Origin of the sequence: Bradyrhizobium sp. NBAIM18, assembly GCF_020193825.1 — a bacterium.
In the GTDB taxonomy this organism is placed as follows: Bacteria; Pseudomonadota; Alphaproteobacteria; order Rhizobiales; family Xanthobacteraceae; genus Bradyrhizobium; species Bradyrhizobium yuanmingense.
In genome coordinates, this window is record NZ_JADYVO010000025.1 from 1 (window position 1) to 57,553 (window position 57,553).

At 65.4% G+C, this 57,553-nt stretch carries 47 protein-coding genes and 3 pseudogenes (1 of these 50 cut by a window edge); 31 read left to right on the forward strand and 19 right to left on the reverse strand.

What is annotated here, in order from left to right; all coding sequences use genetic code 11:
* Nucleotides 1-201: 201 nt before the first annotated feature.
* From I6F17_RS32865 to I6F17_RS32875, 3 genes are all read right to left on the reverse strand, one after another.
* Nucleotides 202-1,596, reverse strand: a complete 1,395-nt coding sequence (locus I6F17_RS32865) for a M20/M25/M40 family metallo-hydrolase (RefSeq protein WP_225132130.1) — start codon at nt 1,594-1,596, stop codon at nt 202-204.
* A 5-nt stretch (nt 1,597-1,601) separates the two neighbouring features.
* On the reverse strand, nt 1,602-2,948 hold the full coding sequence (locus I6F17_RS32870) for a glycosyltransferase family 87 protein (RefSeq protein WP_225132131.1): 1,347 nt from the start codon (nt 2,946-2,948) through the stop codon (nt 1,602-1,604).
* A gap of 176 nt (nt 2,949-3,124) precedes the next feature.
* Nucleotides 3,125-4,753 (reverse strand): helicase HerA-like domain-containing protein, encoded by a 1,629-nt coding sequence (locus tag I6F17_RS32875; protein WP_225132132.1) that lies wholly within the window; start codon nt 4,751-4,753, stop codon nt 3,125-3,127.
* Between the two features lie 339 nt (nt 4,754-5,092).
* Here I6F17_RS32875 and I6F17_RS32880 point away from each other — a divergent pair.
* The 11 genes and pseudogenes from I6F17_RS32880 (at nt 5,093) to I6F17_RS32930 (ending at nt 13,744) form a co-directional block, all read left to right on the forward strand.
* Nucleotides 5,093-5,459 (forward strand): annotated as a pseudogene (locus tag I6F17_RS32880) (DUF2267 domain-containing protein).
* A gap of 24 nt (nt 5,460-5,483) precedes the next feature.
* Entirely contained in the window at nt 5,484-5,891 is a 408-nt protein-coding gene (locus tag I6F17_RS32885) for a DUF4332 domain-containing protein (RefSeq protein ID WP_036005985.1), read from the forward strand.
* Nucleotides 5,892-6,129: 238 nt separating this feature from the next.
* On the forward strand, nt 6,130-6,990 hold the full coding sequence (gene folP, locus I6F17_RS32890) for a dihydropteroate synthase (protein WP_225132133.1): 861 nt from the start codon (nt 6,130-6,132) through the stop codon (nt 6,988-6,990).
* Nucleotides 6,987-7,355 (forward strand): dihydroneopterin aldolase, encoded by a 369-nt coding sequence (gene folB, locus I6F17_RS32895; protein ID WP_036005989.1) that lies wholly within the window; start codon nt 6,987-6,989, stop codon nt 7,353-7,355. The genes folP and folB overlap by 4 nt, the downstream gene beginning before the upstream one ends.
* Before the next feature lies 1 nt (nt 7,356).
* Nucleotides 7,357-7,848 carry a 2-amino-4-hydroxy-6-hydroxymethyldihydropteridine diphosphokinase gene (folK, locus tag I6F17_RS32900; RefSeq protein WP_225132134.1) on the forward strand — a complete coding sequence of 164 codons (492 nt, stop codon included), beginning with the start codon at nt 7,357-7,359 and terminating at the stop codon, nt 7,846-7,848.
* An 82-nt stretch (nt 7,849-7,930) separates the two neighbouring features.
* Nucleotides 7,931-9,802 (forward strand): methylmalonyl-CoA mutase subunit beta, encoded by a 1,872-nt coding sequence (locus I6F17_RS32905; protein WP_225132135.1) that lies wholly within the window; start codon nt 7,931-7,933, stop codon nt 9,800-9,802.
* Entirely contained in the window at nt 9,799-10,263 is a 465-nt protein-coding gene (locus I6F17_RS32910; protein WP_157281471.1) for a GFA family protein, read from the forward strand. Before I6F17_RS32905 ends, I6F17_RS32910 begins: the two co-directional genes overlap by 4 nt.
* A gap of 8 nt (nt 10,264-10,271) precedes the next feature.
* The gene (locus tag I6F17_RS32915; RefSeq protein WP_225132136.1) at nt 10,272-10,457 is read left to right on the forward strand and encodes a hypothetical protein; all 186 of its coding nucleotides are present in this window, start codon (nt 10,272-10,274) and stop codon (nt 10,455-10,457) included.
* Nucleotides 10,454-12,610, forward strand: a complete 2,157-nt coding sequence (gene scpA / locus I6F17_RS32920; RefSeq protein WP_225132137.1) for a methylmalonyl-CoA mutase — start codon at nt 10,454-10,456, stop codon at nt 12,608-12,610. Before I6F17_RS32915 ends, scpA begins: the two co-directional genes overlap by 4 nt.
* 35 nt (nt 12,611-12,645) lie before the next feature.
* Nucleotides 12,646-12,942, forward strand: a complete 297-nt coding sequence (locus tag I6F17_RS32925; protein ID WP_036006001.1) for a nucleotidyltransferase domain-containing protein — start codon at nt 12,646-12,648, stop codon at nt 12,940-12,942.
* Between the two features lie 22 nt (nt 12,943-12,964).
* Nucleotides 12,965-13,744: an RsiV family protein gene (locus tag I6F17_RS32930; protein ID WP_225132138.1), complete on the forward strand. Its 780-nt coding sequence runs from the start codon at nt 12,965-12,967 to the stop codon at nt 13,742-13,744.
* Nucleotides 13,745-13,751: 7 nt separating this feature from the next.
* Here the strand turns inward: I6F17_RS32930 and I6F17_RS32935 are convergent, their stop codons facing one another.
* On the reverse strand, nt 13,752-14,231 hold the full coding sequence (locus I6F17_RS32935) for an SRPBCC family protein (protein WP_225132139.1): 480 nt from the start codon (nt 14,229-14,231) through the stop codon (nt 13,752-13,754).
* 217 nt (nt 14,232-14,448) lie between these two features.
* Here I6F17_RS32935 and I6F17_RS32940 point away from each other — a divergent pair, with 217 nt between their 5' ends.
* The 6 genes from I6F17_RS32940 to I6F17_RS32965 all read left to right on the forward strand — a co-directional run bounded on the left by I6F17_RS32940 (nt 14,449) and on the right by I6F17_RS32965 (nt 20,854).
* A complete protein-coding gene (locus tag I6F17_RS32940; RefSeq protein ID WP_225132140.1) occupies nt 14,449-15,441 on the forward strand; it encodes a tripartite tricarboxylate transporter substrate binding protein in 993 nt (330 codons plus the stop codon).
* A 139-nt stretch (nt 15,442-15,580) separates the two neighbouring features.
* A complete protein-coding gene (locus tag I6F17_RS32945) occupies nt 15,581-16,072 on the forward strand; it encodes a tripartite tricarboxylate transporter TctB family protein (RefSeq protein WP_109144402.1) in 492 nt (163 codons plus the stop codon).
* Nucleotides 16,073-16,075: 3 nt separating this feature from the next.
* Nucleotides 16,076-17,587 carry a tripartite tricarboxylate transporter permease gene (locus I6F17_RS32950; RefSeq protein ID WP_225131227.1) on the forward strand — a complete coding sequence of 504 codons (1,512 nt, stop codon included), beginning with the start codon at nt 16,076-16,078 and terminating at the stop codon, nt 17,585-17,587.
* A gap of 53 nt (nt 17,588-17,640) precedes the next feature.
* The gene (gene meaB, locus I6F17_RS32955) at nt 17,641-18,630 is read left to right on the forward strand and encodes a methylmalonyl Co-A mutase-associated GTPase MeaB (RefSeq protein WP_036042916.1); all 990 of its coding nucleotides are present in this window, start codon (nt 17,641-17,643) and stop codon (nt 18,628-18,630) included.
* Nucleotides 18,627-19,283 (forward strand): pyroglutamyl-peptidase I, encoded by a 657-nt coding sequence (locus tag I6F17_RS32960; RefSeq protein WP_225131229.1) that lies wholly within the window; start codon nt 18,627-18,629, stop codon nt 19,281-19,283. Before meaB ends, I6F17_RS32960 begins: the two co-directional genes overlap by 4 nt.
* A 200-nt stretch (nt 19,284-19,483) precedes the next feature.
* Complete coding sequence (locus I6F17_RS32965; RefSeq protein ID WP_225131230.1) at nt 19,484-20,854, forward strand: TIGR03808 family TAT-translocated repetitive protein; 1,371 nt, start codon at nt 19,484-19,486, stop codon at nt 20,852-20,854.
* Here the strand turns inward: I6F17_RS32965 and I6F17_RS32970 are convergent.
* The 4 genes from I6F17_RS32970 to I6F17_RS32985 form a co-directional block, all read right to left on the reverse strand.
* Entirely contained in the window at nt 20,851-21,567 is a 717-nt protein-coding gene (locus tag I6F17_RS32970) for a TIGR03809 family protein (RefSeq protein WP_225131257.1), read from the reverse strand. The two genes, I6F17_RS32965 and I6F17_RS32970, sit on opposite strands and share 4 nt — an antisense overlap.
* Before the next feature lie 513 nt (nt 21,568-22,080).
* Entirely contained in the window at nt 22,081-23,796 is a 1,716-nt protein-coding gene (locus I6F17_RS32975; RefSeq protein WP_225131231.1) for a S8 family serine peptidase, read from the reverse strand.
* Between the two features lie 16 nt (nt 23,797-23,812).
* Complete coding sequence (locus I6F17_RS32980) at nt 23,813-24,508, reverse strand: hypothetical protein (RefSeq protein ID WP_036006022.1); 696 nt, start codon at nt 24,506-24,508, stop codon at nt 23,813-23,815.
* Nucleotides 24,505-25,074: a sigma-70 family RNA polymerase sigma factor gene (locus tag I6F17_RS32985; RefSeq protein ID WP_036006024.1), complete on the reverse strand. Its 570-nt coding sequence runs from the start codon at nt 25,072-25,074 to the stop codon at nt 24,505-24,507. Before I6F17_RS32985 ends, I6F17_RS32980 begins: the two co-directional genes overlap by 4 nt.
* 437 nt (nt 25,075-25,511) lie before the next feature.
* Here I6F17_RS32985 and I6F17_RS32990 point away from each other — a divergent pair, with 437 nt between their 5' ends.
* A complete protein-coding gene (locus I6F17_RS32990) occupies nt 25,512-26,669 on the forward strand; it encodes a GGDEF domain-containing protein (RefSeq protein ID WP_036042903.1) in 1,158 nt (385 codons plus the stop codon).
* Between the two features lie 63 nt (nt 26,670-26,732).
* Nucleotides 26,733-27,836 (forward strand): DUF2336 domain-containing protein, encoded by a 1,104-nt coding sequence (locus tag I6F17_RS32995; protein WP_225131232.1) that lies wholly within the window; start codon nt 26,733-26,735, stop codon nt 27,834-27,836.
* 112 nt (nt 27,837-27,948) lie between these two features.
* On the opposite strand, the gene I6F17_RS33000 is transcribed toward I6F17_RS32995, so the two are convergent.
* Both I6F17_RS33000 and I6F17_RS33005 read right to left on the reverse strand, forming a co-directional pair.
* Nucleotides 27,949-28,587 (reverse strand): DUF1109 domain-containing protein, encoded by a 639-nt coding sequence (locus tag I6F17_RS33000; protein WP_225131233.1) that lies wholly within the window; start codon nt 28,585-28,587, stop codon nt 27,949-27,951.
* A 2-nt stretch (nt 28,588-28,589) separates the two neighbouring features.
* Nucleotides 28,590-29,135, reverse strand: a complete 546-nt coding sequence (locus I6F17_RS33005; RefSeq protein ID WP_036042899.1) for a sigma-70 family RNA polymerase sigma factor — start codon at nt 29,133-29,135, stop codon at nt 28,590-28,592.
* A gap of 291 nt (nt 29,136-29,426) precedes the next feature.
* Here I6F17_RS33005 and I6F17_RS33010 point away from each other — a divergent pair, with 291 nt between their 5' ends.
* The 5 genes and pseudogenes from I6F17_RS33010 (at nt 29,427) to I6F17_RS33030 (ending at nt 34,201) form a co-directional block, all read left to right on the forward strand.
* Complete coding sequence (locus tag I6F17_RS33010; RefSeq protein ID WP_225131234.1) at nt 29,427-30,083, forward strand: hypothetical protein; 657 nt, start codon at nt 29,427-29,429, stop codon at nt 30,081-30,083.
* A 109-nt stretch (nt 30,084-30,192) separates the two neighbouring features.
* Complete coding sequence (locus I6F17_RS33015) at nt 30,193-30,972, forward strand: enoyl-CoA hydratase (RefSeq protein ID WP_225131235.1); 780 nt, start codon at nt 30,193-30,195, stop codon at nt 30,970-30,972.
* Nucleotides 30,973-31,159: 187 nt separating this feature from the next.
* Nucleotides 31,160-32,602: a TolC family outer membrane protein gene (locus I6F17_RS33020; RefSeq protein WP_225131236.1), complete on the forward strand. Its 1,443-nt coding sequence runs from the start codon at nt 31,160-31,162 to the stop codon at nt 32,600-32,602.
* A 25-nt stretch (nt 32,603-32,627) separates the two neighbouring features.
* Nucleotides 32,628-33,187, forward strand: a pseudogene (locus I6F17_RS33025) (hypothetical protein).
* A 51-nt stretch (nt 33,188-33,238) separates the two neighbouring features.
* A complete protein-coding gene (locus I6F17_RS33030; RefSeq protein WP_225131238.1) occupies nt 33,239-34,201 on the forward strand; it encodes an amidohydrolase family protein in 963 nt (320 codons plus the stop codon).
* A gap of 3 nt (nt 34,202-34,204) precedes the next feature.
* Here I6F17_RS33030 and I6F17_RS33035 read toward each other — a convergent pair whose 3' ends face one another.
* The 3 genes and pseudogenes from I6F17_RS33035 to I6F17_RS33045 form a co-directional block, all read right to left on the reverse strand.
* A complete protein-coding gene (locus I6F17_RS33035; protein WP_225131240.1) occupies nt 34,205-37,321 on the reverse strand; it encodes a CusA/CzcA family heavy metal efflux RND transporter in 3,117 nt (1,038 codons plus the stop codon).
* A gap of 29 nt (nt 37,322-37,350) precedes the next feature.
* Nucleotides 37,351-38,601, reverse strand: coding sequence for an efflux RND transporter periplasmic adaptor subunit (locus I6F17_RS33040; RefSeq protein WP_225131242.1), 1,251 nt, complete (start codon nt 38,599-38,601; stop codon nt 37,351-37,353).
* A gap of 144 nt (nt 38,602-38,745) precedes the next feature.
* Nucleotides 38,746-39,038: pseudogene (locus I6F17_RS33045) on the reverse strand (CoA transferase); the annotation flags it as partial.
* 13 nt (nt 39,039-39,051) lie between these two features.
* On the opposite strand from I6F17_RS33045, the gene I6F17_RS33050 reads away from it, so the two are divergent.
* Together I6F17_RS33050 and I6F17_RS33055 are read left to right on the forward strand one after the other, a co-directional pair.
* Nucleotides 39,052-39,339: a hypothetical protein gene (locus I6F17_RS33050; protein WP_057027154.1), complete on the forward strand. Its 288-nt coding sequence runs from the start codon at nt 39,052-39,054 to the stop codon at nt 39,337-39,339.
* A gap of 200 nt (nt 39,340-39,539) precedes the next feature.
* Entirely contained in the window at nt 39,540-40,310 is a 771-nt protein-coding gene (locus I6F17_RS33055; protein WP_057027153.1) for an SDR family oxidoreductase, read from the forward strand.
* 166 nt (nt 40,311-40,476) lie between these two features.
* Here the strand turns inward: I6F17_RS33055 and I6F17_RS33060 are convergent, their stop codons facing one another.
* Genes I6F17_RS33060 through I6F17_RS33070 form a run of 3 tightly spaced genes read right to left on the reverse strand, consistent with a single transcriptional unit; the run spans nt 40,477 to nt 46,233 of the window.
* Nucleotides 40,477-43,956, reverse strand: a complete 3,480-nt coding sequence (locus I6F17_RS33060; protein ID WP_225131244.1) for an error-prone DNA polymerase — start codon at nt 43,954-43,956, stop codon at nt 40,477-40,479.
* Nucleotides 43,953-45,548: a DNA polymerase Y family protein gene (locus I6F17_RS33065; RefSeq protein ID WP_225131245.1), complete on the reverse strand. Its 1,596-nt coding sequence runs from the start codon at nt 45,546-45,548 to the stop codon at nt 43,953-43,955. Before I6F17_RS33065 ends, I6F17_RS33060 begins: the two co-directional genes overlap by 4 nt.
* Nucleotides 45,445-46,233, reverse strand: coding sequence for a DNA repair protein (locus I6F17_RS33070; protein ID WP_225131246.1), 789 nt, complete (start codon nt 46,231-46,233; stop codon nt 45,445-45,447). The genes I6F17_RS33065 and I6F17_RS33070 overlap by 104 nt, the downstream gene beginning before the upstream one ends.
* A gap of 162 nt (nt 46,234-46,395) precedes the next feature.
* Here I6F17_RS33070 and I6F17_RS33075 point away from each other — a divergent pair, with 162 nt between their 5' ends.
* Entirely contained in the window at nt 46,396-47,631 is a 1,236-nt protein-coding gene (locus tag I6F17_RS33075; RefSeq protein WP_225131247.1) for a putative DNA modification/repair radical SAM protein, read from the forward strand.
* A complete protein-coding gene (locus tag I6F17_RS33080; protein WP_225131248.1) occupies nt 47,631-49,073 on the forward strand; it encodes a UdgX family uracil-DNA binding protein in 1,443 nt (480 codons plus the stop codon). Before I6F17_RS33075 ends, I6F17_RS33080 begins: the two co-directional genes overlap by 1 nt.
* Nucleotides 49,074-49,177: 104 nt before the next feature.
* Here the strand turns inward: I6F17_RS33080 and I6F17_RS33085 are convergent, their stop codons facing one another.
* Nucleotides 49,178-50,350, reverse strand: coding sequence for a M20 aminoacylase family protein (locus I6F17_RS33085; RefSeq protein ID WP_036023104.1), 1,173 nt, complete (start codon nt 50,348-50,350; stop codon nt 49,178-49,180).
* Between the two features lie 171 nt (nt 50,351-50,521).
* Between I6F17_RS33085 and I6F17_RS33090 the strand changes: the two genes are divergently transcribed.
* Nucleotides 50,522-52,141 carry a GMC family oxidoreductase N-terminal domain-containing protein gene (locus tag I6F17_RS33090; RefSeq protein WP_225131249.1) on the forward strand — a complete coding sequence of 540 codons (1,620 nt, stop codon included), beginning with the start codon at nt 50,522-50,524 and terminating at the stop codon, nt 52,139-52,141.
* Nucleotides 52,142-52,154: 13 nt separating this feature from the next.
* Nucleotides 52,155-53,036 carry an alpha/beta hydrolase gene (locus I6F17_RS33095; protein WP_225131250.1) on the forward strand — a complete coding sequence of 294 codons (882 nt, stop codon included), beginning with the start codon at nt 52,155-52,157 and terminating at the stop codon, nt 53,034-53,036.
* 37 nt (nt 53,037-53,073) lie between these two features.
* Here I6F17_RS33095 and hpnO read toward each other — a convergent pair whose 3' ends face one another.
* Nucleotides 53,074-54,465 carry an aminobacteriohopanetriol synthase HpnO gene (gene hpnO, locus I6F17_RS33100; protein WP_036042881.1) on the reverse strand — a complete coding sequence of 464 codons (1,392 nt, stop codon included), beginning with the start codon at nt 54,463-54,465 and terminating at the stop codon, nt 53,074-53,076.
* A 141-nt stretch (nt 54,466-54,606) separates the two neighbouring features.
* Between hpnO and I6F17_RS33105 the strand changes: the two genes are divergently transcribed.
* The gene (locus tag I6F17_RS33105; RefSeq protein ID WP_193760177.1) at nt 54,607-55,269 is read left to right on the forward strand and encodes a DUF2147 domain-containing protein; all 663 of its coding nucleotides are present in this window, start codon (nt 54,607-54,609) and stop codon (nt 55,267-55,269) included.
* Here the strand turns inward: I6F17_RS33105 and I6F17_RS33110 are convergent.
* Nucleotides 55,237-57,553, reverse strand: partial view of an MMPL family transporter gene (locus I6F17_RS33110; RefSeq protein ID WP_225131251.1) — the 3' portion only. It continues 272 nt past the right edge of the window; only the last 2,317 of its 2,589 coding nucleotides appear in the window; its start codon lies off the right edge, out of view — the gene reads right to left on this strand; its stop codon occupies nt 55,237-55,239. The two genes, I6F17_RS33105 and I6F17_RS33110, sit on opposite strands and share 33 nt — an antisense overlap.

A 57,553-nucleotide genomic window follows, 5' to 3' on the forward strand; every position in this document is an offset into this window, starting at 1 on the left:
TGGGCATCGATCCGATCGATCGGCGGCCCAGTTCGGGTGGCCACCCGGGCTGGGCCATTCCTCATGGAACATGGCCATCCTAACCCGGCGCGCTAATACAAGGGTGGGCAAAGCGAAGCGTGCCCACGTCTTCTTCCTTCGTCATCCGGAGAGATGGTGGGCACGGCGCTTTGCGCCTCTGCCCACCCTACCGCACCGTGCCTATTTCACCTCCGCCAGCGCGGCGAGGATCCTTGCCCAGGAGCGGATGCCCTTCTGGAAGCTCTGCAGGTCGTATTTCTCGTTCGGCGAGTGGATGTTGTCGTCGTCGAGGCCAAACCCCACCAGCAGCGAGTCGAGGCCGAGCGTGCGCTTGAAGTCGGCGACGATCGGGATCGAGGCGCCCGAGCCCATCAGCACGGTCTCCTTGCCCCATTCCTCCGCGAGCGCCTTGCTGGCGGCGGCGAGCGGCTTCATGGTCCAATCGAGCGCGACTGCGGGCGCGGCGGAATGGTCGCCGAACTCGACCTTGCAGTCGCCGGGAATGCGCGCCGTCACGTAATCACGGAAGGCCTTGCGGATCTTTTGCGGGTCCTGGCCCTGAACCAGGCGGAACGAGACCTTGGCCGAAGCATGCGAGGGGATCACGGTCTTGGAGCCCTCGCCGATATAGCCGCCCCAGATGCCGTTGACATCGCAGGTCGGGCGCGTCGAGGCCTGCTCGACCAGCAGCCTGCCCTTCTCGCCAGCCGGGAGCGACAGCCCGACCGGCTTGAGAAAGGTCTCGGGTGTGAAATCGAGCTTCTTCCACTGCTCCAGGATATCGGGCGGCGTGTCCTTCACGCCGTCATAGAAGCCGGGGATGGTGATGCGGTTGTCGTCGTCGAACAGGCTGCCCAGGATCTTCGTGAGCAGGCGGATCGGGTTCATCGCGGTGCCGCCGAACACGCCGGAATGCAGATCGCGATTGGCGGCGGTGATCTTGAGCTCTTCATAGAGCAGGCCGCGCAGCGAGGTCGTGATCGCCGGCGTGTTGCGGTCCCACATGCTGGTGTCGCACACCAGCACGTAATCGGCCTTGAACTCGTCCTTGTTGGCCTCGATGAAGGGCACGAAGTTCTTCGAGCCGACCTCCTCCTCGCCCTCGATCAGGAAGGTGACGTCGACCGGCAGCGAGCCCGTCACCTTCTTCCAGGCGCGGCAGGCCTCGACGAACGTCATCACCTGCCCTTTGTCGTCCTCGGAGCCGCGCGCGACGATGATCTTGCGGCCGTCGGCATGATCGGTGACGACGGGCTCGAACGGCGGACGGTGCCAGAGATCGAGCGGGTCGACCGGCTGCACATCGTAATGGCCGTAGAACAGCACGTGCGGCCGGCCGCCCGCGCCGGTCTTGCCGACGACGGCGGGATGACCCGCGGTCGGCCTCACCTCGGTGGCAACACCGAGGCTGGCGATGTCCCTGGCGAGATGCTCGGCGGCAGCCTTGCAATCATCGGCGAAGGCGGGATCGGCCGAGATCGACTTGATCCGCAGCAACGAGAACAGGCGCTCCAGGCTGTTATCGAAATCCTTGTCGATGTGGTCGAGCACGGATTGGAGCTGCGCGTTGGCCATGATTGCTATCCTGATTGTTGAGTCTCAAGAGGTCCGGGTTTTAGCGCCGGTGCGGCCTTAGGGCTAGCCGCAAGCGGCGGATGCCGGATGTGCCAGGCGAGGCACCCTGCGAGGATGGCGGTCGCAGCGAGGTTGTTGCCCCAAGCCTGGAAGGCGAGCGGAAACCACGGCAGCGACAACAGCATGAGGATGCCGGCCGCACTGAGGGCAAGCCAGGTTCCCAGGCGCACATGCGCTCGCTCGTCGAAGGCGGCCCGATGCATCAACACCGTCACCGGGAAGTACAGCCACATGAAATAGTATTGCCGGGCCAGAGGCGAGGCGACCGTCATGAGGCAGAACAAGATGCCGAGCTCCTCGGCATCCGAGTGCGCCGTCCGCCGCGCTTGCCGCGGCATGATCGCAACGAAGCCGAGCCCGAGCAGCGCCGACAGCGCGAGCACGATCCAGTTCGCCGTCCTGTAGTCGACTTCGATCAGATTCATGGTGCGCGGCGGCTTGCTGGGATCGTCCTGATTGTAGTTGATCGGCCGGACCAGCCGATGCGTGACGGCAATGAGGGACTGGTTGACCCACGACCAGTTCTGCTCGTCACGCTGGCCAAAGCCCTTTTCCGAGCTGGTCCCGACCATGCCCTGGTACCAGGTCGCCAGCTCGGCCGCGTTGCGCTCGAAGCCGCGAATCGGCGCCGGCACGACATAGAGAAGAATGCCGGTGAAAACGATCGCGCTGACCAGGGCCGCCCATTTGCGCCGCCAGGCCAGATAGGGCAGCACGGCGATCGGGAACACCTTGATGGCGGCGGCGAGCGCGAACATGAAGCCGGCCAGCCACGATCGCTGCTGCCGCAAGCTCCAGAAGCCGTAGAGCATCATCGCCAGAAGGAGGAGGTTCGGCTGGCCGAGGTCGAACATGTCGAACACGAAGGTCACGGTGGCGACGACCGGCAGCGCCTCGAGCCAACGACCCGGCGCGCGGTCCGAGCCGGTCATGACCTGGGAGAACGCCGCGGTGTACCACCACGCCACGGCGTTCAAGATCGACAGGACGACATAGAGCGGGATCTTGCCGAACCAGCTCGGGATCGCCAGCAGGATTGCCGGCAGCGGTGGATAGATGAAATCGAAATGCTCGACGGCCGTGGCAGGATACAGCGGCCCACCCTCCAGGACCTGCTGTCCGGCCCAGTACCAGAGCGAGTAGTCCTTGGTCTTGCCGCGGCCGAAAATCTCGGGGACGAGCACGTCGGCGATCAGGAGGACGCAGCAGAGCAGAAAAAGCAGATCCAGCGGCGCACCCAGCGACGGGCGTCTGGGTGCGTCAGGCTTGGCTAACGGGGCGGGCGGGGTCACGGTGTGGTCCTGTGCGGCGGCGAAACAGGACGTAACAGACCCGCAGAAGCTTGGAGAGTCCCCTCACCTGAATGTGTATCTCGTGAATGTGTATCTCGGCCCCTCCCATCAGGATCAGATCAGGGGAGAGGTCGATGGGCCTCGCGGACGAATTGCCCTCCCGTCGGGCGCTCTGCCTAACGCCGTAGCAATCCGCCGAGCGCGCCGCGGACCAACGTACGGCCGATCGAGCCGCCGAGCTGACCGCCGAGCGACTTGCCGATATTGGCGGCCATCCCGCCGATCACCTGGTTGGTGACCGATCGCGTCACGTCGCGGGCAATGACCTGGCCGGTCGACAGACGACCTCGCTTGACGTTGGTGCCGAAGATGGTGCCGACGATCGAGCCGATCTGGCCGAGAACGCCGCCGCCTGCGCCGGCTCCACCATCTTGTGGGTCGGCAGGCGCAGCCGTGCCGGCTACGCGCTTCTGCAGCATCTCATTGGCGGACTCACGATCCACCGCGGTATCGTATTTGCCCTTCACCGGGCTCCTGCTCATGATCGCCTTGCGCTCCTCGGGCGTGATCGGCCCGATCCGCGCCGTCGGCGGCCGGATCATCACCCGCTCCACCATCGAAGGCGTGCCGTTGCCCTCGAGGAAGGACACCAGCGCCTCGCCCTTGCCGAGCTCCGTGATCACCTTGGCGGTGTCGAGCTTCGGGTTGGGCCGGAAGGTCTGCGCCGCAGCGGCGACCGCCTTCTGGTCGCGCGGCGTGAAGGCGCGCAGCGCATGCTGCACGCGACCGCCCAATTGGGCCAACACCTTGTCCGGCACGTCGATCGGATTCTGGGTGACGAAATAGACGCCGACGCCCTTGGAACGGATCAGACGAACCACCTGCTCGATCTTGTCCATCAACGCCTTCGGCGCATCGTTGAACAGCAGATGCGCCTCGTCGAAAAAGAAAACCAGTTTTGGCTTCGGCAGGTCGCCGGCTTCCGGCAATTCCTCAAACAACTCCGACAGCAACCACAACAGAAAGGTAGCGTAGAGCCTGGGGCTCTCCATCAGCTTGTCGGCAACCAGGATGTTGACGATGCCGCGACCGTCGCTATCGGTCTTCATGAAATCCTTCAGCTCCAGTGCAGGCTCACCGAAGAATTTCGTTCCGCCCTGGTTTTCCAGCACCAGCAGCTGGCGTTGAATGGTTCCAACCGTCGCCTTGCTCACATTGCCGAAGCTCTGCGCGGCCTTCCGGATCTCGGCTAAAGGATCTTCCTCAGCATCCGGTCCCTTCTTGCCGCTGGCGGGCACGATCGCATCCAACAGCGATCGCAGATCCTTCATGTCCAACAATGGCAGGCCGTTCTCGTCCGCGACGCGGAATGCGACGTTGAGAACCCCTTCCTGCACCTCGTTCAGGTCGAGCATCCGCGCCAGCAATAGCGGCCCCATTTCGGTGACGGTGGCGCGGACCGGATGTCCCTGCTCGCCGAACACGTCCCAGAACACGGTCGAGAACTGGTCCGGCTGAAACTTGAGACCCATTTCGCCGGCGCGCTTGAGGATGAAGTCTTTGGCCTCGCCGACTTCCGAGATGCCGGAGAGGTCGCCCTTGATGTCGGCCGCGAAGACCGGAACACCGGCGCGCGCAAATCCTTCCGCCATCACTTGCAGCGACACGGTCTTGCCGGTTCCTGTTGCACCCGTGACGAGGCCGTGGCGATTGGCCAGCGCAAGCGTCAGCCAAGCCTGCTCGTCTCCCTTGCCGACGAAGATCTTGTCGTCGGTATCGCCGAGCTTGCTGTCCTGTGCGGTCATTATTCTCTCTGATCTTTCTGCCGAGTTTCGCGTCGCGAAACCCGAATGCACCAATTCCGTAGTTTAACGCATCTCGTGCGCCGATTAAATCGGTTCAGCGGCTCCTGCGCATGCGACATTGTCGGAAACAGACGGACAACATCGGCCGAAAGTCGGAATGGGGCGTTCGCATAGCGGCAATTTTTTGCCGATTCGTTCTAGGCTCTTGCACGGCGGCAACACTTTTCGCGCGTTCGCGACGGCGCCTGCGTTCATCGCTTGTATTTCACGTCACACCGGCTCAAGATCATTTTCGAAAGCAATATTCCGGCATGCAAACCGGCTGAGGGGCGGGGTCTTATGGACGAGCTGATCGGACGGCTGGCGACAAACGCCAGCATAGATGGTGCTGTCGCTGAAAAGACCGTCGGCATTATTTTTGGCCTTCCTTCGCAACGAGGGCCCTTCCGACAGTGTGCAGGCCCTGATCGACCAGATCCCCGGAGCGGAAGCTGCGATCGAAGCGTCCAGGAGCGGTGGCGGTCTGTCGCGGCTGATGGGCGGCGGCTTGATGGCCGTCGGCACCCGCCTGATGAGCCTGGGGCTCGGCATGTCCGAGATTCAAAACGTCGCCCGTGAACTTTTCCGCTACGGGCGAGACAAAATCGGAGCGGATCAGATGGGCAAGATCATCGCGGGGACGCCGGGCCTCAGCCAGTTCGCCTGAGCGACGCTTTTCATATCGAGCATCATGACATATCCGATTTCCGAGATTGAGGGCCTGCCGGCCTTTGCCGCCAACAAGTTGAAGGCGCAAGGAATCCGCACCACCGACGCGCTGCTCGAGGCGGCGTCCACCGTGAAGGGCCGCAAGGCGCTTTCGGCCAAGACCGGCATCAGCGAGCAGCAATTGCTGGAATGGGCCAACGTCTCCGACTACATGCGCATCCCCGGCATGGGCAGGGCCAAGGTCGGGCTCGTCCGCGCCGCCGGCGTCACGACGGTGCGGGAGCTCGCCTATCGAAATCCGGCAAGGTTGGCGCAGAGCATGCGCGAGGCCAACGAGAAGAAGAAGCTGGTCCGCGTCCTGCCTTCCGAGAAGTCGGTCGGCGACATCATCGCCAAGGCCAAGAAGCTGCCGCCGAAGATTACGTATTAGCGCTGCGGACCAAGCTGGAGAGGTTGGGGTACCACTGCTCCCAGATCGTCATTGCGAGCGCAGCGAAGCAATTCAGAATCTTGCCGCGGTGACAGTCTGGATTGCTTCGCTGCGCTCGCAATGACGGAGGGTGGGCAAGAACATCGCATCCTCTCGGCCGTCTGCACGCATCGGAATGGCCGCGAATGGCCCCAATCCCGTCTTGACTCCCCCTGCCCGACAGCGCAATGCCACGCGCATGAATGCCTCGCCCTCCCCTTCCGTCCCGCCGGCCGGCTCGGCCGGGATCGACGTGCTGCGGACGCTCGTGGGCCGGCGGCTTCCTGCGGTGATGGGCGTGCTCAACATCACCCCGGATTCCTTCTCCGACGGCGGCGAGTTCATCGCGCCGGCGCGCGCGCTGGAGCGGGCGCGGGCGATGGTCGCCGCCGGCGTCGACATCATCGATATCGGCGCCGAATCCACCCGGCCCTACAAGGGCGCCCGGTCGGTCACGGCGGCGGAAGAGCTCGCGCGGCTGAAGCCGGTGCTCTCGGACGTCGTGGCGCTCGGTGTGCCTGTCTCGATCGACAGCATGAAGGCGGAGGTGGTGGCCTTCGCGCTCGACCAGGGCGCGGCGATCGCCAACGACGTCTGGGGCCTGCAGCGCGACGCCGGCATGGCACCGCTGATCGCCGCCAGAGGCGTTCCGGTCATCGTCATGCACAACCGCGACAGCGTCGATCCTGCCATCGACATCGTCGCTGACATCAAGACATTCTTCCTGCGCTCGCTCGATATTGCCGCGAAGGCAGGTATCGCGCGCGAAAAAATCGTGCTCGATCCCGGGATCGGCTTCGGCAAGACCGCCGAGCAGAGCATGACCGCGCTGGCGCGCTTGCGCGAGCTCGACATGTTCGGCCTGCCGATCCTGGTCGGCGCCTCGCGCAAACGCTTCATCGCCTCTGTGTCGCCGTCGGAACCATCGGAGCGGCTCGCCGGCTCGATCGCCGCGCATCTGATCGCCGCGCAGCGCGGCGCCAAGATCATCCGGACCCATGACGTCGCCGAAACCCTGCAGGCCCTGCGGGTGGCGCATGCCATCGAGAGCAAGCCATGACCGACACGATCTTCGTCACCGGCCTGTCGATCCATGCCCGCCACGGCGTGATGGATCACGAAACCGAGGTCGGCCAGCGTTTCGTCATCGATCTCGAGCTCTATACCGACCTGTCCGAGCCTGCGCGCAGCGACCGGCTCGCGGACACGGTGTCCTACGCCGATGTCGTGGCGACGACGACGGCGGCGTTCAAGAACACCAATTACAAACTCCTGGAGCGCGCGGCCGGCGCGGTGGCCGATGCCATCCTGTCGCACTTTCCGCGCATCCGCGCCGTGAAGGTCACCGTGCACAAGCCGCACGCGCCGATCGCCGCGATCTTCGACGATGTCGGAATCGTGCTGACGCGCTCGCGGCATCCCTAGCATGGCGAGCGTGCTGATCGCACTTGGCGGCAATGTCGGCGATGTCCGCGCGACGTTCAAGAAGGCGATCGCTCATATCTGCGGCATGGCACAGGCGGCGCTGATCGCGCGCTCGTCCGACTATACGACCCCGCCCTGGGGCGACGAGGACCAGGATCCTTTCATCAATGCCTGCATCGAGATCGAGACCAGCCTCGATCCGCATGCGCTATTGTTCGTGCTGCAGAAAGTCGAGCAGAAATTCGGCCGCGCGCGAACCAAAGGGCGGCGCTGGGGCCCGCGCACGCTCGATCTCGACATGATCGCCTATGACGACGTCTCCTTGCAGAAGCCCGACCTGACGCTGCCGCATCCGCGCCTGTTCGAGCGCGCGTTCGTGCTGGTGCCGCTGGCCGAAATCGCACCCGACCGCGTGATCTCGGGCATTCGTGTGCGTGACGGGCTCGCCAGCGTCTCGGCGCAAGGCATTGAGCGGCTTCCGGATACCGGTTAACCAAAAACAACCGTTTGCAGGAACGGTCCGCCGTGGCAATTTCGCCTGCGAATAACAAGACGTTTCGGGAGCCCCGCGCCGCATGACCTCCGTGACTGACGACCTGCCGCTGGCGGCGGATTTTCCCAAAGCCACGCCTGAGGACTGGCGCAAGCTGGTCGACGGCGTGCTGAAGGGCGCGCCGTTCGAGAAGCTGGTCGGCAAGACCTATGACGGCATCAAGATCGAACCGCTCTATCCGCGCGCGAAGGGCGTTGCGCCGGTGATGGGCCGGCCGCCGGCTGCGCCGTGGCAGGTCGTGCAGCGGATCGACCATCCCGATGCGGCGCTCGCGAATGCGCAGGCGCTGCAGGATCTGGAGAACGGTGCGACCGGGCTTGCGCTGGTGTGCGCCGGCGCCAATGGCGCGCGCGGGTTCGGCCTGGAACCGTCGGCCGAGGCGGTGGCAAAGATCCTGAAAGACATTCACCTCGACGCCGGCATCGGCATCGAGCTCGAGATCGGACCGCAATCGCGGATGGCCGCGATCCATGTCGCGGAATATGTGAAGAGCAACGGCCTCGATCCCGCCGCCTGCAACATTCGCTTCGGGCTCGATCCGCTCGCGGCGGGCGCGGTGTGGGGCCACAGCCCCTATACTTGGGACGAAATTGCCCCCGCGATTACGGGCGCCATCAAGGGCCTCGCCGGGCTCGGCTTTAAGGGGCCGTTCGCCTCCGCCGACGGCCGCGTGGTCCATGATGCCGGCGGCTCGGAGGTGCAGGAGCTCGCTTTCGTGCTCGCCTGCGGTGTCGCTTACCTGCGCGCGATCGAAGGCGCGGGCATTCCGCTGGAAGCCGCACAGGGCATGGTCTATGCGCGGCTCGCCGCCGATGCCGACCAATTCCTCACCATGGCCAAGTTCCGCGCCCTGCGGCTGTTATGGGCGCGCATCGAGAGCGCTTGCGGGCTGACGCCGAAACCGCTGTTCATCGCGGCCGATACCGCCTGGCGCATGCTGACGCAACGCGATCCCTACGTGAACATGCTGCGCGCGACCATGGCGGCGTTCGCCGCGGGACTGGCCGGTGCCAACGCCATCACCGTGCTGCCGCATACGCTGGCGCTCGGCCTGCCTGATACGTTCGCGCGGCGCGTGGCACGTAACACGCAGCTTCTGCTGCTGGAAGAATGCAACCTCGCCAAGGTCAGCGATCCCGCGGCGGGGGCTGGCGGCATCGAGACGCTGACGGCGCAGCTGTGCGATGCCGCGTGGGCCCTGTTCCAGGAGAGCGAGAGCGCCGGTGGCGCGTTCGCGGCGCTTCAGCAGGGTGTGTTCCAAAGCAAGGTCGCGGCCACGCGCAAGGCGCGCGAGGCCAATATCGCGAAGCGCCGGGACATACTGACCGGCGCCAGCGAGTTTCCGAACCTGCACGAGAGCGAAGCCACTGTCCTGAAGGCAGCGCCGATCGCGCTTCCGCCCTACGGCGAACAGACCTACAAGTTCGAGGCGCTGCCTCCGATCCGTCTCGCGGAACCGTTCGAGGCGCTGCGCGACAAATCCGACGCGAGTTTGAAGGCGCGGGGCGCACGGCCAAAGCTGTTCCTGGCCAATCTCGGCACGCCCGCCGATTTCACCGCGCGCGCGACGTTCGCGAAGAGCTTCTTCGAGGCGGGCGGCATTGAGGCCACAGGCAGCGAGGGCTTTGCCGATCCGGCCAAGCTGGCCGCGGCCTTCAAGGCCTCCGGCGCCGAGCTGGCCTGTCTGTGTTCCAGCGACAAGGTCTATGCGGAACACGCCGAAGCCGCGGCAAAGGCCCTGCAATTGGCCGGCGGGCGACATATCTACCTGGCGGGCCGGCCGGCCGAGGCCGAGGCGGCGCTGCGAGCCGCCGGCGTCACGGGCTTTGTCTTCGCCGGAGGCGATGCGCTTGCGGCACTGCAGGACGCCTACCGACGGATGGAACAGCGATGACCGACACCAGCAAACCCGTTCTCACCGGCGGCTGCCAATGCGGCGCCGTGCGATTTGCAGTCATGACGGCGCCGACCAGGATTTCGATCTGCCACTGCCGGATGTGCCAGAAGGCGAGCGGCGCGCCGTTCGCCTCTTTGGCCGACATCAACAAGACCGATTTCGCCTGGACCAAGGGCACGCCGTCGTTCTTCCGCTCCTCCTCGATCGCCGATCGCGGCTATTGCGCCGCCTGCGGCACGCCGCTGAGCTTCGGCCGCATCGACGGCGACCGGATCGAGATCATGACCGGCACCTTCGATCGCCCCGACCGGGTGGTGCCGACGCGGCAGTTCGGCATCGAATCCCGCCTTGGCTGGGTCGTCGGCATCGCCAATTTGCCGAGCCAGACCACACAGCAGAATTACGGACCGGAGAAGATGGCGACCATCGTCAGCCATCAGCATCCGGATCATGATTGAGGCGGTCCATGTTTCAACTGCTCGGACAAACGTTGCTCGGTCTGGCAGAATGGAAAACTGAAAAGCTGCTCGCATGGCTGCTCTGGGACGGGACCGGCCGAGTGACTCAGAGCCGCCTGGACGATCCCGTTTACGAGAAGAATGTGCAAAAGCTGATCGAGCGCAATCGCAGGTTTGAGGATTCCAAGGAATGACCCGCATTCCCAATTTCGCCGAGGTCGCTTTCGAGCGTGCTGCAACTGCCACCCCTGCCGGCAGCGCCGAGCCGTGGCTGACGCCGGAGGGCATCCTGGTGAAGCCCGCTTATGGCGAGGCTGATCTTTCCGGGCTCGATTTCCTCGAGACCTATCCGGGCATCGCGCCGTACCTGCGCGGCCCCTACCCGACCATGTATGTCAACCAGCCCTGGACGGTCAGGCAATATGCCGGCTTCTCCACGGCGGAGGATTCCAACGCGTTCTATCGCCGCAATCTCGCGGCGGGGCAAAAGGGCCTCTCGGTCGCATTCGATCTTGCCACCCATCGCGGCTATGACTCGGATCATCCGCGCGTCGGCGGCGATGTCGGCATGGCCGGCGTTGCCATCGATTCCATCTACGACATGCGCACGCTGTTTGCAGGGATTCCGCTCGACCAGATGAGCGTGTCCATGACCATGAACGGCGCGGTGCTGCCGATCCTCGCGCTCTATGTCGCCGCCGCCGAGGAACAGGGCGTGCCGCCGGAGAAGCTGTCGGGCACCATTCAGAACGACATTCTGAAAGAGTTCATGGTGCGCAACACCTACATCTATCCGCCGGCGCCCTCGATGCGGATCATCTCGGACATCTTCGCCTACACCTCTCAAAAGATGCCGAAGTACAATTCGATCTCGATCTCCGGCTATCACATGCAGGAGGCCGGTGCGACGCAGGATCTCGAGCTCGCCTATACGCTGGCTGACGGCGTCGAATATTTGCGCGCCGGCCTTGCCGCAGGGCTCGACGTCGACCGCTTCGCGCCGCGGCTGTCGTTCTTTTGGGCGATCGGGATGAACTTCTTCATGGAGGTTGCCAAGCTGCGCGCGGCGCGCCTGCTTTGGGCGAAGCTGCTCAAGCCGTTCAATCCGAAAGACCCGCGCTCACTGTCGCTGCGCACGCACAGCCAGACCTCGGGCTGGTCGCTGACCGCGCAGGACGTCTTCAACAACGTGATGCGTACTACGGTGGAGGCGATGGCGGCCACCCAAGGCCACACCCAATCGCTGCACACCAACGCGCTCGACGAGGCGCTGGCACTGCCGACCGATTTCTCGGCGCGCATCGCCCGCAACACCCAGCTGTTCCTGCAGCAGGAGAGCGGCACCACCCGCATCATCGATCCCTGGGGCGGCTCGTATTATGTGGAGCGGCTCACGCGCGACCTCGCCGCCAAGGCCTGGGGCCACATCCAGGAGGTCGAGGAGCTCGGCGGCATGGCGAAGGCGATCGAAGCGGGCGTGCCGAAGCTGCGCATCGAGGAGGCCTCGGCCAAGACGCAGGCGCGGATCGACGCCGGCAAGCAGGCGGTGATCGGCGTCAACAAGTACAAGCCGACCGACGAGGACAAAATCGATATCCTGAAGGTCGACAATACCAATGTCCGCCGGCTTCAGATCGACAAGCTGACGCGGCTGAAGTCCGAGCGTAACCAGAAGGACGTCGACGCTGCGCTCGCCGCGATCACCCGTTCGGCGGGCGAAGGCAACGGCAATCTGCTGGCCCTCGCGATCGATGCGGCACGCGCCAAGGCGACCGTTGGCGAAATTTCTGACGCAATGGAGAAAGTGTTCGGCCGGCACCGCGCCGAGATCAAATCCATCACCGGCGTCTACAAGCGGGAGGCGTCCAGCATGGGCACCCAGGTCGAAAAGGTTCAGGCGCTGATCGACGCCTTCGAGGAGGCCGAGGGCCGCCGCCCGCGCATCCTGGTCGCCAAGATCGGCCAGGACGGCCATGACCGCGGCCAGAAGGTGATCGCGTCGGCGTTCGCCGATATCGGCTTCGACGTCGACATCGGGCCGCTGTTTGCCACCGCCGACGAAGCCGCGCGGCAAGCGGTCGAGAACGACGTGCACATCCTCGGCGTCTCCTCGCTGGCCGCCGCCCATCTGACCGCTGTGCCGGAGCTGAAAGCCGCGCTGAAGAAGCAGGGCCGCGACGACATCATGATCATCGTCGGCGGCGTGGTGCCGCCGCAGGATTACGAGGCGCTCTACGCCGCCGGCGCCGAGGCGATCTTCCCGCCCGGCACGGTGATCGCGGACGCCGCCGAGGAGCTGATCCGCAAGCTGAACGCCCGGCTGGGGCATAGCGAGGCGGCGGAGTAGATGATAGACTGGCCGTGTGACGGCCAGGTGTATCCATGACGCGTGACGAAATCGTCGCTGCGATACGCAAGAACGCGGATGCCATCAGAGGCAAGGGCGTAGCAAAGCTTGCCATCTTCGGCTCGCGAGCCGGCAACGATTATCGGCCTGATAGCGATATCGACGTGCTCGTCGAGATCGAGCCGGGCACCTCGTTTTCCCTGCTCAACTTGATCGATGTCGAGCACATCATCGAGGATGCGACTGGCTTGCAAGCACAGGCAACTGTTCGCCGCTCCATCTCTCCCCGCTTTGCGGAGCGGATCGCAGACGATATTGTCGAAATATTCTGACGCTCACGCAGGAGCACTAACCTTGAAGTTCATCGCCGGTTTGAGCGTCGCCCTGGCGCTGAGCGCAACATGTGCGTTTTCCGCCCACGCCGCCGATCCTAAACCCGATGCGATCGTCAAGACCAAAAGCATCGAAGCGCGCGTCTTCCTCGGCGACAGGATCAAGGCGGATGCGGCGCTGGCGGCGGACTGCCTCGCGGAGGGCAAGAAGTGGCTCGACAAGAATGCCGCGGAAGCCGCTGCCGCGCGCAAAGCGGACCCGCAGTTCTTCAAGGAGGGCGGCTGGGAGTTCGAGCGCAAATATGAAATCCGCTCCGTGGTTGCCGACCGCTATGTCAGCGTCCTGCGCAACGACTACATGAACACACGCGGCGCCCATCCTAATTCGGACGTGAACACGATCCTGTGGGACAAGGCCGCCAACAAGCGCATCTCGATCCGTCCATTCTTCACCGAGACCGCCGATGGCGGCCCCAGCATGAAGGCGATGGTGAAGGCCATCATCGCTTCGCTGACGGACGAGAAGAAGAAGCGCGGCGCCGGAGAGACCGCGACCGACGAGTGGTTCAAGTCCGTGGAGCCGCGCCTCCTCAAGATCGGCGCGGTGACGCTCGCGCCCTCCACCGAGGCCGGCAGGAGTTCCGGCCTCAACTTCCACTATCCGCCCTATGCCGTCGGCCCCTACGCTGAGGGCGAGTATGTCGCTTTCGTGCCGTGGGAGACGCTGAAGCCTTACCTCACATCGGAGGGCGCCCGCATCTTCGGCGGCGCGCGGCCCAAGGGCGACGCGGACGAGCCGTGAGCGGAGGCTAACGGGATCGCAAACGGGTCCGGGCCAATGTCCGCGCGAGGGAATCCGTCCAATCGGGAATCCAGGAGGCAAACAGCGCTTTCCAGCGCTCGGCGTCCGCAGGTTCAGTTTCGAGCGCAACCGACCATTCGATGAAGGTTCGGTTACCCTCGATGATCGGACGCAGATGCATGGTGCCTTTGTAGCGCGTCGGCGCCGGACTCGGGCCGCCGTCGTCTTGCGGATAGGGTATCGCTTCGAGACCAGCATAGGTCAGGCTGTGCTGCAGGTCCGAGTGATCGACCAGGCGCTGGCGGATCCAGTTTCCGAGATAGCAGAAGCGCCTGACGGCGCCGACTTCATCGCCGCGCCTGTTGTCTTCGATCTCGCTCCCGCTCACGCCGTTGATATAAGCGGGGTAGTTGTTGAAATCGCGGATCAGGGACCAGACGTCGTCGAGCGGGTGGTCCAGCACGGCGCTGTAATAGGCTTGGGTCATCGGTGGCTTGCCTTTGGTTTCGTTGCGCGCAGAGGTTGGCTAGGCGCGCGGACAAAACCCACCCGATTTCCGACCGCCCATTCGACGGGCCGTCTGCTTTCACACAACATGGCGATTCCAGTTGGTAGCGCTACCTTGCGGCGGCGACGTAAAGCCGACTAGAATGCCGGAGTTGACAAGAGCGCCCGACATCACGGGCGCCGCTGGGAGGCATTAAATGTCCAAGATTTCGCGCCGCAGCTTTGCGGCTTCCACCGCCGCTATCGCGGCCTCCGCCGCTTTCGGCTTCAAGCCCGCGCTTGCACAAGCCTATCCGGCGCGGCCCGTCACCGTGATCGTGCCCTGGGGCGCCGGCGGCGGCACCGATGCCACTGCGCGCATCGTCGCAGCGCTGCTGGAGAAGGACCTCGGCCAGCCCTTCAACGTGGTCAACCGCACCGGCGGCTCCGGCGTGGTCGGCCATAGCGCGATCGCGACCGCGCAGCCCGACGGCTACACCATCGGCATGCTGACCGTCGAAATCTCAATGATGCACTGGCAGGGTCTCACCGACCTGACGCCGAAGAGCTACACGCCGCTGGCGCTGATGAACGAGGATCCGCCCGGCATCCAGGTCTCCTCCTCCTCGCCCTACAAGACGGTCAAGGAGCTCGCCGACGCGATCAAGGCGGCGCCTCCGGGGAAGTTCAAGGCTTCCGGCACCGGCCAGGGCGGCATCTGGCATCTGGCGCTGGTCGGCTGGATGCAGGCGATGGGCCTGCCCGCCAACCAGGTCGCCTGGGTGCCGTCGAACGGCGCGGCACCCGCAATGCAGGATCTCGCGGCCGGCGGTGTCGATCTCACCACCTGCTCGGTGCCGGAAGCGCGCGCGATCATCGAGGCCGGCAAGGCCAGGAGCCTTGCCATCATGGCGCCCGCGCGCAACCCGGTGTTCAAGGACGTGCCGACGCTGAAGGAGGCCATGGGCATCGACTACGCAACCGGCGCCTGGCGCGGCATTGCCGGGCCAAAAAATTTGCCGCCGGAGATCGCAACCAAGCTCACGGCGGCGCTGAAGAAGGTCTACGACTCCGCCGAGTTCAAGGACTTCATGAGCAATCGCGGCTTCGGCACCGTGTGGGGCGATGCGGCCCATTTCGCGGGCTTCATGGACAAGGGCGACGCCCAGATGGGCGAGGCGATGAAGGCCGCGGGCCTGAGCAAGGCGTGATCCGCACCTGCGACGCCTTGATCGGGGTGCGAGGAACTCTCCGCGAGTCCACTCTCACCTCCCCCGCGGAGACTCCCCCTCACCCCAACCCTCTCCCCGCAAGCGGGGAGAGGGAGCGCACCTCCTGTAGGACTCTCCTATGCGTCTTCCCGACTCCGTCACGGGATCGTTTCTCGTCGCGCTCGGCGCGGCTGCCGCCTATGGCGGCTACATTCTGCCGCCGGTGCCGGGGCAGCCGGTCGGCCCCAATGTCTTTCCGCTGGTGATCGGCTGCGGCCTTGCACTGTGCGGGCTCGCGATCGTGTTCGGCATCGGACGCTCCTTCGAGGAGGAGGAAGAGCTGGTCCCGTTCGAGGACGGCCAGGCGGCTGCCCCGCCACCGCAGGGCAAGCTCTACGGCCTGCGCGCGCTGCTGCCGCCGGCGCTGCTGCTGTTCTACGTTGTTGCCGCCGACCGGCTCGGATTCATCATCACCGCGGCGATCATGGTCTACGTGACCTCGACCGCGCTCGGGGCGAAGTGGAAGCTGGCACTGCCGCTCGCGATGCTCTCGCCATTCGCCATTCATCTCATCTTCGGCAAGCTGCTGCGCGTGCCGCTACCGGTTGGCCTGCTGCCGACACCCTGGTGATCGATGTTGAAGACCCTGATTGATGCGTTCGCGCTGATCTCCACCTGGGAGGTCATCATCTCCATGTTCGCAGCCTCCGTGTATGGCCTGGTGATCGGCTCGCTGCCGGGCCTGTCGGCGACGATGGCGACCGCCCTGCTCGTCCCCGTCACCTTCTATCTGTCACCGATCGCGGCGATCGCGACCATCGTGGCGGCGTCCTCGATGGCGATCTTCTCCGGCGACATTCCCGGCGCGCTGCTGCGTATCCCGGGCACGCCCGCATCCGCGGCTTACGCGGATGAAGCCTACGCCATGACGCGCAAGGGCCAGGCCGAGCTCGCGCTGGGTGCCGGCGTCTGGTTCTCCGCGGTCGGCGGCATCGCCGGCGTGCTGTCGCTGATGATCCTGGCGCCGCCGCTGGCCGAGATCGCGCTGTCGTTCTCGACCTTCGAATATTTCTGGTTGGCGCTGCTCGGCCTGATGTGCGCCACCTTGGTGGCGCGTTCCTCGCCCGTCAAGGCGATCGCCGGCATGTTCATCGGCCTGCTCGTCGCCTGCATCGGCATCGAGAATCCCGGCGGCATCCCGCGCTTCACCTTCGGCCTGACCGATCTGTTCGGCGGCATCGAGCCGATCCCGGCCCTCGTCGGCGTGTTCGCGGTGGCGCAGGTGATGCGCGCGATGCTGACGCCCGAGCCGCCGCCGCTGCCGCGGCGCAAATTCGGAAGCATCATGGCCGGCCAGTGGAAGCTGACTAAGCTCTATCGCTGGCAGATGACGCGCGGGAACATCGTCGGCATCATCATCGGCGTGCTGCCCGGTGCCGGCGCCGACATGGCCGCCTGGGTCTCCTATGCGATGTCGAAGCGCTTCTCCAAGGAGCCGGAAAAGTTCGGCACCGGCCATGTCGAGGGCCTGGTCGAGGCCGGCGCCAGCAACAATGCCAGCATCGCCTCCGGCTGGGTGCCTTCGCTGCTGTTCGGCATCCCCGGCGACACCATCGCCGCGATCGCGATCGGCGTGCTCTACATGAAGGGCCTCAATCCCGGCCCGACGCTGTTCACCGAGAAGGCGTCGAGCATGTACGCGATCTACCTGATGTTCATCATCGCGAATATCCTGATGATCCCGCTCGGCATCGCGATGATCCGCGTCGCCACCTACATCCTGCTGGCACCGCGCTCGGCGATCATGCCGATCATCATGCTGTGCTGCGCGGTTGGCTCGTTCGCGATCGGCAACAACATGTTCGGCGTCGTAACAGTCGCCGCCTTCGGCGTGATCGGCTATGTCATGGAGACGAACGGCTATCCCGTCGCCGCCATGGTGCTCGGCATCGTCATGGGCACCATGGTGGAGCAGGCCTTCGTCACCTCGCTGATCAAGTCGGACGGCAGCATCTTGCCGTTCTTCGAGCGTCCGGTCGCGGCCATCCTCGCCGCGATGGCGATCGGCGCGCTGCTCTGGCCGGTCATGGTGTGGATCTGGCGCAAGGTGAAGCAGCCGCAAGCCTCGGCGGCAACAAGCCGGTGATATCGGGCGGGCGGGCCCTCGCCTGCCCCGCCGGGGCGTTGTAAAGCAGGGGCATGACTGAGAAGAAGGCCTCGCTCAACATCAAATCCCTCGCCAAGGAGCTCCGCGCCGGCAGCCGCGCTGCGCTCGCCCGCGCCATCACGCTAGTGGAGAGCCGCCGCGGCGACCATCAGGTGCTGGCGCGTGAGCTGGTGCAGATGCTGCTGCCCGACACCGGCAAGGCATATCGCGTCGGAATCACCGGCTCGCCCGGCGTCGGCAAATCCACCACGATCGATGCGTTGGGTACGTATCTCATCGAGCAGGGCCACAAGGTCGCGGTGCTCGCGGTCGATCCGTCCTCGGCGCGCAGCGGCGGCTCGATTCTCGGCGACAAGACCCGGATGGCGCGGCTGTCAGCCTCGAACGACGCCTTCATCCGACCCTCGCCGTCCTCGGGCACGCTTGGCGGCGTCGCGGCGAAGACGCGCGAAGCGATGTTGCTGTGCGAGGCCGCCGGCTTCGGCGTCGTGCTGGTGGAAACCGTCGGCATCGGCCAGTCGGAGACCGCCGTCTGCGACATGACCGACTTCTTCCTCGCCCTGATGCTGCCGGGCGGCGGCGACGAGCTGCAGGGCATCAAGAAGGGCCTGGTCGAGCTCGCCGACATGATCGCGATCAACAAGGCCGATGGCGACAATTTAAAGCGCGCCAAGATCACCGCGGCCGATTATCGCGGCGCGCTGCATATCTTGGCGCCGCGGTCCGAGCATTGGCATCCGCCGGTCGAGACCTATTCGGCGCTGACCGGCGATGGCATCGCAAAGATCTGGCAGAAGATCCTGGATCACCGTAAGGCGATGAACGCCTCCGGCGATTTCGCCGCGCGGCGGCGCGAGCAGCAGGTGAAGTGGATGTGGTCGATGCTGGAGCAGCGCATGCTGGCACGGCTGCGCAGCGAGGCGTCGGTGCGGACCAAGGTTCGCAAGATCGAGGCCGAGGTCGCCGATGGCCACCTCACCCCGGCGCTCGCCGCCGAGCGGATCCTGGAGTTGCTGCAATGAGCGACAAGCTCCGCCTTCTCCTCACCGGCTTCGGTCCGTTTCCCGGCGCGCCTTACAATCCGACCCAGCCGCTGGTGGCGCGGCTGGCGCAATTGCGCCGGCCCGCGCTCGACGATGTCGTGCTCTCGAGCCACATCTTCCCGGTCACCTATGCCGCGGTGGATCGGCAATTGCCCGACGTGCTCGCTGCGCAAAAGCCCGACGCGCTGCTGATGTTCGGCCTCGCCGCCCGCACGCCTTACCTGCGCATCGAGACGCGGGCGCGCAACGCCGTCACCATGCTCTGGCCCGATGCGGCCAACACCCGCTCGGCCAAGCGCGGTATCGCCGGCCATGCCGACGCGATGATGTTCGGCCCGCACACCGCAAGGCTGCTGCGCGCGGCGCGCCTCACCGGCATCGACGCGCGTCCCTCGCGCGACGCCGGCGCCTATCTCTGCAACTACTTAAGCTGGCGCGCGATCGAGCGCGTGAAGGCGGGCGGACCCAGGCTTGCGGCGTTCATCCACATTCCCCTGCTCGCGCGCAGCGGCGGCGTGCGCCGCAAGGGCGCAGCCCGCATCACGCTGGAGGAACTGGTGGATGCGGGGGAAGCGATGCTGATGGAGATGGTGCAGTTGGCGCGCAAGGCGCGGAACACGCCGGCCTCGTAGGGTGGTCAAAGCGAAGCGTGCCCACGTCTTCTGTTTCTGCCTCGGACAGGTGGTGGGCACGGCGCAAGCGCGCCTTTGCCCACCTACGCACCGTCTTTTGCGTAAACATTTAACCCTACCGCGAACAATCCTCACGGTCCTCGCCCTGCTGCGCTACGAAACCGCTGCGGACACCTCCCGCGTCCGCCGGAGGACGCGTCATGAACCTCAATCGCCGTCATCTCATCGGGGCTTCGACCGCGGGCATTGCCGGCGCGCTGGCCATGCCGGCCGATGCCGCGCGCGCCGCGCCGCTAACGTCGCTGCTCGGCCGCGATGTCACGCAATATGGTGTGCGGCCCGGCAGCAGCGAGGACCAGACCCGCGCGCTGCAGCGTGCCATCGACGAGGCCGCGCGGGCGCAATCGCCGCTCGCCTTGCCACCCGGCGTGTACCGGACCGGTCTGTTGCGGCTGCCGAACGGCGCGCAGCTGATCGGCGTGCGCGGCGCGACCAAGCTCGTCTTCACCGGCGGCGCCTCGGCGATCCAGAGCGACGGCTCCGATGCGATCGGCCTCACCGGCATCACCTTCGACGGCGGCGGCATCCCGCTGCCGACACGGCGCGGCCTGATCCACGCCCTCGGCGGGCGCGACGTGCGCATCAGCGAATGCGCCATCACGAGCTCGGGCGGCAGCGGCATCTGGCTCGAGCAGGTCGCGGGCGACATCTCCGGCAATATCTTCACCGACATCGCGGTGACAGCGGTCGTGTCGTTCGACGCCAGGGGCCTCAGCGTCTGCCGCAACACGATTCTCGGCACCAACGACAACGGGATCGAGATCCTGCGCACCGCGATCGGCGATGACGGCACGCTGGTCGCCGACAACCGCATCGAGAACATCAAGGCCGGCCCCGGCGGCTCGGGCCAGTTCGGCAATGCCATCAACGCCTTTCGCGCCGGCAACGTGATCGTGCGCGGCAACCGTATCAGGAATTGCGACTATTCGGCGGTGCGCGGCAACTCGGCTTCGAACATCCACATCAGCGGCAACAGCGTCAGCGACGTGCGCGAGGTCGCGCTCTATTCCGAGTTCGCATTCGAGGCCGCGGTGATCGCCAACAACATTGTGGACGGCGCGGCCGTCGGCGTCTCCGTCTGCAATTTCAACGAGGGCGGCCGCATCGCAGTGGTTCAGGGCAACATCATCCGCAACCTGATCCCGAAGCGGCCGATCGGGACCGCGCCCGACGACGATGCCGGCGTCGGCATCTACATCGAGGCGGATTCTTCGGTGACCGGCAACGTGATCGAGAACGCGCCGTCCTACGGCATCGTCGCCGGCTGGGGCAGATATCTGCGCGACGTCGCGATCACGGGCAACGTGATCCGCAAGGCGCTGGCCGGCGTCGGCGTCTCCGTTGTGCCGGGCGCCGGCACCGCGCTGGTCAACAACAACATGATCTCCGAGACGCCGCGCGGCGCCGTCGTCGGCCTCGATCACGCCCGCGCGGTGACGTCGGATCTGTCGGCCGACGGGGCACAGCGGTTCGCGCAGCTGGTGGTCGGCGGCAATGCAGTGCGGCGCTAGAACGCGTTCCGCAGCAGCGGGTACTTCGCTTCGAGGCCGTCGAGGCTGAAGGTGAATTCGACGACGCGCTCGGGGGCGGCGACGATTTCCTCGGCGGGCGGGGCGAACTGCGGCAGGAGCGTCGCCATCGCTGCAGGCGCGGCCTTCGGCGGCTTCGCGGCAGGCACGGGCGGCCTCACTTCCGGCGCGGCGAATGGCGCGGTGGCGGCCGGCTCCGCGAGCGGCGATCTCACGGCAGGCGCAGTGAACGGTGCCTTCGCAGCGGGTGCCCTCAGCGGCGGCATCTCGGCAGGCGCGGTGAACGACGGCCAAGCTACGGGCATAGCAAGCGGCGCGATCGGGGCTTCGGTGATCTCCGCGAGCACGTCGGGCTTCGGATCGAGCCTGACCGGCGTGGTGGTCTCGGGGACGATGTGAACGGCCTTGGGCTGCATCGTTTGCGCCTGCTGCTCGCGCGGCGCCATGCGAGGCATCGTCGCCGGCGACCAACCGAATGCCGGCGTCACGCTCGCAGCCGCCTCGGCGACATCCGCGCCGGTCGCAAGCGCGCGCCAGGTCTGGACGGCGCGCTTAGCTTCCTGGATGTTTTCGAGGAAGGCGATCTCGGAATGATAGCGGCGCCAGCGGCCGGTCTCGAACATCTCGGAGAGATGTTGCAGGCGCTGCTCGGCGAGAGCGCACCAGCGCGCTGCGATGTCGCGGCCGACGGCCACGGCATGAATTGACTCTTGGCGATGTGTCATGAACCAGCCCGTCAGGAGAAAACACGGACGCGGGGGACGCAACGCACACGAATCAATTTAGACGCGACATGAATATTTTGTGGAAAAGTTTTGACTTGTCCAGCAACGACGCGGCATTCGTCGTCAAACACCGTAGTCGTGCGGTGATTTTCTGTGTTTTCGAGTCAAGCTTCGCACAAGCATGACGGAGTTGCGGCAGGACGCGCTCGCGACGGCGACCGAGGCCACGGCGATCTTCAACTGCAAGCTGAACGGATGCGAAGCTTCGAAAGATCGGACGCCCAAAAGAAGAGACCCGTCCGGGGGGACAACCGGACGGGTCGAGCCATATGGGCGCTTGGGGTGGATGGGCGCTCGCGCCTGATATGACTGATGGGGAGGGATGACCGCTCCCACATCAGTTGGTCGGGGCAGCGGGCTGAACGTTCAATCCGGGGGTTCGCTTTTTTGACGCTGTCCCGTCGCGCAGCTTTGTCGCGGCCGCTATCGCGCCGCCGGCCTATCTGCCTGAGAAACCGCGGATTTATCCTCCGCGCTCGACAACGAAGGCTGCTCGATCGCGCGTATGCCCGGCTCGTCGCGACGCTTCGGAGCATCTTCACGTTTTGTTGTACCGGGGGCAGCAGCGACCGGCGTCGCACTGTCGGCAGGAACAGCCATGACGGCGGCAAACGCGTCGGCCTGGCCGTCACCGAAGAGGTCGTCACGCCCGGGAGAGCCGAGGTCGCGTGCGGTCTTGACCAGCGCCGTGCGCAGCGCTTCCGGCTTGAGTGCGTGGTTGCGCTCGAGCAGCAGCGCCGCGACGCCTGAGACATAGGCGGCCGAGAACGAGGTTCCCGACGTCACCTGGTATTTGCCGTCGGGTGCCGGCAGGAAGATGTCGACGCCGGGGGCCGCGACGGCGATGTAGTTGCCGCGGTTGGAGGCGGAGAACAGCCTGTCCTGCCGATCCGTCGCGCTGACCGCAATCACGTTGGGGTTGGCCGCCGGATAGAGCGGCGGCGATTTCGCCCCGGCATTGCCGGCGGCGGCGATCAGAATGAGACCACGCGCGGCCGTCGCCGCGATCGCGCGCTCGATCACCGCGTCCTTCGGACCGGCAAAGCTCATATTGACGATCTGCGCGCCGTGCTCGGCGGCGTAATTCAGGGAACGCAGGATGATGTAGGACGAGCTCTCGGCACCGCCATTGGCACCGCCGAAGGCACGGATGGCGATGATGCGGGCCTCGGGGGCGCTGCCCATCAGACGGGCATGGGCCGCGATCGCCCCGGCGATGCCGGTGCCATGGACGTGCGGCCCTTCGGCACTGCCGAGCGCGTCAAAATTGTCGGCGACGGAATTGGCGAGCTCGGGATGCCGGGCGTCGATGCCGGAATCGATCACGGCGACCGTGACGTTGGCCCCGTGCGCCAACGTGTGCGCCTGCGGCAGGCGCAGCTTTGCCAGCGCGTATTGCGCAGGATCGCCCTCGGTGGCGGCCGACGATTTCTGGTCCTGGAGCACGTAGCGGAAGTTCGGCTGCAGCGAGCGCACGCTGCCGTCGGCCGCGAATTCGCGCCGCACGGTCTCATAGGGCCGGCCGTCGGAGATGCGGAACAGGCCGAACGTGGCTCCGATCAGCGGGAAATTCTCGGAAGCGAGGCGGGTCAGGCCGTGGCGACGCGCCAGCTCGTCGGCCTCGGCCGTCGATAGCGCGCCGTCGATCTCGGCGACGAATTCGCCTGCGAAGCTGCGCGAGGTCAGCGCCACCGGCGTGTTGTTGCCGCGCCCTTTGCCGGCGCTCTTCTTGCCGGATTTTCCGGTGCCCTCGCCGCCCGCGTTCGGCTGCGCCAGACATTCGCCGTCGGCACTGCGATAGGCTGCGGTGCAGGCCGGATAAAGGTTCGGCGAGTAACGCGCATAGGGCAGCACCGGCGTCGTCGGCCGGATGCGCGACGTCGTGGTATGGGGAATGGTCGCCATCGTCCGCGGGCCGCGGCCAACGCTTACCGCGCGCGCAGCGATGTTCGGGCTGACCCGCGGGGTGATGTTTGGAGAGACGGTCGGCGTGCGCGAGGGAACGCTGATCGTCGGCGGGCGCATGATCGCCTGCGCCTGCGCAAGCTCCACGCCGAAACAGAAGGCGACCAGAAGCGCAACGCCGACGGATAAAGCGCGGGCCCCAGTGCGCACCCTGCTCTCGGATTTGCCCGTCATCGGCTCGGCGGCGCGCCTAGGGCGCCGCGACGGCGAGGTTGACGAACTTCTCGCGCTGCATCCTGCCGAGCAGCGAAGCGAGCTCGTCCTGGCTCATCGCCTTGTCGAACTGGAGGCGGAACATGCCGCCCTTGGCATCGCCGATGATCGAAGCCTGGTAGCTGTCGAGCAGCGCGGTGATGTCGGCGACGCGCGCCTCGGGGGTGAAGCGCACCAGCGCGCGCGCCGGCGCGGCGGCGCTACCAAGCTCGCGCGTGATCGGTGCGCTGGTCGAGAGCGAAGCGGTCTGGAAGGTCGCCGGCTGGTTCTTCATCAGCACGGCGCCGATGATGCCGGCCTGCAGCACGAGCGCGACGGCACCGAGGCTCGCCGACCACGCCAGCGTGCGCGGCGACAAGCTCGCGAAGAAGGTCGAGATACGTGCCGACAGCGGCAGCGAGCCGCTCGCCCTCGCCGGCTCGGCATCGATCGCGGCGAACAGCTTCTGCATCGCGCGCGCCGACGGAGCGCCCAGGCTCTCGTTCAGATGAATGGTTTCTTCGTACTCGCCGCGGATCGCCGCATATTGCTTCGCCAGGTCCGGATCGCGCGCCAGCGCTTCCTCGACACGGCGCGCATCGCGCGCGTTCAGCGTGCCGGCAGCGTGCCAGGGCAGCAGCAGTTCAATTTCACTGGGCTCTTGCTCCAGCATCTTCTTGCTCAAAGCCATCATGGCCAGCCTCGCTCGACGCCGGCTGCCTTCAGCAGTTCGGCCAGTTTCTTGCGCGCATAAAACAAGCGCGTCTTCACAGTGTTCTCCGGTATCCCGACGATTTCGGCCACCTCTTCCACGGACTTCTCGTGGTAGTAGACGAGATCGACGATTTCCCGATGATCCGGCGAGAGGCCCGTCAGACACTCCCGCAACGCCTCACTGGTGTCCTTCTTCTGCACCACCGTTTCCGGATCGTCGGACGTATCCTCGATCGCGTTGGCGGCGTCTTCGTCCAGCTCGAAATCCTTCCTGCGCCGGAGCGCAGACAGGGCCTTGAATCGGGTGATTGCCAGCAGCCAGGTGGAAACGGCAGATCGGCCCTCGAATTTGCCGGCTTGACGCCAGACGTCGAGAAACACCTCGCTGATGAGGTCTTCCGCCGCCTGCTCGTCCCGCACGAGCCTCAGCCCGAACCTGTAAACCCTGACATGGTGCCGCCCGTACAGCACCTGCATAGCGAGCCGGTCACCTTGAGCGATCCTGGCGATCAGGATCTCGTCTGAAGCCGCCTGTGTCGCGCTCAATGGCCGTCTCGCAAGGTTGGTCGGGTCGATGCGGTGGACGGTTCGATGTGGGGGGCAAAATTGTTCAACCTACCGCAGTCATACGGGGGCCTGTGTGAGCTACCCCACATACGGGCATTTTTCTTGTCCCACCCGTGGTGGTCAGCGTCGCTCATCCGAATCGGTACCATAATACTGCGATATTTCCTGCGGAATGCCTGCCCGGACATTGGCAGCCCGGCCTCATCCGGTTCCATAGCAGCCCCGCACCACCTTTGTCGCGCCAAGCCTTGCTTCGGCTCGACCGCAGCGCACACGATGCGTGATCATCGGTAAAATTCTCACGCTAGATGATCGCCTTGTTCCCTACTGCACGGCTCGGATTCGATTTCAAAGGATACCAAACCTAAAGGCTTGCCGCGTAGGTTTTTGCGCTGACATCCACCATTGGCGGGACCATGGGTACGGCCGCGACGTCCCTTCCGGAGAGGAATGCCGCAGAGGTCGCGGATCTCGTCCTCGCGCCCGAGACGACGGCGCCCGAGGTCAGGGCACGCCGCGTCTGGCAGCGCCGCCAGATGTATATCGGCCAGGTCGCGAGCTACTCGCTGGGCGGCGCGGTCCTGCTGCTCTACGCCTATGACGGCGCGGTCTCCATGGCCGTTCCGACGCTGTTCTGGCTCGGCGGCCTTCTGATCATCGGGACTTTCACGGTGCTGTCGGAGGCCGGTTTCGGCGACCGTTTCGACGATCATTACCTCACCGTCTATCAGATCTCGGCGCATATGGCGCTGCAACTGGTGTTCCTGCTCGCGGTGCCCACCATCGGAGTCGCGTTCCTTGCCGTATTGTTTCTGATCTTCGCGTTCGGCACGCTGCGGATGACGTCGAGCCAGGCCATGCTCACCTGGGGCCTCGCCACCTGCGGGCTCACCGTGGTTTTCCTGGGATCGAACCTGCCGATCGGACTGCCGGTCGCGACCCGGCTGCAGCGGACCGCCTCGATGCTCTGCTTCGTGCTGGTGATCGGGCAGTGCGCCTTCCTCGGCCTGTTCGGCGCCACGTTACGCAAGATCCTGTACAAGCGCAGCATCGAATTGAAGGCCGCCTATCGACGCATCGAGGAACTGGCTGAGCTCGACGAGCTCACCGGCTCCTACAACCGCCGCTGCATCATGCGGCTTCTCGACACCGAGATTGAAAAGTCGCGGCGGGCATCCACACCCTTCGCGATCGCGCTGATCGATCTCGACTGGTTCAAGCGCATCAACGACGCTTACGGCCATCCCATTGGCGATGAGGTGCTGCGCACCTTCGCGATCACCATTTTCGCCAACATCCGCCCGGCCGACAGTTTCGGCCGCTACGGCGGCGAGGAATTCCTGCTGCTGCTGCCGGATACGTCGGGTGACGTCGCGCTCCGCACGCTCGAGCGCCTGCGCGGCATCGTCGCCGATCTCGACTGGGGCGCGTTCTCCCCCAGCATGCGGGTGACCATTTCCGCGGGCGTCGTGACGCTGCGCGACGTCGATACTGCCGACACGTTTCTCGCGCGCGCCGACAGCGCGCTCTATTCCGCCAAGGCGCGAGGGCGCAACTGCATTGCAACGAGCTGACCGATCCATTTTCCTCCGGTGCGACGGAAGTCGCTGCCGGGCCGAACGCTCCAGGACAGAGCAATGAGATCCAATTCCGCAAGACCATCCGAAAGCCTGCTCGAGGAGTTGCAGGCTGCCCTCTCGCACGGCACCGTCGCGCGCCGGGTGGAGACGCTCCGCCGCGTCACCGATCTCTTCGTGGGCAACGCGGTCGACTATTCCGACGACCATATCCGCGTGTTCGACGACGTGTTCCAGTGCCTGATCGAGCAGATCGAGACGTCGGCCAAGGCGCTGCTCGCCGAGCGGCTCGCGCCGATCGCGGCTGCGCCGCCGCAGATCATCCGCACGCTCGCGCTCGACGAGGTGATCGAAGTCTCCGGCCCCGTGCTGTCGAAGTCGGAGCGGCTGGATGAGGCAACATTGGTCGAGATTGCGCGCACCAGGAGCCAGGCGCATCTCAAGGCGATCTCGCTGCGGCGGACGCTGTCGGAAGCGCTGACCGACGTGCTGGTGGCGCGGGGCAATGAGGACGTGGTGCAGTCGACGGCCGGCAATCCGGGCGCGCGGTTCTCGGAGGAGAGTCTCGCCGACCTCGTCGTCCGCGCCGAGCGCGACGAGGACCTCGCCGGCTGCATCGGCCTGCGGCCCGACCTGCCGCGCCATCACTATCTGAGGCTGGTCGCCAAGGCATCCTCGAGCGTGCGCAGGAAGCTCGCGGCTGCGCATCCCGAGCTCGCGGACGAGGTGTCGAGGGCCGTCGAGGAAGCGGCCCAACGGGTTCGCGCCGTCGCCAGGACGAAACAGACGGAGATGGCTCGCGCGCTGGTGAAGTCGCTGCACGAGGACGGCCGCCTCAACGAGCTCCAGGTCGCCACCTTCGCCGAGCAGGGCAAGTTCGACGAGACCAACGCGGCGCTGGCCGCACTCGCAGGGATCGCGGTCGAGATCGCCGAGACCATGATGATCGAGAGCCGCACCGAAGGCGTGATGATCCTCGCCAAGGCCGCGGGCATGCAATGGTCGAGCGTGCGCGCCATCATCGCCTTGCGCGAGAAGCTCTCCGGCGGGTCGCAGACCGACATGCTGAAGCTGCGCGACACCTATGAGGCGCTGCGCCAATCGACCGCGCAACAGGTGCTGCGCTTCCACCGCATGCAGTTGCACGCGACGCCGGCGGCATGAAGCCGGCGCGGCTAAAGCGCGATGAGATTTGGATGGATCGTCATCGCGCTTTAGGTTGTTGGTTGCGCATGATCTTTCCGGAAAACCGCTTCGCACTTTTCCGGATCATGCTTTAATACCGCAAGACCCTCGATCCGACCGCCGCGCCGATCGCCGTCACCAGCGCGGTCGCGAGCGTGTACCAGGTCGCGACGAACAGCGGGGAATCGTCGGTGCAGTGCGAGGCATAGAGGGTCGCCGCAAGTCCCGCCGACACCAGCCCTGCGAGCGCTCCGGCGAGCGCGGGACTAGACGGCGCGCCGTGGCGCAGGCCGAACAGCGCCCCCGCAAGCAGCGGCAGCGCCATTGCGGGAATCGCGACCATGCAGACCCTAGAGTTCTTACCCACCAGGCGCATCGTCATCGGCATCGCCGGCGCCATCATCGCCTCGCTGCCAATCGCCACGGCGAGCAGCCCGACGGGAAGCAGCAGCAGCCAGCCCCAGCCGCGCAGCAGGGCTTCGGGACGCGACAAATGAAGGCTGACGATGATGGCGGGGATTGCGAGCGACAACGTCACCGCGAACTTCATGTCGAAGAACGGGTTGCGCATGGCGCTCATGACGTCGGCGCGCACGCCGAAGAACGTCGCAAAGATCAGGATCGACAGCGGCGCAGCCACCAGCAGCGCCATGCTCAGCACCGCGCCGACGCGGGGCGCGCGGTGCAGATTGTCGGCGGCGAGCGAGCGAATGAGTTGATCGGTGTCCATGATCAATGGTCCCGCAATTTGGCGGTCAGCGCCGCAAGTCCGCGATGCAGCGCGACCCGGACCGCACCCTCGCTCATCGACAACCTTGCCGCCGTATCCTTGATCGAGGCGGCCTCGACCGCGATTGATTGCAGCACGTCGCGCTGACGCTGCGGCAGGGTTCCGAGCTGGGCGGCGACCTCGCCGGCCGAAGCGGTGTCCTGCGGCGCCTCGCCCGGCAGCGTCTCGGCGAAATCGTCGATGTTGACGAACACGCGCCTGCCGCGCCGCCGGAGCGCATCGATCAGCTTGTTGCGGCCGATCGCAAACAGCCAGGGCGCGAAGGGGGCTTCGCTGTCCCAGGTATGCCGCTTCAGATGTACCGCCAACAGAATCTCCTGCACGATATCCTCGGCTTGGTCGGGCGGCTGACCTGCCCGCGCCAAGCCACGCCTCGCGGCGGCCCGCAGCACCGGCGTGACTGCCTTCAACAGACGATGATACGCCGCATCATCGCCAGCCATGGCCGACCGCATCAGGCCGGTCCATTCGTCCTCACGTCCGCGCACCCGCGCCCCTCACCATGCAATTCGGCCGCTCTTTCAATTTGTTACGCGGGCGCCAAAATTATCACGAGTTCGTGATCAAGATCCGGGCCGCGCGACCGATGCGGCCGCAAACATCTGCGACGGCTCTTAACACCGATCGGTGCGTCCTGCATCGGGCGGGCGGCTGCGGGAGGGGGTCTGCCGCGTTTTTGCCCAGTGTAGCCCGAAGATTCCCATTTTCTGCCCCGCTGTCGTCACCCCCCGGGGTCTCTGTTCGCTGCCGGGACGGGCGGAATTGGGGAGATCGTCGACATGATGAAAACCAGCGCGCGCGCGGCCCTGATCGTTTTGGCCGGGCTTGTCTTGCTGTCCGGGGGCCTCGCACAGGCGGCGCCGAACTCGGCCGCAGGCAACAAATCGGAGAGCGCCGACAAAGGGGCCGATACGGCCAAGCACCGGCGCCAAGACTCGCGCCGCACCGACAGCAGGAAGACGGGGCAGAAATCCGAGGACAAGGCCGACAAGAAGGACACGGCCGCCAAGCCCGACGAGGCCAAGAACGACAAGACCGACAGTCAGGTCCCGGCCTCGAGCCAGCTGGCCCCGGAGGTCGCCAACGCCAATGCGCAGCTCGCCGCCGACACACCAACTGCCGCGGCAGCCTCCGCGATGACGAACCGCGCCAACGACAACGTCCAGGCAGCCGCCGATAATACCAGCGCCGAGAACCCTCAAAGCCAGGTCGTCGCGCCCGATCAACTCAACGACATCGATCGGGCCTTGCAGGAGACCCCGCCGCCGCAGAAGGCGGTGATCGCCGCAACCGAGGCGCAGCCGCGGCCGGCGCCGGTGATGGCCAGCAGCCAGCAGAGCTCGGCCTGGGACCAGAGCTCCCTGATCGGCAAGATCTTCATCGGCGTCGGCACATTGCTGACCCTGGCCTCCGCCGCGCGCATGTTCATGGCCTGATGGCCGGTTCCGCCGGGACGCGACCCCGCGCGCGTCCCGCGTCCGGCCCCCTTGAAGGCATCCGCGCCAGCGGGCACATTGCCCGCTCAATCGAAAGCGTGGGTGGAGCATGAGCACGTTCGAACACATCATCGTCGAGAGCGTCGGCGCGGTCGGCATCGTCAAGCTGAACCGGCCGAAGATGCTCAACGCGCTCTCGTTCGGCGTCTTCCGCGAGATCGCAGCTGCGGTCGACGATCTCGAGGCCGATGACGCCATCGGCTGCATCGTCGTGACCGGCAACGAGAAGGCCTTTGCCGCCGGCGCCGACATCAAGGAGATGCAGCCCAAGGGCTTCATCGACATGTTCTCCGAGGATTTCGCCGCGATCGGGGGCGACCGCATCGCGCGCTGTCGCAAGCCAACCATCGCCGCGGTCGCCGGCTACGCGCTCGGCGGCGGCTGCGAGCTCGCCATGATGTGCGATTTCATCATCGCCGCCGACACCGCGAAGTTCGGCCAGCCCGAGATCACGCTCGGCACCATTCCCGGCATCGGCGGCACCCAGCGGCTGACGCGCGCGATCGGCAAGTCCAAGGCCATGGACCTCTGCCTCACCGGCCGGATGATGGACGCCGCCGAAGCCGAGCGCTCCGGCCTGGTCAGCCGTATCGTACCCGCCGACAAGCTGATGGACGAGGTCATGGCGGCCGCCGAGAAGATGGCCGCGATGTCGCGCCCTGCGGCCGCGATGGCCAAGGAAGCGGTGAACCGCGCCTTCGAGACCACGCTCTCCGAAGGCATGAGCGTCGAACGCAACCTGTTCCATTCGACCTTCGCGCTCGAGGACCGCTCGGAGGGCATGGCGGCGTTCATCGAGAAGCGCAAGCCTGTGAACAAGAACCGGTAGCGCACGAGCCGGTCAGGCCAGTGTAAGGCTCTGGCGCTTTCCCGCAAACAGCCTGTGACGCGCCTGCAACAAGCACGGAATACATGGGAGTTTTGCCCGCGGCAGTTTGCCTGCGGGACCTCGGCTGGCTAAACAGTTAAGAGGCCATCGTCGGCGGGGGCGGACAGCCGGGGTTAAGCGAGATTACATGATTGGGCGTACCGCCAGAGCTGGTCGCGGGGTGACGCGACGTCGATCGAGCGCCGGTCATGCGCTTGCGACATGGACCACGCTGGCGCTCTCTTGTGCGCTCTCTTGCGCCCTTCCCTCCGCGGCATGGGCCGAAGCCCTGCCGGACGCATTGGCAAAAGCCTATCAGACCAATCCGCAGCTCAATGCCGAGCGTGCGCGCCAGCGCGCCACCGATGAGAACGTGCCGCAGGCGCTGGCCGGCTACCGGCCGCAGATCGTGGCGAGCCTCAGCGCCGGCCTGCAATCGGTGCGCAATCTGTTGCCGGACAACACCATCCAGACCGGCAATCTGAAGCCCTGGATCATCGGCGTCACCGTGACGCAGAGCCTGTTCAACGGCTTCCGCACCGCCAACGGCGTGCGGGCCGCCGAGCTCCAGGTGCAGTCGGGCCGCGAAGCGCTCCGCAACGTCGGCCAGGGCGTGCTGCTCGATGCGGTCACCGCCTACACCAATGTTCTCGCCAATCAGTCGCTGGTCGAGGCGCAGCGCTCCAACGTCGCCTTCCTGCGCGAGACGCTCTCCGTCACCCAGCGCAGGCTCAATGCCGGCGACGTCACGCCGACCGACACCGCGCAGGCCGAGGCCCGCCTCAATCGTGGCCTTGCCGACCTCAACGCGGCCGAGGTCGCGCTTGCGGTCAGCCAGGCCACCTATGCGCAGGTGATCGGCAATGCGCCCTCGCAGCTCAGGCCTGCCGAGGCCGTCGACCGCTATCTGCCGAAGAGCCGCGAGGATGCCATGACGATGGCGATCCGCCAGCATCCGGCGGTGATGGCCGCCAGCTTCGATGTCGATGTCGCCTCCACCAACGTCCGCATCGCCGAAGGCACGCTGCTGCCGAGCGCGACCATCCAGGGCAGCGCCAGCAAGAGCCGCAACAACGACCCGACCCTCGGTACCTTCGCCGAAGACCAGGCCTCGATCGTCGCCAATGTCACCGCGCCGATCTACGACGGCGGGCAGGCCGCGGCGCAGACTCGGCAGGCCAAGGAGATCACGGCGCAGAGCCGGCTCGTGCTCGACCAGGTGCGCAATCAAGCGCGTACGGCGGCGGTCAGCGCCTGGGTTGCCAACGAAGGCGCCAAGATCACGGTCTCGGCCTCGGAGTCCGAGGTGAAGGCGGCCACCGTCGCGCTGCAGGGCGTGCAGCGCGAGGCCGCCGGCGGCCAGCGCACGACGGTGGACGTTCTGAACTCGCAGGCCGACCTGATCCAGGCCAAAGCACGCCTGATCGGCGCGCAACGCGACCGCGTGATCGCCTCCTACACGCTGCTCAGCGCCATCGGCCATCTCGACGTCAAGACGCTGAACCTGAACACGCCGGATTATCTGCCCGAGGTGCACTACCACCAGGTCCGCGACGCCTGGCACGGCCTGCGCACGCCGTCGGGGCAGTAGCGTCAAATCTCTCTGGTGGATGCCGATGAAAAGCCGCCGCATCCATCTGATGGGAGCATCGGGCTGCGGCGTGACCACGATCGGTCGTACGCTCGCGGGGCAGCTTTTGCGCTGCCGCATCACGACAGCGACGACTATTTCTGGCTGCCCACGGTGCCGCCCTATCGGACAACCCGCCCGGCCGCCGACCGCCTGCGCCTGATGCACGAGATGTTCTTGCCGCGTCTCGACTGGGTGCTGAGCGGGTCCGTCACCGGCTGGGGCGAAGAGCTCGTTTCGTACTTCGACCTGGTCGTCTTCGTGAGCGTGCCGCGCGAGACCCGGATGATGCGACTGCGCGCCCGCGAGGCCGCCCATTTCGGCGCTGATGCCGTCGCGCCGGGCGGCTGGCGCCATGGCGAGACCGAAGACTTCGTCGAATGGGCCTCCCATTACGAAGCCGGCGATCGCGAAGGTCGCAGTCTCGTCAAGCACGAAGCCTGGCTCGCCGGCCTGCCCTGCCCGGTCGTGCGCGTGGACGGCTCACGTCCGCTTGCGGCCCTTGTCGAGCAGCTATGCAGCGAAGCGGAGCGGTTACCGGGTTGATGTGATATTCTCCTCCCACTCGCCGATAAAAAACAAACCGGGAGAGAAATCGTGCTCAGCCGACGCAGCGCCCTGCTTGCCTCCCTTGCGGCCGGAGTAGCCATGACCAGCAAAGCCCATGCCCGCGCGGCGCAGCCTGCGACGCCGATCAATTTCGATGTGCCGGCGCATGCCTGTGACTGCCACACCCACATTCACGGCGATGTCGAAAAATTTCCGTTCTTCACTGGCCGCGTCTATACGCCGGAGCCGGCTTCGCCGGAAGAAATGGCGGCGCTGCACAAGGCGCTGCATATCGAGCGTGTGGTGATCGTGACGCCGAGCGTCTACGGCACCGACAATTCCTCCACACTGTTCGGCATGAAGGCGCGCGGCGCAACCGCGCGCGGCGTCGCCGTGATCGACGACAAGACGCCGGAGAGCGCGCTCGATACGATGCACCAGGACGGCTTCCGCGGCATCCGCCTCAATCTGGCGACCGGCGGCGTCAACGACCCCAATGTCGGCCGGCCGCGCTTCACCGCCGCCGTCGAGCGCATGAAGGCGCGCGGCTGGCACGTGCAGCTCTACACCACGCTGGCCATGATCTCCGCGATCAAGGACCTCGTCGAGGCGGCGCCGGTGCCGGTCGTGTTCGACCATTTCGGTGGCCTCGAGGCTTCGCTCGGGCTGGAGCAGCCGGGCTTCTCCGACCTCGTCGCGCTGGTGAAGTCCGGCAAGGCCTATGTGAAGATCTCGGGCGCCTATCGCTCGTCGAAGCTGGCGCCCGACTATCAGGACATGGTGCCCTATGCCCGCGCGGTGATCGCGGCCAATGCGGACCGCATCGTCTGGGGCACCGACTGGCCGCATCCGGATTCGAGCCGCGTCGAGGGCCGCAAGCCCACCGACATCGCGCCGCTCTATCAGATCGACGACGGTCGCCTGCTCAACCAGCTTCCGGTGTGGGCGCCGGATGCCGAGGTGCGCAAGAAGATCCTGGTCGACAATCCGGCGCGGCTCTACGGGTTCTGACGGTCAGCGCGCGCGGCGGGAAAAGAAGGAGATCAGCACCGGCAAGGTCACCAGGATCACGACCGGCGCCAGCATCATGCCGGTGACGACGACAACCGCGAGCGGCTTCTGCACCTGCGACCCGATGCCTTCCGACAGCGCTGCCGGCAGGAGGCCGACGCCCGCGACCACACAAGTCATCAGCACGGGCCGGAGCTGCAGCTCGCCGGTGCGCACCACCGCGCTCATGCGGTCCATGCCCTCCTCGATCAGCTGGTTGAACTGCGACAGGATGATGATGCCGTCCATCACCGCGATGCCAAACAGCGCGATGAAGCCGATCGCCGCGGAGACGCTGAACGCGGTGCCCGAGATCAAGAGGCCGAGCACGCCGCCGAAGATCGCCATCGGAATCACGCTCATCGCGAGCAACGTGTCGGTCATCGAGCCGAAATTAAACCAGAGCAGCACGCCGATCAGCGCCAGCGAGATCGGCACCACGATCGAGAGCCGCCGGATCGCGTCCTGGAGGTTGCCGAACTCGCCGACCCATTCCATGTGCGAGCCCGGCGGCAGCTGCACCTGCGCGGCGATTTTGTCCTGCGCCTCGCGGATCGCGCTGCCGAGATCGCGTTCGCGCACCGAGAACTTGATCGGCAGATAACGCTCCTGCTGCTCGCGATAGATGTAGGCCGCACCCGAGACGAGGCTGATGGTCGCGACCTCGCTTAAGGGGATCTGCATGACGGAGCCGTTCGGCCCAGGCGCACCGATCCGCAAATTCTGGATCGCCTCGGCGCTGCGGCGGTATTCCGGCGCGAGGCGCACGATGATCGGGAAGTGGCGGTCGCTCCCGGGCTCATACAGGTCGCCGGCGGTGTCGCCGCCGATCGCGACCTTGATGGTCGCGTTGATGTCGCCCGGTGCAAGGCCGTAGCGCGCCGCCTTGGCGCGGTCGATGTCGATCTGAACGGTCGGCTGGCCCAGCGAGGTGAACACCGCAAGGTCGGTGACGCCCTGCACGGTCGACAGCACCTGCTTGATCTTGTTGGCGGTGTCGGTGAGCGCCTGGAGATCGCTGCCGAACAGCTTGATCGAGTTCTCGCCCTTCACGCCGGAGACGGCTTCGGAGACGTTGTCCTGGAGATATTGCGAGAAGTTGAGCTCGACGCCGGGGAAGCGATCGTCGAGCTGCTTGAGCAGCTGCGCGGTCAGCTCTTCCTTGTCGCGGGTACCGGGCCACTGGCTCGCGGGCTTCAGCGGCGCGAAGAACTCGGCGTTGAAGAAGCCGGCGGCGTCGGTACCGTCGTCGGGACGGCCGTGTTGCGACACGACGGATTCGACCTCGGGCCGGGCGCGGATCACCTTGCGCATCTCATTGACGTAGCTGTTGCCTTCCTGCAGCGAGATGGTCGGCGGCAGCGTGGCGCGGATCCAGAGGTTGCCCTCCTCCAGCTTCGGCAGGAATTCGAGGCCGAGCAGCCGGGCGAGCGCGACCGTCATCAACACCAGACCGACCGCGGCGCCGAGGACGATGTTGCGGTTGGCGACCGCCCAGTTCAGCACAGGCATGTAGAGCCGGTGCAGGATCAGCATCACCTTCGTCTCGGTCTCCTCGACATGCGCCGGCAGGATGATTGCGGACAGCGCGGGAGTCACGGTGAAGGTGGCAAGCAGGCCGCCGGCCAGTGCGTAGGCATAGGTCCGCGCCATCGGTCCGAAGATGTTGCCCTCGACGCCCGAGAGTGTGAACAGCGGCAGGAACGCCGCGATGATGATCGCCGCGGCAAAGAAGATCGATCGGGAGACGTCGGCGGCCGCGCTGAGGATGGCATGGCTCTTCATGCCGAACAGCGTCTCGGGCGACATATGCTCGGATTCCGACATCGGTGTCGTTTGCGTCAGGCGGCGGAAGATCGCCTCCACCATGATCACGGTGGCATCGACAATGAGACCGAAATCGATCGCACCGACCGACAGGAGGTTGGCCGATTCCCCGCGCAGCACCAGGATGATGACCGCGAAAAACAGCGCGAACGGGATGGTGGCGCCGACGATCAGCGCGCTGCGGAGATCGCCGAGGAAGATCCACTGCAACAGCACGATCAGCAGGATGCCCACCACCATGTTGTGCAGCACGGTGTGGGTGGTGAGCTCGATCAGGTCGCCGCGGTCGTAGATGCGCTCGATGCGCACGCCAGGCGGCAGGATGCTGGAATTGTTGATGGCTTGAACGAGCTCATGGACGCGCTTGATGGTCGGCGAGCTCTGCTCGCCGCGCCGCATCAGGACGATGCCCTGCACGATGTCGTCGGAATCGTCGAGGCCGGCAATGCCGAGGCGCGGCTTCTGGCCGACGGTAACGGTGGCGACGTCCTTGACCAGCACCGGATTGCCGCCGGCCTGCGCCACCATGGTGTTGGCGAGGTCATCGATCGAGCGGATCAGGCCGACGCCGCGCACCACGGCGGATTGCTGGCCGATATCGACGGTGTTGCCGCCGACATTGACGTTGGAATTGCCGACCGCCTGGAGCAGTTGCGGCAGCGTCAGGCCGTTGGCGACCAGCTTGTTGAAATCCACCTGAATCTCGTAGGTCTTGCTCCTGCCGCCCCAGCCGGTGACGTCGATCACGCCGGGCACCGCGCGGAAGCGGCGCTGCAGCATCCAGTCCTGGATGGTCTTGAGGTCGAGCACGCTATAGTTCGGCGGACCGACGAGGCGATAGCGGAAGATCTCGCCGATCGGGCTGAGCGGGGAGATCTGCGGCTGCACGTTGCCGGGCAGCGGCGCGAGCTGCGCCAGGCGATTCAGCACCTGCTGCAGCGCCTCGTCATAGGTGTAGGCAAAGGAGAACTGGATTTTGACGTCGGACAGACCGTAGAGCGAGATGGTGCGGATGGTCTTGATGTTCTTCAGGCCGGCGACCTGGGTTTCGATCGGGATCGTGATGTAGCGCTCGATCTCCTCCGCCGACAGGCCCGGGCTCTGCGTCACGATATCGACCATCGGCGGGGTCGGGTCGGGATAGGCCTCGATGTTGAGCCGGTTGAACGCGATCAGGCCGCCGATCAGGACGGCGACGAACATGCCGACCATCAGGAAACGCCGGTTGACGGCAAGGGCAACGAGACGATCCATTCAGGTCTTCAATTTTCTTGGGTCGTCGATCAGCTGCCGGACGCCGCGCGGTCGATGAACAGACTGCCTTTGGTGACGATCTGCTCGCCGGGTTTCAGATTGCTGGTGACCTCGACGAGGTTGCCGTTGATGAGACCGATCTTGATCTGGCGCAGCTCGACCGACTTGTCCTCGCGCGCGACCCAGAGGCGGACCTTGTCGGCCTCGTAGATCAGCGCCTGTTTCGGCACGGCGGGCGCGGCGCGGTCGCCGGCCGAATAGATCGTGACGTTCGCGAACATTTCCGGCTTGAGCAGCCCGTCCCTGTTGTCGATGGTGGCGCGCACCAGGAGGCGGCGGGTGGCGGGGTCGATCGCGGCGGCAACGTAGTTGATCTTGGCGCTGAACGGACGGCCCGGCAGCGCCATCACATTGACGGCGATGTCCTGCCCGATGCACACCGCGGCCGCGTCGCTCTCGCGCACGAAGGCGGTGAGCCAGACCGTGGAGAGGTCGCCGACCACGAAGACTGGATCGCTCGCGCCGGAATTGACGTATTGGCCCGGGCCGATCTTGCGCTGCACGACGGTGCCGGAGATCGGCGAGTAGATCGTGATCTCCCGATCGATGACGCCCTTTTCCTGGAACGTCTTGATGGCCTCGTCGGTGAAGCCGAGGATGCGCAGCTTGTTGCGCGCGGCTTCCAACGCCGTCACCGAAGAGCGCATGTCGTTGCGCGCCTGCACCTGAGCCGCTTCCGCCTGCTGATAATCCTTGAGCGGAATGGCATGGCCCTCGTAGAGGTCCTTGGCGCGCTTGAACTGGATGTCCGAAAGCTCGAGCGCCGACTTCGCCTTGTTCTGCGAGGTCATCGCCGCGATGAAATCGTTCTGGGCCTGCACGGTGTCGGCGGCCTCGATGGTAAACAGCGGTTGCCCTTGCTTCAGCGTCTCGCCGGGCTTGGCGAGCAGCTTGGTGACACGGCCTGCATAAGGCGAGAACACCGGCGTCGAACGATCCTCGTCGACCGCGACCTTGCCCTCGGTGACATACTCGGCCCGGAAGCTCCTGGCGGCGACCGGTTCAATCGTCAGCGTCGCCCATTCGGACGGTGTCGGCGTGAAGGTCTGCGCGTTCCTGCGCGACTGGCTGGAGATCTCGGAGTGCTTTTTTGCCTTCGGGCCCGAAGAGAACAAGCCGTACGCTCCGACACCGGCGCCGGCGACAGCTAGTAAAACTACGGATGCGATCACCCGTTGTTTTGCAATCACGTGCAATCGCTTGGTAATCTCAACTGCCATGGGCCCGGTCGTGTCTGCGACGATCTCGGCAGATGATTGCCGCATCGGTCGCGCTAATAGTGCCGAATTGGGATTTCAAACAACCTAAAAAACGCGTCGGCCCTTTCCGTCTGCGTTAAAATTTTGCGACATGTCAGCTTCATGTCAGCTTCGGCCCGGCCATTGTGCCGGATGACTGCCGAGCTGCATCGCCGGACGGCTCCATTGCGCCGGCGTCTTCGACAGCCAAGCGGAATGCTGCACCGCCTTCAACGTGCCGAAGCCAGATTGCATGTGCTGTATGAACGCAGAATGTACGGCCTCTCCCGTAACATCTGGGGTATTCAATCCGCCCTCGAGCCGACCGAGATTCCGCAGCCAGAATGTCGGCGGGGCTTTGCATGGCTGCTTCTCTGCCCGCTCATTTGCTGTACTTTTCGCGACCGTGTCATGATCGCAGAAAGGATTGCAATGGCCGCCATCGATCCCCTCATCGCAGGTGCCGTGTTCATCGCGACGGCGGCCACCGACGCCGTCTATGTCATGTTCACCTCGGCCGTGATCGCGCGCAAGCGCATCCCGGCGGCGAACTGGAGCGCGGTCTGGTACCTGCTCTCCTCTTACGCCGTGATCAGCTACACCGAGAACGCCTTCTACGTTGCCTTTGCCGCAATCGGCTCCTGGGCCGGCGCCTATGCCTCGTTGACCTTCCTGCACCGCCCGCCCGGCGGCCCGCCGGTGGGAGCGGCGCCGGAGTGAAGTCTCTCCGCGTCATTGCGAGGAGCCCTTGCGACGAAGCAATCCAGGATCCTTCCGCGGATGCATTTCTGGATTGCTTCGCGGAGCCTGTCATCGGGCCGCGCTTTGCGCGGACCCGGTGGCTCGCAATGACGACGTGGAGGCTTCTGGGCGCCTCGCGAAACAGCTACACTCGCAGCACCAACAAAAAGGAGCCAACAATGGATCTCGGTCTCAAAGGCAAGAACGCCGTCGTGCTCGGCGGCACGCGTGGCATCGGGCGGGCGATTGCGGCGACGCTGGCCGGCGAAGGCGCCAATGTCGCGGTGTGCGCGCGAAACGCCGATCAGGTTGCGGCCACCGTCGCGGAGCTGAAGGCGGGCGGCATCCGCGCCACCGGCGGCCCCGTCGACGTCACCGACGGCGCGGCGCTGAAAAGCTGGATCGAGACGGCTGCGCAAGAGCTCGGCGGCATCAACATGCTGTTCTCCAATGCCGGCGCAATGGCGCAAGGGCACGATCCCGCATCCTGGGAGCAGAACTTTCGGCTCGATGTGCTCGGCGCCGTGCACGCCTTCGACGCCGCCCGACCGTTCCTCGAGACAAGCGGCGCCGGCAGCGGCGATGCGGCCTTCGTGATCATCTCGTCGATCTCCGCGGCGCAGGCGGACACGGCCAGCTCCTACGGCCCGATCAAGGCCGCGCTGATCCACATGGCCAAGGGACTGGCGCGGCAATACGCGAAGAAGAAGATCCGCGTGAATGTCGTGTCGCCCGGCACCGTCTATTTCAAAGGCGGCGTCTGGGAGATGATCGAGAAGAACATGCCGGAGCGGTACCAGGACGCGATGAAGCGCAACCCGACCGGCCGCATGGCAACGCCGCAGGACATCGCGAGCGCGGCGGTGTTTCTGGCCAGCCCGGTGTCGGGATTCACGACGGGTTCGAATTTCGTCGTGGACGGCGCGATTTCGAACAGGGTGAATTTTTGAGGGCAGCTTGCCGAGCTCTCTCTCCTCCGTCATGGCCGGGCTTGACCGGCCATCCACGCACTGCTGCGCACTCCGAAAGACGTGGATGCCCGGGTCAAGCCCGGGCATGACGACTGAGAATGAGGCGCAATCATCGCAACAAACGTCGGCAGTAGCCCGCGCTCGCTCAATGAAAATCCCGCGAGGGCGGCAGGATACGGACGTTGCGGGGGTGACGGATTTTTTGCGCGGGCATGTCCGTAAGCGCGCGAGGGTCTTCGTTCAGCGGTTCGACCACGGTGGCGCCTGCGGGCAGCGGATGCTTGCGGCCGAGCGCATCGTTGGCCAATCCGACCAGATCGTGCGAGCGATCGATCATGCGCTGGGCGATGAGATGCGTCACCTTCTCCGGGCTGCTCTGGATGTAGCCTTCGACCAGGATGAGGCGCGCGCCCATCACTTCTTTCCGGTACTGCTCCATGATCTTGGGCCACACCACGACATTGGCGATGCCGGTTTCGTCCTCCAGCGTCATGAACACGACGCCGCTGGCGCTGCCCGGCCGCTGCCGCACCAGCACCACGCCGGCACAGCGGACGCGGCGCCGCTCGTTCTCATGGCTGATCTCCTTGCAGGCGACGATACGCTCGCGCGTAAACATCTCGCGCAGAAACTCCATCGGATGTCCCTTCAGCGACAGACGGATGGTCTGGTAGTCCGCGACCACCTGCTCCGCGCGCGGCATCAGCGGCAGCGGTCTTGCGCCTTCGTCCGGCTGCTCGCGCGCGGTCGCCGCCTCGAACAGCGGCAGCGGCACGTCGTCGGGCAGCCGCCGCACCTGCCACAGCGCTTCGCGGCGGTCGAGCCCGAGCGAGCGGAACGCATCGGCATCGGCCAAGAGGATCAGCGCGCGCTTGGGCAGGCCGGTGTCGCGGGCGAAATCCTCAAGCGAGGTGAAAGGACGACGGTTGCGGGCGGCGACGATGCGGTCGGTCCAATCGGGCACTCTTTCCGCGTTGTCATTCCGGGGCGCGCCTCTTGGCGCGAGCCCTGTTGCGCAATTGCGCACCTTAGAATCCATACTCCCGATCGGAGTTATGGATTCCGGGCTCGACGCTGACGCGTCGCCCCGGAATGACAGCTGGGAGCGCTTCAGACGCTCCTCGTCCTCGTCCAGCCAGTGGAATCCATCGATCTGGCGGAAGCCCAGGCGCACGGCGCAGAATTTGCCGCTTCCCTCCTCCAGCGTGTTCTGCGCAAAGCTGTAGGACACGTCGATGTCGCGCACCTCGACGCCGTTCTTGCGGGCATCGCTGACGATCTGCGCCGGCGCATAGAAGCCCATCGGCTGCGAATTCAACAGACCGCAGCAGAAGGCGTCGGGATGGTAGTGTTTCAGCCACGACGAAATGTAGACCAGCTGTGCAAAGCTCGCGGCATGGCTCTCAGGAAAGCCGTAGGAGCCAAATCCCTTGATCTGGTCAAAGCAGCTTTTGGCGAAGTTGGGATCGTAGCCGCGCGCCACCATGTTGCCGATCAGCTTCTCCTCATATTGGCCGATGGTGCCGACATTGCGGAAGGTCGCCATCGAGCGGCGCAGGCCGTTGGCTTCCTCGGAGGTGAAATGTGCAGCCTCGATCGCAATGCGCATCGCCTGCTCCTGGAATAGCGGGACACCGAGCGTCTTGTGCAGCACCTTGTAGAGTTCGTCCTTGTCGCCATGCTCCGGTGACGGCGAGGGATAGCTCACCTTCTCGAGTCCGTTCCGCCGCCGCAAGTAAGGATGCACCATGTCGCCCTGGATCGGCCCGGGGCGCACGATCGCGACCTCGATGACGAGATCGTAGAAGGTACGCGGCTTCAGCCGCGGCAGCATGTTCATCTGGGCGCGGCTTTCGACCTGGAATACGCCAAGTGATTCCCCGCGGCACAGCATGTCGTAGACGTTGGGATCGTCCTGCGGGACGCTCGCCAGCACAAAACGCTCGCCCTTGTGCTGGTCGATCAAGTCAAAGCACTTGCGGATGCAGGTCAGCATGCCCAGGGCGAGCACGTCGACCTTCATCATATGAAGCGCATCGACGTCGTCCTTGTCCCATTCGATGAAGGTGCGGTCGTCCATCGCGGCATTGCCGATCGGCACATAGGTGTCGAGCCGGTCCTGGGTCAGCACATAGCCGCCGACATGCTGGGACAGATGGCGGGGGAATTCGATCAGCTCGGTCGCAAGCTCGACCGCGAGATTGATCATGGGATTGCCGGGATCGAGCCCGGCCTGCCGGACCTGCATGTCGTTGAGGCCCTTGCCCCAGCTGCCCCAGACGGTGTCGGCGAGCGCGGCGGTGACGTCCTCGGTCAGGCCGAGCGCCTTGCCGACGTCGCGGATGGCGCTGCGCGGGCGATAATGGATGACGGTGGCGATGATCGCGGCGCGGTGGCGGCCGTAGCGGCGATAGACATATTGCATCACCTCCTCACGGCGCGAATGTTCGAAATCGACGTCGATATCGGGCGGCTCCAGCCGTTCCTTGGAGATGAAGCGCTCGAACAAGAGGTCCACCTTGGTTGGATCGACCGAGGTGATGCCGAGCACGTAGCACACGGCCGAATTCGCCGCCGAGCCGCGCCCTTGGCACAAAATATTCTGGCTGCGCGCGTAGTGGACGATGTCATGCACGGTGAGGAAGTAATGCGCATATTTCAGCTCGGCGATCAGCGCGAGCTCCTTGTTCAAGGTGGCGCGCAGCTTGTCGCCGATCTTGCCGCCGAAATATTTGTCGACGCCCGCCCAGGTCAGATCCTCCAGATGCCCTTGCGCGGTCTTGCCCGGCGGTACCGGCTCGTCGGGATATTGATACTTCAGCTGATCGAGCGAGAAATCGATTGCGTCCGCAAAGCGCATGGTCTGCGCAATCGCCTCGGGAAAATCGCGGAACAACCGCGCCATTTCACGCGGCGTCTTCAGGAAGCGCTCGGCATTGGCCTCTAACTTCCGCCCAATCGCCTCGATCGTGGTCTTTTCCCGGATGCAGGTCAGCACGTCCTGGAGCGGACGGCGGCGGGGATCGTGATACAGCACCTCATTGGTCGCGAGCAGCGGCACCTTTGCCTTTGCGGCGAGATCATCGAGCCGCAAGAGGCGACGCTTGTCGTCGCCGCGATAGAGCAGGCTCGCCGCCAGCCACACGCCCTCGGCACGGCTCGCCTTCAGCTTTGCGAGGACATCCAGCGCCCGCGCCAGCTCGAAACGATGCGGCAGCGTCAACACCAGGAGCTGGCCTTCCGAGAATTCCAGGAGATCGTCAAGCCTGAGATGACACTCGCCCTTTTCGATCCGCGTGATGTCATCGCCACGCTTGCCCCTCGTGAGGAGCTGGCACAGCCGGCCATAGGCCGCGCGATCGCGTGGATAGACCAGGATGTCGGGCGTGCCGTCAATGAAGACGATGCGAGCGCCGATCAACAGTTTCGGCTTGTGCAGCACCTCGTCATTGTCAAGCTCCTGGTAGGCGCGCACCACGCCGGCAAGCGTGTTGTGGTCGGCAATGCCGATCGCGGGAATCCCGAGCTTGCTCGCCTGATGCACATAGGCGCGCGGATCCGAGCCGCCGCGCAGGAAGGAGAAATTGGTGGTGATGCCGATCTCGGCATAGCTAAGCGTATTCATGCGAAGAGACCGTGCACATACCAGCCGGGAGACGCAGGCTTGCCGTCACCGTCGAACACCTCGCCTTCATAGAGACCGTCGCGAAAGATCCAGAAGCGAAGGCCTTCGGCATCCTCGATGCGGAAATAATCCCGCGTCAGCTGCTTGCCGTCCTGCCGCCACCATTCCATCGCGATGCGCTCGGGCCCCTCTACCCGCACCACCGCATGCAGCGCGCGCCGCCAGGTGAATTGATGCGGCGGGCCATCGGGCACGGTCGCGAACGGCACCTTGATCGGCTCCGGCTTGTCGAACAGCCGCAAGGGACGCAGCGGCGGCTCGCTCGCGACGCGCGTCGGCCATTCGGCCTGCATGGCAGCAGCGAGATGATGCTGCGCCGATGCGGCCAGCACCGCGCTTTCGGGGATATGGGTCTCCTGCGGCAGGTGCACGACGACACGCTTGCCGCCGATGCGCGCGGCGATGCGGTCGATCAGCGCGGCGAGCTCGTCATTGTCGTGAACATGGGCATCGAGATCGCGCTGCTCCTGCACCACGATCTCGGTGCGGCTCGCCGACAATCGCACCATGTCGAAGCCGAAACCGGGATCGAGGGGATCGGCGAGGGCATCGAGCCGCTCGCGGAACAAGCGGTCGACCACGGCGCTTCGCGTCACCGGACGCCCGGTCTCGACCGTGATCGTACGCACCACACCATCGGTGCGGAAGAACGCCGCTTCAAGCCGCCGCGCGCCTTTGCCCTGCTTCTCCATGGACGCGATCAACGTGTCGGCGAGCCGCGACAGCGTCATCGCGATCATAGTGTCGGTTGCGATCGGCTCGGCAAAGCGCTTCTCGACGATGTAGTCGGGCAGCGGTTTGCGCGGGCTGATCGGCGCATCGCCCTGCCCCAGCGCATGGGCGAGCAGCGTGGAGAACCGGGCGCCGAACCGCGCCGTGATCTCGGAGGCGCTGCGCGAGGCGACGTCGCCGATGGTCTTCAGCCCGGCACGGCGCAGGCCGGTGGTGATGGCTTCACCCGCACCGAGCGCGGAGACTGGAAACGACCTGATCGCCTCCGCCTCGCCGCCATCGGCCACGATGGTGCCGGATACCTGCCGCGTCAGCGTGCGGGCGCAGACCGAGGTGCCCGCGATCGCCGCGCTGACGGCAAAGCCTTGCCGGTCGAGCGCCCGGACCAATGTCCGCAACAGCGCGGCCTCGCCGCCGAACAAATGCGCACAGCCGGTGATGTCCAGGAACAGCCCGTGCGGCGGATCGAGCGCCACCAACGGCGTGAAGCGGTCACACCAATCGGCGATATCGCTGAGCGTCTTCGCATCGGCCACGGTATCGGCGTCGAACACACGCAAGTCCGGGCACATCGCCCTCGCATTGGCCAGCGGTTGGCCGATATACAGGCCGAGGCGCTCGGCGGCCTCGTCCAGCGCATGGATCACCAGCGCATTGTTGTCCTTGATGACGACAATGCTCGGCTCATGGTTGATTTTACCCAGCCCGGCGCTGCCAACGAACCGCTGAATCCTGTCGATGGGCAGGCGCGGCAGCCACAGGCTGAGGATACGTCGACGGTTCACTGAATTGGCACTCATCACAATTCCATTCCATGATCCACCGGCCGCAGGGGCCATGACGATTGCGCAAGAGTTCGGCATCGAACACCGGCGCGCCCCAGGCACTCCACACCGAGCCCGGCGGCGAAGGCGCCGCACGCAGCATCCATCGTGTCTCCGCGGTCGAGGGCAGCGGTTGCGCCGCCATCCGCAGCAAGAGGCCGGTAACGCCCGAGCCTTGCGCGGCCAGCGTCAGCTTGCGGCTCGCCACCAGATCGAACTGCCTGGTCTCGCCCCAGAGCTCGAGCACGACGGCGCCGAGCGCATCGCAGGCGAGCGCGTCGGCCGAGGTGCGCAACGCGCTCTCGACATCGGCGGCGCGCACCATCACCACACGGCGCGGATCGAGGCCGAGCTCGGATAGCCCGCTCATCGACAGCGCACCGGTTTCGAGCTCCGAAAAATCCTGCCGCACCCACAATAGCGGCCGGCGTGCACTCACGCGTCCCGCAAGGCCCATGACAAAGCCCGTCGCGGCCGCGCCCTGACGCCCTTCGCAAAACACCTCGTGGATCGCCGCGCGCGCGAGCCCGCCCTTCAGCGCGGCGTCGGCCGCGCCATGGCCGAGCCCGATGCGATCGCGCGGATGCACGACCTCCGCCGTCTCGATGCGCTCGATCTGGCCGCGCAGGATCGCAAGCGCGCTCATACGTGCGCCGCTCATGCTCGCCGCTCCTCAGAGGTGATTGCCGATGGCTCTCAAAAAGAGAACCAGCGGCTGGCTCATTTGTTCATGATATGTTCTAATATAAAGCTAATGGCGCCGGCAGAGTCAATCGAATTGGCGCATCCAAAGATTCATGAGCGGAATCAAAGAGATTCAAACATGGACGTACAACGCAAGCTGGAAATTCTGGCGGATGCCGCCAAATACGACGCATCCTGCGCCTCCAGCGGTACCGAGAAGCGGGATTCCAGCGACGGCAAGGGCATGGGCTCGACCGCCCCAAGCATGGGCATCTGCCATTCCTACGCGCCGGACGGACGCTGCATCTCCCTGCTCAAGGTGCTGCTGACCAACGCCTGCAATTACGATTGCCTCTATTGCGTCAACCGCGCCTCTTCGAACGTCCCACGCGCCCGCTTCACCATCGACGAATTGGTCAAGCTCACGCTCGACTTCTACCGGCGCAATTACATCGAGGGCCTGTTCCTCTCCTCCGGCATCATCCGCAGCCCTGATTACACGATGGAGCAAGTGGTGAGCGTCGCGCGAAAACTGCGCGAGGAGCATCATTTCCGCGGCTACATCCATCTGAAGACCATTCCCGAGGTCGACGACGCGCTGATCGCCGAGGCCGGCAAATATGCCGACCGCCTTTCGATCAACATCGAGATGCCTGAAGAGACGAGCCTGCAGCAATTCGCGCCGGAGAAGGACGTGCGTGCGATCCGCCGCACCATGGGCCGGCTGCGGCTGAAGCTGGACGAAGCCGAGGAGAGCCGCAGCGCCAAGACGAAGGCCAAACCGCAGCGCTTCGCGCCCGCCGGACAAAGTACGCAGATGATCGTCGGCGCAGATAGCGCCTCCGATCACACCATTCTCCACACCAGCGCCAATCTCTACGGCGCCTACCGGCTGCGGCGCGTCTATTACTCCGCCTTCAGCCCGATCCCCGATGCCAGCCGCGCGCTGCCCCTGCGCGCGCCGCCGCTGCTGCGCGAGCACCGGCTGTACCAGGCCGACTGGCTGATGCGGTTCTACGGCTTCGACGTCGGCGAGATCGTCGACGACAGCGCGATGCTGCCGCTCGACATCGATCCCAAGCTCGCCTGGGCGCTGCGCCACCGCGACCGCTTCCCGCTCGACGTCAACCGCGCCAGCCGCGAGGAGCTGCTGCGGGTGCCGGGCTTCGGCACCAGGACGGTCGAGCGCATCATCGCGACGCGGCGCACAACCACGATCCGCCTCGCCGATCTCGCGCGGCTGCATGTGCCCCGCAACAAGGCGCTGCCGTTCATCGTCCTCAGCGATCACCGTCCCTCACCGCATCGTCTCGATGCCGCCGGGTTGATCGAACGGTTCAAGCCGAAAGCAACGCAACTGGGATTTGACTTCTGATGCAGTACATCATGCTCGACACCGAAACCGATTTCGACGGCTGGCGCAAAGCCGCGCGCAGCCTCGTGCTCCATCACGTGCCGCCCGGCGCGGTCACCTGGACCGTGCAGGGCCACGAAGCCGAGCTGTTCGCACCGTCCTCGCCGTCTCCGATCCTCGAGGTGAATGAGGGCACGTTCACCGTCTCGGTAAAATTCGTCGAGCTTGCCAAGGCGGCGATCCTGCATCGCGACAGCGAGCGCTTTGCGATCCTGTATCGCCTGCTGTTCCGGCTGAAGGACAATCACGATCTCATTGAGGTCGCGACCGACCCCGATGTCGCGCTTGTCACGGCCATGGCGAAAGCGGTCTATCGCGACGAGCACAAGATGCATGCCTTCGTGCGCTTCCGCGAGATCGGCCGGGAACGCCAGGCGCACTACGTCGCCTGGTTCGAGCCGGAGCATCACGTCGTCGAGCTCGCCGCGCCGTTCTTCGCCAAGCGCTTTGCCGACATGCCCTGGTCGATCCTGACGCCGGACCTCTGCGCGCATTGGGACGGCCATGCGCTCTCGTTCACGCCGGGCGTCAGCAAGAGCGAGGCGCCGGGCGAAGACCGGCTGGAGGAAACCTGGCGGCGCTACTATGCCAGCATCTTCAATCCGGCCCGGCTCAAGGTGAAGGCGATGCAGGCCGAGATGCCGAAGAAATATTGGAGGAACCTGCCCGAGGCTTCGATCATTAAGCCCTTGATTGAGGACGCCGAGCGCATGACCGGCGCCATGATCGCCAATGCCGCAACCGATCCGCACAAGCCTCAGAAGCGGCCGGAGGCTCCGATGAGACGCAAGCCAGCTGCCGACGATCTCGAAACGCTCCGCGAGGAGGCCGCGCATTGCCGCGCCTGCCACCTCTACAAGGACGCCACACAGACCGTGTTCGGCGAAGGGCCGAAGAATGCAACAATCATGCTGGTCGGCGAGCAACCCGGCGACAAGGAAGATCTTGCCGGTCATCCCTTTGTCGGCCCGGCCGGGCAAATGCTCGATCGCGCATTGGAGGAGGCCGGCGTCGATCGCAAGAAGGTCTATGTCACCAACGCGGTGAAACACTTCAAATTCGTGCCGCGCGGAAAGATCCGCCTCCACCAGAAGCCGAACACACCCGAGATCCGGGCGTGCCGGCAATGGTATGAGCGGGAAGTTGCGGCGCTCCAGCCCGAACTGATCGTCGCCATGGGAGCCACCGCTGCGCAAAGCGTGTTCGGCAAGATCACTCCGATCGGCAAGAACCGCGGCCGGCTGATCGAGCTTCCCGAAGGCCGCAAGGCGCTGGTGACCGTGCACCCGTCCTATCTGCTGCGACTGCCTGATCCCGAAGCCAAGGTTCTGGAATATCGGCGCTTCGTCGAAGATCTGAAGATCGCCGCCGGCCTGCAGAAGAAGGCCGCACGGGCTGCGTGAATACAGCGGGAAATGGCTTCACGCCGTTGTTGACGATCCGATTTCTCAAACAGACAAGGGCCCGTGGAATGCACGGGCCCTTCATCTGTGCTTCGGACCCGGTCCTACGACGCCGCGAGTTGCTCCTCGACCAGCTTCACCCAATAGGACGTGCCGTAGACGATCGCCTCGTCGTTGAAATTGTAGGCGGGATGATGCAGGCCGGCGCTGTCGCCGTTGCCGCAGAAGATGAAGGCGCCGGGCCGCGCTTCCAGCATGTAGGCGAAATCCTCGCCGCCCATCAGCGGCGCCATCTCGTGGACATGGGCCTCGCCCGCGACCTGCGTGGCGATGCGCCGTGCCACTTCGGTCTCCGCCGCATGATTGTTCACGACCGGATAATTGCGCTTGTAGTGCAGGTCGATCTTGGCGCCGGTGATCTGCGCCATGCCCGCCACGACTTCATGCACGCGCTTCTCGACCAGCTTGCGCACCTCCGGCGACAGCGTGCGGATGGTGCCTCTCAGGGTCGCAGTCTGCGGAATGACGTTGCGGGCGTTGCCGGCGTGGAATTCGCAAATCGATACGACCGCCGATTCCAGGGGATCGACGCTACGCGAGACGATCGACTGCAGGGCCGTGATCACCTGCGCGCCGACCAGCACGGAATCGACGCATTTGTGCGGACGCGCGGCGTGGCCGCCGACACCCTCGATCATGATGTCGACTTCGTCGGTCGCCGCCATGATCGGGCCCGGCCTGATCGCGAACGAGCCGACCGGGATGCCCGGGCCATTGTGCATGCCGTAGACCTGCTCGATGCCGAACCGCTCCATCAGGCCGTCCTTGACCATGGCCGCGCCGCCGGCGCCACCCTCCTCGGCGGGCTGGAAGATCACCACGGCATCGCCGGCGAAATTGCGCGTCTCGGCGAGATAGCGGGCCGCCCCGAGCAGCATCGCGGTGTGGCCGTCATGGCCGCAGGCGTGCATCTTGCCGGGAATCTTGGAGGCGTAAGGCAGATTAGTCTGCTCCTCGACCGGCAGCGCGTCCATGTCGGCACGCATGCCGATCACCTTGAGCCCCTCGCCGGTGGGCTTGTTGCCCTTGATCACACCGACGACGCCGGTCTGGCCGAGACCGGTCACGACTTCGTCGCAGCCGAACTCCCGCAACCGGTCCGCAACGAATGCTGCGGTGCGGTGGACATCATACAGCAGCTCGGGGTGCTGATGGATGTCCCGCCGCCAGGCCTGGATATCGGGTTGAAGGTCGGCGACGCGGTTCACGATGGGCATGGAAGGTCTCGAGCTGTTGGAGATGCAGGTCTGTCTACCATGCAAGCGTCGGTCCACCCAACCGCCGGCAATCGGGGTCTAGCCCTGTTCACCCGGCATGGCCGGGCTTGTCCAGGTCGGCTGCGTCTGCCTATTAACGGAAAGCAAAGAGACCATCCGGGTGGAAGCAGAATGCCGAGGCGGCTTGAAGGTGAGTTTGACTACATTGTCGTCGGAGCCGGCACCGCGGGCTGCATCGTCGCCAACCGGCTGTCGGCTGTCCCAGGCAACCGCGTTCTCATCCTTGAAGCTGGTGGCGACGACAACTGGATCTGGTTCCATATCCCGGTCGGCTATCTCTTCGCGATCGGCAATCCGCGTTCGGACTGGATGTTCAAGACCGAGGCCGAGCCCGGCCTGAACGGCCGCTCGCTGGCCTATCCGCGCGGCAAGGTGATCGGCGGCTGCTCGGCGATCAACGCCATGATCTCGATGCGCGGACAGGCCGCCGACTACGATCATTGGCGCCAGCTTGGCCTGACCGGCTGGGGCTATGACGACGTGCTGCCGTTGTTCAAGCGCCTCGAGGACCACTTCCTCGGCGCCAGCGAGCATCACGGCGCCGGCGGCGGCTGGCGCATCGAGGCGCCGCGGCTGTCATGGGCCATTCTCGACGCGGTCGGTGACGCCGCCGAGGAGATGGGCATCAAGCGCATCCCGGATTTCAACACCGGCGACAATGAAGGCACCAGCTATTTCCACGTCAACCAGAAGCGCGGCCGGCGCTGGTCCTCGGCGCGCGGCTTCCTCAAGCCGGCCTTGAGGCGCCCCAATCTGCGGCTCGAGAAGCACGTGCTGGTCGACCGCCTCATCATCGAGCAGGGCCGCGCCGCCGGCGTGCGCTTCATCCAGAACGGCGAGATCATCGAGGCGCGCGCAAAGCGCGAGGTGGTGCTCTCGGCAGGCTCGATCGGCTCGGTGCAGGTGCTGCATCGCTCCGGCATTGGACCGGCCGACTGGCTGTCGCCGCTCGGCATCGACATCGTCATGGACAAGCCCGGCGTCGGGCGCAATCTGCAGGATCACCTGCAGCAGCGCGCGATCTACAAGGTCGAGGGCGTGCGCACGCTGAACGAGACCTATTACAATCTGTTGCGCCGCGGCCTGATGGGGCTCGACTACGCTTTCCGCCGCCGCGGCCCGCTCACCATGGCGCCGTCGCAGCTCGGCATCTTCACGCGCTCCGATGCGACGCGCGCCCGCGCCAACATCCAATTCCACGTGCAGCCGCTCTCGCTCGACAAGTTCGGCGATCCCCTGCACCGTTTCCCTGCGATCACGGTGAGCGCGTGCAATCTGCAACCGACCTCGCGCGGCACTGTGCGGTTGCGCGCGACAACGCCTGACGAGAAGCCGATCATCGCGCCAAATTACCTGTCGACCGATGACGACCGCCAGGTCGCCGCCGACGCCGTTCGGACCACGCGGCGCCTGATGCAGCAGAAAGCGCTGGCCAAATATCGCCCCAGTGAATATCTGCCCGGCCCCTCCGTCGGCGACGACGATGCCTCCCTCGCGAAAGCCGCCGGCGACATCGGCACCACCATCTTCCATCCCGTCGGCACCGCGAAGATGGGCACTGCGAACGATCCAATGGCGGTGGTGGACGAGCGGTTGCGATTCTACGGCCTCGACGGCCTGCGCATCGTCGATGCCTCGATCATGCCGACGATCACCTCGGGCAACACCAATACGCCGACCGCGATGATCGCTGAGAAGGGGGCCACGATGATCCTGGAGGATGCGAAGTAGCATCCCATCGCTCATGATCGATCCGCACCGTTTCTCAATCGGTCCCGCCGACGCAGAGATCGCCATGCTGCAATGGGGCGAGAGCGGGAAGCCGCCTGCCCTGCTCGTACACGGCACCGGCTTCGTCGCCCACGTATGGCACGAGGTCGCGCGCGAGCTCGCATCGACCTACACCGTCTATGCCCTCGACCGACGCGGTCATGGCGCAAGCCACAAACCCGGCGCCTATCATTTCCTCGATTACGCCGACGACGTCTGCCGGGTGGTCGATACGCTCGATCTCCGCGACATCTACGGGATCGGCCACAGCGCCGGTGCGACCGATCTCCTTCTCGCGGCGAAACTCCTGCCCGGTCGCTTCGCGCGCCTGTTCGTGATGGAGCCGACCGTCATGGACCCGCGCGCGGCGCGCTCCGGCGGATTGAGCGAGGAATCGCTCGCCCGTGTGCAGGGCACGCTGCGCCGACGCGCCGAGTTCGACAGTCCCGACGCCGTGTTCGAACGTTACCGCGCAGCACCGGCGTTTGCGGATTGGACCGAAACCTCGCTACGGGCGTATGTGCGCCACGGCTTCGCGCCCCTGGATGACGGCCGCGTCCGGCTCTGCTGCACGCCCGAAATCGAAGCCGCGATCTTGCTTCCCATCTACGAGGCGATGGAGCAGGTCTACATTGGGGATGCCCGCGGCAATCCGTTTGCCTCGCTCACCAAGCTCGACTGTCCGGTGCGCGTCACGACAGCGGCGAAGTCGGGTCCAATCTACAAGGAGATGGCGCGACGCGCTGTGTCGCTGATCCCGGGCGTGACTACGCGGGTTTTCGAGGATGCCGGCCACTGCGTCGCGCAGGAAGTGCCGGAGCACGTGGTGGAAGCCGTGCGCGAGTTTGCGGAGTAAGTTTCGGCCGCGGACGAGGCGGCCTGAGCGATCGTCTCTAGGCCGACCGTCGCACGGCGTTGTCCACCAGTGTCTTACCGAGCGACCAGATCGCGCCGGGGACCTTGTGGCTGCCGGCGATGACGTCGTCGAACGCCTTCTCGATCCAGGCGCAGTCTTCCTCGGTGATCGTGAGTGGCGGCAAGAGCTTGATGGTGTGGCTGCCGTGGCCGGCGACTTGCGTGAGGATCTTGTGATCTTTGAACAGCGGCACGGTGATGAGCTGGCAGAACAAGCCCTTGTTGGCCGTCTCCAGCACGTTCCAGGAGGCCCGCAGGCGCAGCGACTTCGGGGGACCGAATTCGATGCCGATCATCAAGCCCTTGCCGCGGACCTCCTTGAGCAGCTCGTAGCCCGGCACCATGCGCGTCAGCGCGAGGCGCAGCTCGGCGCCGCGCTTGGCGGCCGCATCGATCAGCTTCTCCGATTCCATGACGTCGAGCGTGGCGATGCCCGCGGCCATCGCGAGGTCGTTCTTGGAGAAGGTGGAGCCGTGCACCACCGCGCGGTCCATCTGGTTGAAGATCTTGTCGAAGATGCTCTTGCGCGTCAGCACGGCGCCGACCGGCACGTGGCCGCCCGACAGCGACTTCGACAGCAGCACCATGTCGGGCTCGACGTTCCAGTGCTCGACCGCGAGGAAGCGGCCGGTGCGGCCCATGCCGGTCTGGATCTCGTCGGCGACAAACAGCGTGCCGTATTTCTTGCAGAGCGCGGCCGCGCCGGGCAGGAACTCGTCGGTGGGCATGTTGACGCCCTTGCCCTGGATCGGCTCGACCACGAAGGCTGCGACCTCGCGCGAGGCCAGCGCCTTTTCCAGCGCCGCCAGGTCGTTGAACGGGATCGCGGTGCAGCCCGGGAGCAGCGGCTCGAAGCCGGTGCGGAAATTGGCATCTCCGGTCAGCGACAGCGCGCCGTAGGTCAGTCCGTGATAGCCGTGCGCGCAATAGACGATGCCGGGACGCCCCGTCGCGCCGCGCGCGAACTTGATCGCGGCCTCGACGCATTCGGCGCCGGAATTGGCGAAGAACGCCTTGTCGAGATAGGGAACGTATTTCAGGAGGCGCTCGGCCAGCACACCTGCGAGCGTCGAGACGTCGAATTGGACGAGGTTGGGCAGGTCGGCATCGAGCACGCTCTTGAGCGCCTCGCGCATGACCGGATGATTGCGCCCGATCGCAAACACGCCGAAGCCGGACAACAGGTCGAGATAGCGCGCGCCCTCACGGTCGTAGAGATACTGCCCATGCCCCTTCTGAAAGCCGACATCGTAGCCGATGGTCTTGAGAACCCGGACGAACTGCTCGTTCAGATACCGGTTATGCAGGGTGCTGCGCTGGGCCTGACGGTCCGCGAATAGCTGAGACATGTCTGGATTTGGGCTGTGCATCCGCTACATACTTCGGTTGAGGGCCGTCTCGTCAACTGAAAACGGACCGTTACTGAAAACGGTCTGTGCGGCCTTTTGCCCTTTTTCGGACCATCTTCGCAAGCACAGCTTTAGACCATGTTGCACTGCCAAGGAACACACATGCGTTTGGCCCTTTACACCGGACTAATACTGGCTGGCGGTTACGCCGGCCTGACGCCCGCGCTCGCCGCGGATCCGACCGGCGACTGGCGGGTCGCCGACGGCGTTGCCAACATTCGCGTCGCCCAATGCTATGGCAGCATGTGGGGCGCGGTTTCCTGGGAAAAACAGCCCGGCGGACGCGACCAGAACAATCCGGACGCCTCGAAAAAGAACAGGCCGACGCTCGGCATGGCAACCCTGATCGACATGAAGAAGAAGCCCGGCGTCGATCAGTGGGAAGGACAGGTCTACAACGCCAACGACGGCCAGCTCTACAGCGCGACCATCACGCCGGCCGGTCCCGACCAGCTCGAGATCAAGGGCTGCGTCATGGGCTTCCTCTGCGGCGGCGAAACCTGGACCCGGGTCGGCCCGCCGATCCCTTCGAGCCCTGCCAACGCCATGGCCAAGGGCGCAGCGAAATCCAGCGGCACTGCGCCGAAGCCCCAAGGGGGGCAAGCGGGGCAAGGGGCCCAAGCAGCCCAAGCCGGGAGCGGCACCACCACGCCTGCGCCCGCAGCTCCCAAGGCCGCCGGCGCAGCCAAGCCCGCTCAGAAGGGCGCCGCCGACCCGGTCGGCGACATCTGCCTACTCGCTGAGATTGCGGGGTTTGCCCATTAGGGCCGGCTGAAACAGCAGCACGGCGGCAAGCGTCGTCACCAGCGAGAGTGCCAGCAGCTTGCCCATGCTGGACGTGCCGGGATGGCTCGACAGCCACAGGCTGCCGAACGCGGTCGCGGTCGTCAGCGCGCTGAAAAAGATCGCGCGCGTCAGGCTGGTCTGGAGCAGGTTCGTCCTGCCCGAGCGCCAGGCCACGACATAATAGATCTTGAAGGCGACGCCGACGCCGAGCAGCAGCGGAAGCGCGACGATGTTGGCGAAGTTGAGCGGCAGTCCGATCAACACGCAGATCTCGAGCGTCACCGCGCCGGCAACTAGCAGCGGCACCAGCGTCATCAGCACGTCGACGAAGCGGCGCAGCGTGATCCACAGCAGCAGCCCGATCACCAGCAGCGCATAGACGCCGGCGTGGATGAACGCCTTCACCACGGTGTCGCCGGATTTCAGGATCGAGACCGGCCCGCCGATCGCAGTCGGCTCGGCCTGGAGCACCGCCGCCGCGAATTTGCGCAGCGTATCGTTGTCGTTGGGATCACCCTTGGGCAGCGCCTCGACGCGGATGATGCCGTCCTTGCTCTTCCAGGCGCTGACGAGATCGGGCGGCAGTGAGCTCAGGGTGACGGGACCTGCCTGCATCGCGTTCCTGAGCTGGTCGAACACGATCTTCAATGGCACGACGAACACGTCCTGCGCCTTGTTGCGCGTGGCCTCGTCGCCATTGGCGAGCTTTTCGAGCGCATCGGCAAGACGGCGCGAGGCGACAGCGCCCGGGCCCTTCGCGTCGCCGGCCGTCCGGCGCAGATTGTCGACCGACGATTTCAGCGATTCGACATTCTCCTGGTCCGTCGGTGCCGCATCGATCTGATCGGGGTTGAGCGCGGGATTCAGCACCTTGGCGCCCTGCGCGATGAGCTTCAGCTTCGGCGGCTGGTCCTGCGGCACGAAGCTGTCGAGCGACATCACCCTGAGAACCTCGGGCACCTTCTCCAGCTTCGCCTCGACCTGCCTTGCCTGCTCCTCGGACGTGGTCATCACGTTGATGGCATTGGCACCAGTATTGGGGTCCTTGCGCAGATCGAGGAAGGTGGCGATCGACTCGGCGTGCGGATTGCGCAGGTTCATCGGGTTGAAGTCGAACTTCATGAAGTAGAGCAGCGGCAGGCCGCCGAGCGCGAGCAGCAGCGTGCCGCCGACGATCAGCACCCGATGCTTTTCCAGGAAGTGATCGAGCGGCGCCAGGAAGGCGTACCCGACAGGCTCCGGCTCGCCGGGCGGGTTCAGAAGCTTGAGCAGTGCCGGCAGCACGGTGATCGACGAGATGAACGCCACCAGCATGCCGACGCCGGCGATCTGGCCGAGCTCTGCGATGCCCTTGTAGTCGGTCGGCATGAAGCAGAGGAAGCCCGCGGCCGTCGCCATCGCCGCCAGCGACAGCGGCACCGCCGAGCGCTTGGCTGCCAGCACCAGCGCGCCCGCGAGATCATCGTGCTTGTAGCGCTCCGAGCGGTAGCGGACGCTGTACTGGATGCCGAAGTCGACCCCTAAGCCGACGAACAGCACCGCGAACGCAATCGACAGCAGGTTGAACGATCCGACCATCATCAGGCCGGCCGCTGTCGTGATCGCCAGACCGACGAACAGATTGACGAACACCGCGAAGATGATCTTCGACGAATGCAGTGCGAGCCACAGGATGACCAGCACGACGAGAATCGTGCCGACGGCGTTGACGACCGCGCCCTCTTGAACGGTGGCGTATTCCTCGTTGGCGATCGGCACCGGGCCGGTCAGCCGCACCCGCGCTTGGTATTTGCCAGCAAAATCCAGATCCGCCGCCGCTTTCCGGATCGCGTCGGTCGCATCCTTGCCGGGCTCCAGCGCGTTGTAGTCGAGAATCGGCTTGAACTCGATGAAGGTGCGCTTGTCGGAATCCTTGAGCGGCTCGTCGCTGACGAGTTCGCGCCAGGAGAAGCTGGCGTTGCCCTTGTTGAGCACGGTCTCGACTGTCTGCGCGATCAGGTTGAAGGGCCGCTCGGTGCTGTCGAGCTTGACCTGGCCCCGCTTGACGCCGGCAAGGCCGGTCTCCAGCGCCCCGGTCAGGCCGCGGATCGAGGGATCGCCGGCCATGATCTCGATCAGCGGCGCGGCGGCTTCGAACTGGCCGGTGATCTTGCCGACCTCCTCGGTCGGCAGGAACAACAGGCCGTTCCGCTCGAAGAACGCGCCGCTGCCGAGCTGTTGCATCGAGTGGAAGTTGGTCCTGTCGTCCTTCAGCCTGGCATAG

Bases quoted from the DNA above. Each gene is read 5' to 3' on its own strand.
- I6F17_RS32865 (WP_225132130.1), bottom strand. From the start codon at position 1,596: ATGGCCAACGCGCAGCTCCAATCCGTGCTCGACCACATCGACAAGGAT.
- I6F17_RS32875 (WP_225132132.1), bottom strand. From the start codon at position 4,753: ATGACCGCACAGGACAGCAAGCTCGGCGATACCGACGACAAGATCTTC.
- I6F17_RS32885 (WP_036005985.1), top strand. From the start codon at position 5,484: ATGACATATCCGATTTCCGAGATTGAGGGCCTGCCGGCCTTTGCCGCC.
- folP (WP_225132133.1), top strand. From the start codon at position 6,130: ATGAATGCCTCGCCCTCCCCTTCCGTCCCGCCGGCCGGCTCGGCCGGG.
- folB (WP_036005989.1), top strand. From the start codon at position 6,987: ATGACCGACACGATCTTCGTCACCGGCCTGTCGATCCATGCCCGCCAC.
- folK (WP_225132134.1), top strand. From the start codon at position 7,357: ATGGCGAGCGTGCTGATCGCACTTGGCGGCAATGTCGGCGATGTCCGC.
- I6F17_RS32905 (WP_225132135.1), top strand. From the start codon at position 7,931: ATGACCTCCGTGACTGACGACCTGCCGCTGGCGGCGGATTTTCCCAAA.
- I6F17_RS32910 (WP_157281471.1), top strand. From the start codon at position 9,799: ATGACCGACACCAGCAAACCCGTTCTCACCGGCGGCTGCCAATGCGGC.
- I6F17_RS32915 (WP_225132136.1), top strand. From the start codon at position 10,272: ATGTTTCAACTGCTCGGACAAACGTTGCTCGGTCTGGCAGAATGGAAA.
- scpA (WP_225132137.1), top strand. From the start codon at position 10,454: ATGACCCGCATTCCCAATTTCGCCGAGGTCGCTTTCGAGCGTGCTGCA.
- I6F17_RS32925 (WP_036006001.1), top strand. From the start codon at position 12,646: ATGACGCGTGACGAAATCGTCGCTGCGATACGCAAGAACGCGGATGCC.
- I6F17_RS32935 (WP_225132139.1), bottom strand. From the start codon at position 14,231: ATGACCCAAGCCTATTACAGCGCCGTGCTGGACCACCCGCTCGACGAC.
- I6F17_RS32940 (WP_225132140.1), top strand. From the start codon at position 14,449: ATGTCCAAGATTTCGCGCCGCAGCTTTGCGGCTTCCACCGCCGCTATC.
- I6F17_RS32945 (WP_109144402.1), top strand. From the start codon at position 15,581: ATGCGTCTTCCCGACTCCGTCACGGGATCGTTTCTCGTCGCGCTCGGC.
- I6F17_RS32950 (WP_225131227.1), top strand. From the start codon at position 16,076: ATGTTGAAGACCCTGATTGATGCGTTCGCGCTGATCTCCACCTGGGAG.
- meaB (WP_036042916.1), top strand. From the start codon at position 17,641: ATGACTGAGAAGAAGGCCTCGCTCAACATCAAATCCCTCGCCAAGGAG.
- I6F17_RS32960 (WP_225131229.1), top strand. From the start codon at position 18,627: ATGAGCGACAAGCTCCGCCTTCTCCTCACCGGCTTCGGTCCGTTTCCC.
- I6F17_RS32965 (WP_225131230.1), top strand. From the start codon at position 19,484: ATGAACCTCAATCGCCGTCATCTCATCGGGGCTTCGACCGCGGGCATT.
- I6F17_RS32975 (WP_225131231.1), bottom strand. From the start codon at position 23,796: ATGACGGGCAAATCCGAGAGCAGGGTGCGCACTGGGGCCCGCGCTTTA.
- I6F17_RS32980 (WP_036006022.1), bottom strand. From the start codon at position 24,508: ATGATGGCTTTGAGCAAGAAGATGCTGGAGCAAGAGCCCAGTGAAATT.
- I6F17_RS32990 (WP_036042903.1), top strand. From the start codon at position 25,512: ATGGGTACGGCCGCGACGTCCCTTCCGGAGAGGAATGCCGCAGAGGTC.
- I6F17_RS32995 (WP_225131232.1), top strand. From the start codon at position 26,733: ATGAGATCCAATTCCGCAAGACCATCCGAAAGCCTGCTCGAGGAGTTG.
- I6F17_RS33000 (WP_225131233.1), bottom strand. From the start codon at position 28,587: ATGGACACCGATCAACTCATTCGCTCGCTCGCCGCCGACAATCTGCAC.
- I6F17_RS33010 (WP_225131234.1), top strand. From the start codon at position 29,427: ATGATGAAAACCAGCGCGCGCGCGGCCCTGATCGTTTTGGCCGGGCTT.
- I6F17_RS33015 (WP_225131235.1), top strand. From the start codon at position 30,193: ATGAGCACGTTCGAACACATCATCGTCGAGAGCGTCGGCGCGGTCGGC.
- I6F17_RS33020 (WP_225131236.1), top strand. From the start codon at position 31,160: ATGATTGGGCGTACCGCCAGAGCTGGTCGCGGGGTGACGCGACGTCGA.
- I6F17_RS33035 (WP_225131240.1), bottom strand. From the start codon at position 37,321: ATGGATCGTCTCGTTGCCCTTGCCGTCAACCGGCGTTTCCTGATGGTC.
- I6F17_RS33040 (WP_225131242.1), bottom strand. From the start codon at position 38,601: ATGGCAGTTGAGATTACCAAGCGATTGCACGTGATTGCAAAACAACGG.
- I6F17_RS33050 (WP_057027154.1), top strand. From the start codon at position 39,052: ATGGCCGCCATCGATCCCCTCATCGCAGGTGCCGTGTTCATCGCGACG.
- I6F17_RS33055 (WP_057027153.1), top strand. From the start codon at position 39,540: ATGGATCTCGGTCTCAAAGGCAAGAACGCCGTCGTGCTCGGCGGCACG.
- I6F17_RS33060 (WP_225131244.1), bottom strand. From the start codon at position 43,956: ATGAATACGCTTAGCTATGCCGAGATCGGCATCACCACCAATTTCTCC.
- I6F17_RS33065 (WP_225131245.1), bottom strand. From the start codon at position 45,548: ATGAGTGCCAATTCAGTGAACCGTCGACGTATCCTCAGCCTGTGGCTG.
- I6F17_RS33070 (WP_225131246.1), bottom strand. From the start codon at position 46,233: ATGAGCGGCGCACGTATGAGCGCGCTTGCGATCCTGCGCGGCCAGATC.
- I6F17_RS33075 (WP_225131247.1), top strand. From the start codon at position 46,396: ATGGACGTACAACGCAAGCTGGAAATTCTGGCGGATGCCGCCAAATAC.
- I6F17_RS33080 (WP_225131248.1), top strand. From the start codon at position 47,631: ATGCAGTACATCATGCTCGACACCGAAACCGATTTCGACGGCTGGCGC.
- I6F17_RS33085 (WP_036023104.1), bottom strand. From the start codon at position 50,350: ATGCCCATCGTGAACCGCGTCGCCGACCTTCAACCCGATATCCAGGCC.
- I6F17_RS33090 (WP_225131249.1), top strand. From the start codon at position 50,522: ATGCCGAGGCGGCTTGAAGGTGAGTTTGACTACATTGTCGTCGGAGCC.
- I6F17_RS33095 (WP_225131250.1), top strand. From the start codon at position 52,155: ATGATCGATCCGCACCGTTTCTCAATCGGTCCCGCCGACGCAGAGATC.
- hpnO (WP_036042881.1), bottom strand. From the start codon at position 54,465: ATGCACAGCCCAAATCCAGACATGTCTCAGCTATTCGCGGACCGTCAG.
- I6F17_RS33105 (WP_193760177.1), top strand. From the start codon at position 54,607: ATGCGTTTGGCCCTTTACACCGGACTAATACTGGCTGGCGGTTACGCC.